Annotated in this window: 57 protein-coding genes and 1 other annotated feature (1 of these 58 cut by a window edge); of the genes, 47 read left to right on the top strand and 10 right to left on the bottom strand. The window is 42.1% G+C overall.

Annotation, left to right across the window (positions count from 1 at the left end):
• The first annotated feature begins 122 nt into the window (after positions 1–122).
• The 3 genes from ACQKMH_RS02695 to ACQKMH_RS02705 all read left to right on the top strand — a co-directional run bounded on the left by ACQKMH_RS02695 (position 123) and on the right by ACQKMH_RS02705 (position 2,948).
• Entirely contained in the window at positions 123–1,319 is a 1,197-nt protein-coding gene (locus ACQKMH_RS02695) for an acetate kinase (protein ID WP_427585966.1), read from the top strand.
• A gap of 277 nt (positions 1,320–1,596) precedes the next feature.
• Complete coding sequence (locus ACQKMH_RS02700; protein ID WP_427585967.1) at positions 1,597–2,439, top strand: EcsC family protein; 843 nt, start codon at positions 1,597–1,599, stop codon at positions 2,437–2,439.
• Positions 2,436–2,948, top strand: coding sequence for a MogA/MoaB family molybdenum cofactor biosynthesis protein (locus ACQKMH_RS02705; RefSeq protein ID WP_427585969.1), 513 nt, complete (start codon positions 2,436–2,438; stop codon positions 2,946–2,948). The genes ACQKMH_RS02700 and ACQKMH_RS02705 overlap by 4 nt, the downstream gene beginning before the upstream one ends.
• A 60-nt stretch (positions 2,949–3,008) precedes the next feature.
• Here ACQKMH_RS02705 and ACQKMH_RS02710 read toward each other — a convergent pair whose 3' ends face one another.
• Complete coding sequence (locus tag ACQKMH_RS02710; RefSeq protein WP_427585970.1) at positions 3,009–3,323, bottom strand: hypothetical protein; 315 nt, start codon at positions 3,321–3,323, stop codon at positions 3,009–3,011.
• Positions 3,324–3,537: 214 nt separating this feature from the next.
• Between ACQKMH_RS02710 and ACQKMH_RS02715 the strand changes: the two genes are divergently transcribed.
• Together ACQKMH_RS02715 and argH are read left to right on the top strand one after the other, a co-directional pair.
• Positions 3,538–4,743, top strand: a complete 1,206-nt coding sequence (locus tag ACQKMH_RS02715) for an argininosuccinate synthase (RefSeq protein ID WP_427585971.1) — start codon at positions 3,538–3,540, stop codon at positions 4,741–4,743.
• Complete coding sequence (argH, locus tag ACQKMH_RS02720) at positions 4,740–6,119, top strand: argininosuccinate lyase (protein WP_427585972.1); 1,380 nt, start codon at positions 4,740–4,742, stop codon at positions 6,117–6,119. Before ACQKMH_RS02715 ends, argH begins: the two co-directional genes overlap by 4 nt.
• A 47-nt stretch (positions 6,120–6,166) precedes the next feature.
• Here the strand turns inward: argH and ACQKMH_RS02725 are convergent, their stop codons facing one another.
• Positions 6,167–6,622 carry a universal stress protein gene (locus tag ACQKMH_RS02725; RefSeq protein ID WP_427585973.1) on the bottom strand — a complete coding sequence of 152 codons (456 nt, stop codon included), beginning with the start codon at positions 6,620–6,622 and terminating at the stop codon, positions 6,167–6,169.
• 337 nt (positions 6,623–6,959) lie between these two features.
• Positions 6,960–8,057, bottom strand: a complete 1,098-nt coding sequence (locus ACQKMH_RS02730; protein WP_427585974.1) for a M24 family metallopeptidase — start codon at positions 8,055–8,057, stop codon at positions 6,960–6,962.
• 122 nt (positions 8,058–8,179) lie between these two features.
• Between ACQKMH_RS02730 and ACQKMH_RS02735 the strand changes: the two genes are divergently transcribed.
• Positions 8,180–8,860, top strand: coding sequence for a metal-dependent hydrolase (locus ACQKMH_RS02735; RefSeq protein WP_427585975.1), 681 nt, complete (start codon positions 8,180–8,182; stop codon positions 8,858–8,860).
• 235 nt (positions 8,861–9,095) lie between these two features.
• Here ACQKMH_RS02735 and ACQKMH_RS02740 read toward each other — a convergent pair whose 3' ends face one another.
• On the bottom strand, positions 9,096–9,308 hold the full coding sequence (locus ACQKMH_RS02740; RefSeq protein WP_427585976.1) for a hypothetical protein: 213 nt from the start codon (positions 9,306–9,308) through the stop codon (positions 9,096–9,098).
• A 176-nt stretch (positions 9,309–9,484) separates the two neighbouring features.
• On the opposite strand from ACQKMH_RS02740, the gene ACQKMH_RS02745 reads away from it, so the two are divergent.
• Positions 9,485–9,664, top strand: a complete 180-nt coding sequence (locus ACQKMH_RS02745) for a hypothetical protein (protein ID WP_427585977.1) — start codon at positions 9,485–9,487, stop codon at positions 9,662–9,664.
• Positions 9,665–9,760: 96 nt separating this feature from the next.
• Entirely contained in the window at positions 9,761–11,080 is a 1,320-nt protein-coding gene (locus ACQKMH_RS02750; protein ID WP_427585978.1) for a DRTGG domain-containing protein, read from the top strand.
• Positions 11,081–11,115: 35 nt separating this feature from the next.
• Here ACQKMH_RS02750 and ACQKMH_RS02755 read toward each other — a convergent pair whose 3' ends face one another.
• Positions 11,116–11,418: a YtpI family protein gene (locus tag ACQKMH_RS02755; RefSeq protein WP_427585979.1), complete on the bottom strand. Its 303-nt coding sequence runs from the start codon at positions 11,416–11,418 to the stop codon at positions 11,116–11,118.
• 168 nt (positions 11,419–11,586) lie between these two features.
• Here ACQKMH_RS02755 and ACQKMH_RS02760 point away from each other — a divergent pair, with 168 nt between their 5' ends.
• Entirely contained in the window at positions 11,587–12,525 is a 939-nt protein-coding gene (locus ACQKMH_RS02760) for a DHH family phosphoesterase (RefSeq protein WP_427585980.1), read from the top strand.
• An 87-nt stretch (positions 12,526–12,612) separates the two neighbouring features.
• Here the strand turns inward: ACQKMH_RS02760 and ytrI are convergent, their stop codons facing one another.
• Positions 12,613–13,116 (bottom strand): sporulation membrane protein YtrI, encoded by a 504-nt coding sequence (gene ytrI, locus ACQKMH_RS02765; RefSeq protein WP_427585981.1) that lies wholly within the window; start codon positions 13,114–13,116, stop codon positions 12,613–12,615.
• Entirely contained in the window at positions 13,113–13,448 is a 336-nt protein-coding gene (locus ACQKMH_RS02770) for a YtrH family sporulation protein (protein WP_230154703.1), read from the bottom strand. The genes ytrI and ACQKMH_RS02770 overlap by 4 nt, the downstream gene beginning before the upstream one ends.
• A gap of 182 nt (positions 13,449–13,630) precedes the next feature.
• Between ACQKMH_RS02770 and dnaE the strand changes: the two genes are divergently transcribed.
• The 10 genes from dnaE (at position 13,631) to aceA (ending at position 27,834) form a co-directional block, all read left to right on the top strand.
• On the top strand, positions 13,631–16,990 hold the full coding sequence (gene dnaE, locus ACQKMH_RS02775; RefSeq protein ID WP_427585982.1) for a DNA polymerase III subunit alpha: 3,360 nt from the start codon (positions 13,631–13,633) through the stop codon (positions 16,988–16,990).
• 110 nt (positions 16,991–17,100) lie between these two features.
• Complete coding sequence (locus ACQKMH_RS02780; RefSeq protein ID WP_427585983.1) at positions 17,101–18,342, top strand: NAD(P)-dependent malic enzyme; 1,242 nt, start codon at positions 17,101–17,103, stop codon at positions 18,340–18,342.
• A 5-nt stretch (positions 18,343–18,347) separates the two neighbouring features.
• The gene (locus tag ACQKMH_RS02785) at positions 18,348–18,977 is read left to right on the top strand and encodes a FadR/GntR family transcriptional regulator (protein WP_290370499.1); all 630 of its coding nucleotides are present in this window, start codon (positions 18,348–18,350) and stop codon (positions 18,975–18,977) included.
• A 91-nt stretch (positions 18,978–19,068) separates the two neighbouring features.
• Positions 19,069–19,929, top strand: a complete 861-nt coding sequence (gene accD, locus ACQKMH_RS02790; protein WP_427585984.1) for an acetyl-CoA carboxylase, carboxyltransferase subunit beta — start codon at positions 19,069–19,071, stop codon at positions 19,927–19,929.
• Positions 19,929–20,927, top strand: coding sequence for an acetyl-CoA carboxylase carboxyl transferase subunit alpha (accA, locus tag ACQKMH_RS02795; protein WP_427585985.1), 999 nt, complete (start codon positions 19,929–19,931; stop codon positions 20,925–20,927). The genes accD and accA overlap by 1 nt, the downstream gene beginning before the upstream one ends.
• A 286-nt stretch (positions 20,928–21,213) precedes the next feature.
• Positions 21,214–22,173: a 6-phosphofructokinase gene (gene pfkA / locus ACQKMH_RS02800; protein WP_427585986.1), complete on the top strand. Its 960-nt coding sequence runs from the start codon at positions 21,214–21,216 to the stop codon at positions 22,171–22,173.
• A 127-nt stretch (positions 22,174–22,300) separates the two neighbouring features.
• The gene (pyk, locus tag ACQKMH_RS02805; protein ID WP_427585987.1) at positions 22,301–24,061 is read left to right on the top strand and encodes a pyruvate kinase; all 1,761 of its coding nucleotides are present in this window, start codon (positions 22,301–22,303) and stop codon (positions 24,059–24,061) included.
• A gap of 82 nt (positions 24,062–24,143) precedes the next feature.
• Positions 24,144–24,536 (top strand): FxsA family protein, encoded by a 393-nt coding sequence (locus tag ACQKMH_RS02810; protein WP_427585988.1) that lies wholly within the window; start codon positions 24,144–24,146, stop codon positions 24,534–24,536.
• Between the two features lie 384 nt (positions 24,537–24,920).
• Positions 24,921–26,513 (top strand): malate synthase A, encoded by a 1,593-nt coding sequence (aceB, locus tag ACQKMH_RS02815; RefSeq protein ID WP_427585989.1) that lies wholly within the window; start codon positions 24,921–24,923, stop codon positions 26,511–26,513.
• 37 nt (positions 26,514–26,550) lie between these two features.
• Positions 26,551–27,834 (top strand): isocitrate lyase, encoded by a 1,284-nt coding sequence (gene aceA / locus ACQKMH_RS02820; RefSeq protein ID WP_230154728.1) that lies wholly within the window; start codon positions 26,551–26,553, stop codon positions 27,832–27,834.
• 92 nt (positions 27,835–27,926) lie between these two features.
• Here the strand turns inward: aceA and ytvI are convergent, their stop codons facing one another.
• Positions 27,927–29,054 carry a sporulation integral membrane protein YtvI gene (ytvI, locus tag ACQKMH_RS02825; RefSeq protein ID WP_427585990.1) on the bottom strand — a complete coding sequence of 376 codons (1,128 nt, stop codon included), beginning with the start codon at positions 29,052–29,054 and terminating at the stop codon, positions 27,927–27,929.
• 192 nt (positions 29,055–29,246) lie between these two features.
• Here ytvI and ACQKMH_RS02830 point away from each other — a divergent pair, with 192 nt between their 5' ends.
• The 26 genes from ACQKMH_RS02830 (at position 29,247) to ACQKMH_RS02955 (ending at position 55,381) form a co-directional block, all read left to right on the top strand.
• Complete coding sequence (locus tag ACQKMH_RS02830; RefSeq protein ID WP_101222907.1) at positions 29,247–29,708, top strand: DUF441 domain-containing protein; 462 nt, start codon at positions 29,247–29,249, stop codon at positions 29,706–29,708.
• A 537-nt stretch (positions 29,709–30,245) separates the two neighbouring features.
• Positions 30,246–31,361: a citrate synthase gene (citZ, locus tag ACQKMH_RS02835; RefSeq protein WP_144526561.1), complete on the top strand. Its 1,116-nt coding sequence runs from the start codon at positions 30,246–30,248 to the stop codon at positions 31,359–31,361.
• A 94-nt stretch (positions 31,362–31,455) separates the two neighbouring features.
• Positions 31,456–32,772: an NADP-dependent isocitrate dehydrogenase gene (gene icd / locus ACQKMH_RS02840; RefSeq protein WP_427585991.1), complete on the top strand. Its 1,317-nt coding sequence runs from the start codon at positions 31,456–31,458 to the stop codon at positions 32,770–32,772.
• Positions 32,773–32,898: 126 nt separating this feature from the next.
• Positions 32,899–33,834, top strand: coding sequence for a malate dehydrogenase (mdh, locus tag ACQKMH_RS02845; protein ID WP_427585992.1), 936 nt, complete (start codon positions 32,899–32,901; stop codon positions 33,832–33,834).
• 251 nt (positions 33,835–34,085) lie between these two features.
• On the top strand, positions 34,086–34,805 hold the full coding sequence (locus ACQKMH_RS02850; RefSeq protein WP_427585993.1) for a response regulator transcription factor: 720 nt from the start codon (positions 34,086–34,088) through the stop codon (positions 34,803–34,805).
• On the top strand, positions 34,802–36,580 hold the full coding sequence (gene pnpS, locus ACQKMH_RS02855; RefSeq protein ID WP_427585994.1) for a two-component system histidine kinase PnpS: 1,779 nt from the start codon (positions 34,802–34,804) through the stop codon (positions 36,578–36,580). Before ACQKMH_RS02850 ends, pnpS begins: the two co-directional genes overlap by 4 nt.
• 263 nt (positions 36,581–36,843) lie before the next feature.
• On the top strand, positions 36,844–37,878 hold the full coding sequence (gene hflK / locus ACQKMH_RS02860) for an FtsH protease activity modulator HflK (RefSeq protein WP_427587489.1): 1,035 nt from the start codon (positions 36,844–36,846) through the stop codon (positions 37,876–37,878).
• Positions 37,875–38,807: a protease modulator HflC gene (hflC, locus tag ACQKMH_RS02865; protein WP_427585995.1), complete on the top strand. Its 933-nt coding sequence runs from the start codon at positions 37,875–37,877 to the stop codon at positions 38,805–38,807. Before hflK ends, hflC begins: the two co-directional genes overlap by 4 nt.
• Positions 38,808–38,931: 124 nt before the next feature.
• On the top strand, positions 38,932–41,556 hold the full coding sequence (gene polA, locus ACQKMH_RS02870; RefSeq protein ID WP_427585996.1) for a DNA polymerase I: 2,625 nt from the start codon (positions 38,932–38,934) through the stop codon (positions 41,554–41,556).
• A 19-nt stretch (positions 41,557–41,575) separates the two neighbouring features.
• Complete coding sequence (mutM, locus tag ACQKMH_RS02875; protein WP_427585997.1) at positions 41,576–42,409, top strand: DNA-formamidopyrimidine glycosylase; 834 nt, start codon at positions 41,576–41,578, stop codon at positions 42,407–42,409.
• A 73-nt stretch (positions 42,410–42,482) separates the two neighbouring features.
• Positions 42,483–43,118, top strand: a complete 636-nt coding sequence (gene ytaF / locus ACQKMH_RS02880) for a sporulation membrane protein YtaF (protein WP_427585998.1) — start codon at positions 42,483–42,485, stop codon at positions 43,116–43,118.
• Between the two features lie 21 nt (positions 43,119–43,139).
• Positions 43,140–43,739: a dephospho-CoA kinase gene (coaE, locus tag ACQKMH_RS02885; protein ID WP_427585999.1), complete on the top strand. Its 600-nt coding sequence runs from the start codon at positions 43,140–43,142 to the stop codon at positions 43,737–43,739.
• A gap of 159 nt (positions 43,740–43,898) precedes the next feature.
• Complete coding sequence (locus ACQKMH_RS02890) at positions 43,899–44,936, top strand: glyceraldehyde-3-phosphate dehydrogenase (protein ID WP_427586000.1); 1,038 nt, start codon at positions 43,899–43,901, stop codon at positions 44,934–44,936.
• 357 nt (positions 44,937–45,293) lie between these two features.
• Positions 45,294–45,674, top strand: a complete 381-nt coding sequence (gene speD, locus ACQKMH_RS02895; protein ID WP_427587490.1) for an adenosylmethionine decarboxylase — start codon at positions 45,294–45,296, stop codon at positions 45,672–45,674.
• Positions 45,675–45,939: 265 nt separating this feature from the next.
• Positions 45,940–46,401 carry a transcriptional regulator NrdR gene (gene nrdR / locus ACQKMH_RS02900; protein ID WP_053347258.1) on the top strand — a complete coding sequence of 154 codons (462 nt, stop codon included), beginning with the start codon at positions 45,940–45,942 and terminating at the stop codon, positions 46,399–46,401.
• Positions 46,402–46,465: 64 nt separating this feature from the next.
• Positions 46,466–47,878: a replication initiation and membrane attachment family protein gene (locus ACQKMH_RS02905; protein WP_427586001.1), complete on the top strand. Its 1,413-nt coding sequence runs from the start codon at positions 46,466–46,468 to the stop codon at positions 47,876–47,878.
• Positions 47,865–48,803: a primosomal protein DnaI gene (dnaI, locus tag ACQKMH_RS02910; RefSeq protein ID WP_427586002.1), complete on the top strand. Its 939-nt coding sequence runs from the start codon at positions 47,865–47,867 to the stop codon at positions 48,801–48,803. The genes ACQKMH_RS02905 and dnaI overlap by 14 nt, the downstream gene beginning before the upstream one ends.
• A 123-nt stretch (positions 48,804–48,926) precedes the next feature.
• A complete protein-coding gene (gene ytxC, locus ACQKMH_RS02915; RefSeq protein ID WP_427586003.1) occupies positions 48,927–49,763 on the top strand; it encodes a sporulation protein YtxC in 837 nt (278 codons plus the stop codon).
• 417 nt (positions 49,764–50,180) lie between these two features.
• Positions 50,181–52,112, top strand: a complete 1,932-nt coding sequence (gene thrS / locus ACQKMH_RS02920; protein WP_427586004.1) for a threonine--tRNA ligase — start codon at positions 50,181–50,183, stop codon at positions 52,110–52,112.
• 104 nt (positions 52,113–52,216) lie between these two features.
• A complete protein-coding gene (locus ACQKMH_RS02925; RefSeq protein WP_230154754.1) occupies positions 52,217–52,387 on the top strand; it encodes a hypothetical protein in 171 nt (56 codons plus the stop codon).
• A gap of 103 nt (positions 52,388–52,490) precedes the next feature.
• Entirely contained in the window at positions 52,491–52,913 is a 423-nt protein-coding gene (locus tag ACQKMH_RS02930; protein WP_427587491.1) for an N-acetyltransferase family protein, read from the top strand.
• A gap of 127 nt (positions 52,914–53,040) precedes the next feature.
• Positions 53,041–53,177, top strand: a sequence feature (ribosomal protein L20 leader region).
• Positions 53,178–53,275: 98 nt separating this feature from the next.
• Positions 53,276–53,776 (top strand): translation initiation factor IF-3, encoded by a 501-nt coding sequence (gene infC, locus ACQKMH_RS02935; protein ID WP_034309072.1) that lies wholly within the window; start codon positions 53,276–53,278, stop codon positions 53,774–53,776.
• 34 nt (positions 53,777–53,810) lie between these two features.
• Positions 53,811–54,011, top strand: coding sequence for a 50S ribosomal protein L35 (rpmI, locus tag ACQKMH_RS02940; protein WP_034309070.1), 201 nt, complete (start codon positions 53,811–53,813; stop codon positions 54,009–54,011).
• A gap of 35 nt (positions 54,012–54,046) precedes the next feature.
• The gene (rplT, locus tag ACQKMH_RS02945; RefSeq protein WP_034309067.1) at positions 54,047–54,406 is read left to right on the top strand and encodes a 50S ribosomal protein L20; all 360 of its coding nucleotides are present in this window, start codon (positions 54,047–54,049) and stop codon (positions 54,404–54,406) included.
• Positions 54,407–54,475: 69 nt separating this feature from the next.
• Complete coding sequence (locus ACQKMH_RS02950; RefSeq protein WP_427586005.1) at positions 54,476–54,748, top strand: DUF1294 domain-containing protein; 273 nt, start codon at positions 54,476–54,478, stop codon at positions 54,746–54,748.
• Between the two features lie 63 nt (positions 54,749–54,811).
• Positions 54,812–55,381: a TVP38/TMEM64 family protein gene (locus ACQKMH_RS02955; protein WP_427586006.1), complete on the top strand. Its 570-nt coding sequence runs from the start codon at positions 54,812–54,814 to the stop codon at positions 55,379–55,381.
• A gap of 53 nt (positions 55,382–55,434) precedes the next feature.
• Here the strand turns inward: ACQKMH_RS02955 and ACQKMH_RS02960 are convergent, their stop codons facing one another.
• Positions 55,435–55,815 (bottom strand): sigma-w pathway protein ysdB, encoded by a 381-nt coding sequence (locus ACQKMH_RS02960; protein WP_427586007.1) that lies wholly within the window; start codon positions 55,813–55,815, stop codon positions 55,435–55,437.
• Positions 55,816–55,925: 110 nt separating this feature from the next.
• On the opposite strand from ACQKMH_RS02960, the gene ACQKMH_RS02965 reads away from it, so the two are divergent.
• A complete protein-coding gene (locus ACQKMH_RS02965) occupies positions 55,926–56,414 on the top strand; it encodes a dUTP diphosphatase (protein WP_427586008.1) in 489 nt (162 codons plus the stop codon).
• A 64-nt stretch (positions 56,415–56,478) separates the two neighbouring features.
• Entirely contained in the window at positions 56,479–57,564 is a 1,086-nt protein-coding gene (locus tag ACQKMH_RS02970) for a M42 family metallopeptidase (RefSeq protein ID WP_427586009.1), read from the top strand.
• Positions 57,565–57,628: 64 nt separating this feature from the next.
• On the opposite strand, the gene ACQKMH_RS02975 is transcribed toward ACQKMH_RS02970, so the two are convergent.
• Positions 57,629–57,671, bottom strand: partial view of a LutC/YkgG family protein gene (locus ACQKMH_RS02975; RefSeq protein WP_427587493.1) — the final stretch only. It continues 662 nt past the right edge of the window; the window shows 43 of its 705 coding nt (coding positions 663–705); the start codon falls outside the window, past its right edge; its stop codon occupies positions 57,629–57,631.

Consider the following 57,671-nt stretch of genomic DNA (forward strand, 5'->3'; position numbering starts at 1 on the left):
GGGTGATTATTTTTCATTTGGTTGTCATTCTTTACCATGATAAGATTGTACAATACACTGCGCGTTATTCGTTAAGATGATCATAGTTTGGTTGACTAGCTTTGAGTAAAGGAGCAGGATGGATGTCAAAAATCATGGCTATTAATGCAGGCAGCTCTTCATTGAAGTTTCAGCTTTTTGAGATGCCAAGTGAACAAGTGATTACAAAAGGTCTTGTAGAAAGAATCGGCTTGAAAAATTCCACATTTACTTTGAGTGTCGAAGGCGAAAAAGTTTCTGAAACGTCCCATATACCCAATCATGAAGTGGCTGTTGGACTTTTGTTGAAAAAGCTGATTTACCACCACATCCTTGACTCCTTTGAAGATTTGGACGCCGTAGGGCATCGTGTGGTGCATGGTGGTGAGGTGTTCACTGACTCGGTCATGATCACGGAGGACGTGATAGAGGAAATCGATAAACTTTCAGAGTTGGCACCCCTTCATAATCCCGCGAATAGCACGGGAATCAAAGCATTCAGGCGAATACTTGGTGATGTTCCGGCAGTTGCTGTTTTCGACACTGCCTTTCATCAAACGATGGCTGCAGGTTCATATTTGTACAGCTTACCTTTTGAATATTATGAAAAATACGGAATAAGGAAGTATGGCTTCCATGGTACTTCACATAAATATGTGTCACAGCGGGGGGCAAAAATGATCGGCCGCCCGATTGAGCAGCTTCGTTTGATATCCTGCCATTTAGGAAATGGTGCAAGCATTACGGCAATAAAGGGTGGTAAGTCGATTGATACATCAATGGGATTTACACCATTGGCCGGTGTTACAATGGGTACGCGTTCAGGTAACATCGATCCGGCGCTGATTCCTTATATCATGGAAAAAACGGGGAAAACAGCTGATGAAGTGCTGGATGTCTTGAATAAGGAAAGCGGCATGCTAGCCCTCTCCGGATTTTCCAGCGACCTGCGCGATATCCAAGTGGAAGCGGATAAAGGCAATGAGCGGGCTGTACTTGCACTTGAAGTTTTTGCAGATCGGATTCACAAGTATATAGGTTCCTATTCAGCTAAAATGGGGGGAGTGGATGGCATCATTTTTACAGCCGGCATCGGTGAAAACAGCCAAACCATTAGAGGTCGGATCTTGGAGGGACTGGAATTCATGGGCGTTTATTGGGATAAGGATCTTAATCGCACCACTGGTAAGGAAGCATTCATCAATGCACCTTATTCCCCGGTGAAAGTGATGGTCATCCCTACTAATGAAGAAATCATGATTGCCAGGGATACCATGGAGGTAGCTTTAAGCCGGAAATGAGAAAACATGCCTTTTCCTGTTTTTCTTAGAAAAATCCCCTTACACGATTTATGTCTTTGGTAAGGGGATCTTTTCTCGGATTGCATTCTGTTATTGTATAAAGCTGATGCAAATGATTGACCTTCAAGCCCTTTCATATGGCTTTTTTTTATGGATATCATTCCAAGTGAGCTATGACCTTGAAACACAGGAACAGCATCATCTATTCTTGAAAAGTCCTCCTCTATGGTATACTTAAGGGAGAATCCACCAATTCTGTACATAGGAGGCTTGATGCATGGAATTCACGAATCGGGAAATCAAAATTTGGAATGAAATTAGTGAATGGCAAGAAAATCTTTATCAGTATGAGCCAACGGATCTGGCAGCATTGTATGATAAATGGTTAGAGCAGGGTTTTGCACTGCTTCCAGAAAACGTCCAACAACAGTTTTTTGAAAAGCTTGATACATGGCTTTTTCATTTGCATGCCATGGTCCAAAGCTCACAAATTCAAATAGATGCAAGAGAGCGGATTTTAGCATCTGCGCGGGTGTTTAATGAAGATATCGAAATGCTCAGTGACTTAAATCTCTTATCGATCGACCAGTTGAATTACATAGCGAACCAGCATATTGCTAAGCATCGTTTATATTCATTTGCACAAGGAGGGATAAGCGGGTCAGGAGGCCTTCTCCTGTTAGGGAGTGATATTCCGGCCATGACGGTCATCAATGTCCGGACTGTACAACTGATTGCAATGTCATATGGTATTGAGGTGAATACGCCTTTTGAAATGATGTTGGCTCTTAAGGTTTTCAATGCAGGTGCGATGCCAAAGAGACTCCAAGGAATAGCTTGGGAAGAATTGATCCGGGAAGTCCAGACCGCAGAAGATGACTATTTTTATCTGGGGATTGATGAACTGACAAATCCTACCTGGATGGAACAGCCACTGAAGCAACTGTTGAAGGCCATATCCATTACTGTTTTTCGGAAAAAACTGGTTCAGGGCATTCCATTCATCAGCATGGCCATTGGGGCTGGGGCCAATTATCAAATGACCCGGAATGTCAGTGAATTTGCCCAGAAGTTCTATCAATATCGGTATTTACAGTTGAAGAAGGCTACTGAAGAATGAGTGTCAAGAATCATAAAAAAGCCATCACGGGGGCAATTCGCTGCATGGTGATAACCGTTAGCGATACTCGTGATGAAGAAACGGATAAAAGCGGTGCGCTGATGATGGAGTTATTGAAGTCGAATGGGCATGAAGTGACGGAATATGAAATTGTGAAAGATGAAAGAGAAGCGATCCAAGAAGCAGTTAAAGCGGGCTGCAATAGCATCAAGGTCGATGCCATATTAACTAATGGAGGGACTGGCATCGCCAAAAGGGATGTAACAATCGAGGCGGTTAAAGAATTGATGACCAAGGAAATTCCCGGTTTTGGCGAGGTTTTCCGTATGCTCAGCTATCAAGAGGACATCGGTTCGGCAGCCATTCTATCCAGGGCTATCGCCGGAGTCGTGAAGGACAAGGCGATTTTTTCCACCCCAGGCTCATCAGGTGCGGTTCGACTTGCGATGAATAAATTGATTCTCCCGGAGTTGGGACATGTCATTGGTGAACTTCGAAAGGATTTATAAGGGGGATGCAAAAAAAAGCCACAGTTTAAAACTGTGGCTTTTTTTTGCATGAAATAGGCCTTAATTATGCATCTTTTCACTCACGCCTTGATTGGCCCGATACCAAAGCCACAAGTCATTGATGATGGAAGCAAATTCCGCAATTTCGGAATTGAGCTGACATGATTTTGCGAAATTACTCTCATCGGAGAGCTGAAGCTGCTTTCGGTTTATCATGGATTCCAGTTCCTTGATGCGGTCTGGGATGCCCCCACGGATATTCTCCCAGTGCACAAGTATTTGCTGTTGCTCGCCTTTTGTATATTCATCCCACTCTAGGCGCAGATCAGGAATGGGGATGCCAAGCCGTTCATCATAGGTAAATAGCTCTTTCATATTCCCTCCGCTTATCGTTTTTTCATACTCCTAGTTTACTATATTTTAGTGGCTGTATACAATGTATGAAATTCCCCGGAAAATTAACATATTATTTAGCTAAATCTTTAAAATACCCCTTGTATTCCTTTTGTAAAAATGATAAAGTACTAATCATAGATTGAATAAAAATAACAACAGATGAATTTTTATTCACATGAAAGGGACGATGAAAATGGGAAATCAAAAAGTGGTTTTAGCATATTCCGGAGGTTTGGATACTTCCGTTGCAATTAAATGGTTACAAGATCAAGGATACGAAGTTGTGGCATGCTGCTTGGATGTCGGAGAAGGAAAAGATTTGGATTTCATTAAAGAAAAAGCAATAACAGTTGGTGCGGTTAGTTCATATGTGATTGATGCGAAAGATGAATTCGCTGATGAATTCGCATTGACGGCTCTTCAGGCACATACTTTGTATGAAGGCAAATATCCATTGGTATCAGCTTTATCACGTCCGCTGATCGCTAAAAAATTAGTGGAAGTGGCTGAAGCGGAAAATGCGGTAGCTGTTGCGCACGGTTGTACGGGAAAAGGAAATGACCAAGTGCGTTTCGAAGTATCCATTTCAGCTTTGAATCCTAATTTAGAGGTTCTTGCACCTGTTCGTGACTGGAAATGGTCTCGTGAAGAGGAGATTGAATATGCAGCAAAAAATGGAATTCCTGTTCCAATCGGCTTGGCGAGTCCATTCTCTATTGACCAAAACCTTTGGGGAAGAAGCAACGAATGTGGAATCCTGGAAGATCCATGGGCAGCTCCACCAGAAGATGCTTATGACTTGACTGTAAGTCTTGAAAACACGCCGGATACAGCTGATATCATTGAAATTGGATTTGAACAAGGTGTACCGGTTACATTGAATGACAAAAACTATAAATTGGCTGATTTGATTGTTAAATTGAATGAGATTGCAGGTAAGCACGGAGTTGGACGTATCGACCACGTGGAAAATAGATTAGTAGGAATCAAATCTCGTGAAGTCTATGAAGCTCCTGGGGCGATGACATTGATCGCTGCACATAAAGAACTTGAAGATATCACACTTGTAAAAGAACTGGCTCACTTCAAACCAGTGATCGAGAAGAAAATGACTGAATTGATTTATGAAGGTCTTTGGTTCTCTCCGCTTCAAAAAGCATTGGCCGCTTTCTTGAAAGAAACGCAAGTGAATGTAACGGGTACAGTTCGTGTGAAACTATTCAAAGGTCATGCGATCGTGGAAGGAAGAAAGTCCGAGTACTCCCTATATGATGAAAAATTGGCCACCTATACAAAAGCTGACGAATTCGATCATGATGCAGCAGTTGGATTCATTAAGTTATGGGGACTTCCAACGAAAGTGAACAGCATGGTCAATAACAAGAAGGTGACAGTGTGAGCAGCAAGCTTTGGGGAGGAAGATTCACGAAGTCTGCAGAAGAATGGGTAGACGAGTTTGGAGCTTCCATATCCTTTGACCAGGAACTTGTCCTTGAGGATATTCAAGGGAGTTTAGCTCATGTAACCATGTTAAAGAAATGCAGCATTTTACCTGAAGAAGATGCGGATCAGATTATTGCAGGTCTGAAAAGTTTACAGGAAAAAGCTGAAAAGGGTGAGTTGACTTTTAAGGTTGAGATGGAGGATATCCATCTTAACCTGGAAAGTATGCTTATAGACGAAATTGGACCAGTGGGCGGAAAGCTTCATACAGGAAGAAGCCGTAATGACCAAGTTGCAACAGATCTTCATCTATATATGCGGAACCAAACGAAAGTGATTCAAGAACTCATCAATGACTTACAAGAAGCGATTTTGGGACAAGCGAAGAAAAATGTGGAAACATTAATTCCAGGTTATACACATTTACAGCGGGCACAACCAATCTCTTTTGCCCATCATTTAATGGCTTATTTTTGGATGCTTGAGCGTGATAAGCAACGCTTCACCGAGAGCTTCAAAAGAATTAATATTTCTCCATTGGGTGCTGGGGCATTAGCTGGGACGACTTTCCCGATTGACCGTGCGCTTAGTGCCGAACTATTAGGTTTTGATGGTATTTACGAAAATAGCCTTGATGCGGTAAGTGATCGTGATTTTGCCATTGAATTCATGAGCAACAGTGCGACCATGATGATGCATTTATCCCGTTTCAGCGAAGAAATCATACTTTGGTCAAGCCAGGAATTCCAATTCGTTGAATTGGATGATGCGTTTTCAACGGGAAGTAGCATCATGCCGCAGAAGAAAAACCCCGATATGGCGGAATTGATCCGTGGAAAAACTGGAAGGGTTTATGGTAATTTAACAGGGCTATTGACTGTGTTAAAAGGACTGCCGCTTGCTTATAACAAAGATATGCAAGAAGATAAAGAAGGCGTATTTGATACGGTTAAGACCATTGTTGGTTCGCTTAAGATATTTGCCGGCATGATTACAACAATGAAAGTGAAAACGGACGTCATGGAAAAAGCAACAAAGAATGATTTCTCGAATGCGACGGAATTAGCTGATTATCTAGCTTCAAAGGGAATGCCATTCCGTAAGGCACACGAAGTTGTAGGGAAACTTGTATTGTACTGTGTTCAGAATGGTTGCTATTTGGTAGATCTTAGCATCGAACAATTCCAGGAAGCTTCGGAGTTGTTTGCCGAGGATATCTACGATGCATTAAATCCTTACGAAGCCGTTAAACGCCGTAATAGTGCTGGCGGTACAGGCTTTGCGCAAGTTCAGCTGGCGATTGAAAAAGCGGAAAAACTGGTAAGTAAATAACAGCAAAAAAGCTCGTTCACCAATTTGGCGAACGAGTTTTTTTATGATTATTTTTTATCCATATTCGTACGCACGATAATTACATCACAGTTTGAATGGCGAACGATGCCTTCCGACACACTGCCGATCAGGAAACGTTCGACTGCATTAAGGCCAGTTGCACCGCATACAATTAGATCGATTGAATGTTTTTTTGCTAAATCTCTTGGGATTTGAACTTTGGGAGAACCATATGCCACTTCCGTTTGGACGTTTGCAATCCCAGATGCAATGGCTTCCGTTCTATACTTTTCCAATAGTTCATTGGCAAAGGTATCAGAACGCTCACGGAGTGTCATATCATACGCTTCAATAGTAGGGAAATTCCTGGTGTCAACGATGTGTGCAAGCACAAGGGTCGCGTCACTGAGTTTTGCCAAATAGATTGCCTTTTTTAAGGCCCACTCCGCCTCTTCTGAACCGTCCACTGCTACTAGAATATTTTTATAATCTATACTATTCATCGTGTTTCTCCTCCTTCTATTTCATTCCTATTGTACTACTATTTACCATATGGCTCTTATTTCAATTATAACAAATTAGCGAATGTTTATCCTATGGATAGAAATCTTGATTGAAACATTGATTCATAATAGCGAACTTGTTTTGACGAGGCCCACCTTTTCTTTCATGTAACTAGAGAGGCATTTTTCTTTGAGTGCTTCAAAATTATCAATGTGAGCCGGATTCTTCCATATATATTTTTCCTATTGTTTCAATGGATTTCCTGGAATGATACCGATTTATATAATAAAAGGATAACCCCGCCTCAAATGAGGACGGGGTTATCCGAGTTCATTATCATTTTATGATTTGCAGGCTCTTCGGATATTTGGTCAAAACTTCACAGCCGGTATCGGTGATTAATAGATCATCTTCAATCCTGACACCTGCAACATTTGGAACATATATACCAGGTTCGATTGTGTAAACCATTCCCGATTGAAGTTCAAGGGAATTCGTTTCGGTCAAGGATGGGTATTCATGGACGCTGATCCCAAGTCCGTGGCCGAGCCTATGAGGGAAGAATTCACCGTATCCTTTATTCCTTATGATGTTTCGGGCGGTTAAATCAATCTCGGAGCAGGAAACACCAGGTTTGCTGGCCATGACGGCCGCTTCTTGTGCCCTAAGTACAGTTTCATATATTTCTGCCTGTTTATCATTGATGTCCCCGTAAGCAACGGTTCTAGTGATGTCAGAGCAGTACCCTTCATGAACGACGCCTAAGTCAAAGAGGACAAGGTCTCCGCGCTGAACTTTCGTATTTCCTGGTGTACCATGAGGGGAGGCACCATTTTTACCAGTCAGGACCATCGTAGAGAATGACATTTGGCTGACTCCAGCCTTTTTCAATTCAAATTCAATCGCTGCAAGGATTTCCATTTCCGTTTTACCTTCATGGATTTCACTGACACCAACTTCAATTGCAAAGTCGGCAAGTCTGCATGCTTCACGAATTTTGACCATTTCATCTTCCGACTTGATCATGCGCATCTCTTGGAGTTTTTCTTCTGCTGAAACGAGTTTTGGCTCTTCGAAGTGATGTTGCACTTGTTCATAGCGGTCTACGTTCATATGCTCTTTTTCAATGGCCATTTTATTAATCGTTAACCCGCGTTTCACGACTGCTTGCTTAACTTTTTCCCATGGATTTTCAATGTCGGTGTATCCGATGATATCACCATTCCATCCAGCCTGTTTAGCATCGGGAACTTCCATTTGCGGGCAGACCAGGAATGGGTCGGCATTTGCAAAAATGGCCAGTGCAAGCAATCTTTCATGAGGGTCACTAAAAAATCCGCTTAAATAGAAAATGCTCTCCGTGGATGTAAGTAAAGCGGCTTCCGCCTCATTGGCCTGAAGCCAATTTTGTAGTTCTGTCAAACGTTCATTCATGACGATACCTCCAGTAATAAGATATAATTACCTTAGCAATATTTAAAAGCATAGTAAATGGGAAAGTCCTAAGTTAGATTAATGATTTTAAAATTAGTGGGTATGCGAAAGGAGCATCAGAAATGAAAGTATCTTTTCATGGACATGCAATTGTAAAAGTCGAAACGAGTGGTAAAACGATTTTATTCGATCCGTTCATTACTGGAAACGAACTAACCGATTTGAAGGTGGAAGACGTAAAACCGGATGTGATCATCCTAACACATGGTCATAATGACCACGTTGGTGACACGGTTGAATTGGCTAAGAAACATGATGCACTTGTCATTGGCGTTGCAGAGATAGCTGACTACCTTGGTGCTCAAGGGGTTCGAACACACGGGATGAGCATCGGTGGAGCTTTCGAGTTCGAATTTGGAAAAGTGAAACTGACGCCTGCTTTCCATGGAACGGGATTCAGTACTGAGGACGGACAAATCATTTATTTAGGGATGCCTGCCGGCGTGTTACTTACAATAGAAGGGAAAACTATCTATCATGCAGGGGATACAGGGGTATTTTCCGATATGAAACTGATCGGGGAGCGACATCCTATTGATCTTGCATTTTTGCCAATCGGAGACAATTACACCATGGGGCCGGAAGATGCGGCACTTGCAGCGAAATTCCTTCAAGCTAAACAAGTTGTGCCGATTCATTACAATACTTTTCCTGTCATCAAACAGGATCCTAACCAATTCATTGACCTGCTTGAAGAGGGAAATGGACTAATCATGGAAGCTGGAGATGAAATAGACGTATAAAAGGAGCGGGAGCCTTTGGGGCTCCCGTCAGACTGTAGACAAGCTCGATGATAATGGAGTTTGTCTACAGTTTTTTTAGGTTTGTAAAATTTGACCGTTGATTTTCCTTCCATGCACTCGCTTTCCGCGGGCTGTCCGCTGGAGTTTCGCACACCCTTTCCAATCAACTCTGCATTAAAACGAAGATAGATCCTGTTGTTTTACCTATTCAGCTGCTTCCCGTTCTCCTTGCAATCTACCTGTACTTTTTCTTTAAATTTTGCTGATTCTCTCCAAAAGTGCCATCCATATTTTTGAGGGTCATTGGGCTATATTTGAACTTTTTATTATCTGTTTGTTTAGAATCGTTTTCCTCTCCATTGACTGCCGCTTTATCACCTGCTGCAGAACATCTAGCTATGGTTATGGCGCTCAAAGTAACTATTATTGAAATGATCAGTCTATTCAAACTTTCCCTCTTAAGTATATCGAGTAAATGTAACCCTCTTTTATGAAAAAGAATCAATACAAAGTGGATGTATCGGCAAGTAAATCTCATTCATTCAGTTCAGTCTTTTTTCCTTTCACAGGCATAAAATGAATAAATGGATAAAGGGGGGATTGGATGAAACAGAGGTTATTACTATGTTTGCTTTTATGTGGTGTGATGCTGTATTATGCGGTGCCGCGCTTGTCGTTGGAAAGCGGCGGTTTGGAGAGCTTGTTTGCTGGTTCCTGGTTATTGTTTGCGTTGTTGGCGGTAGCTGGAAACCTGACGGGGATTCTATATTCTCCAAAAAAACACCAGGTAAAGCGACCGCTTGAACACAAAAGGTTGCGTCAACATTAGTAGTTGTTTGATAAACTGGGCTCTTTGACCTTATAATGGGGAATAGGAATACCGTGAAAAGGGTGAAGCGCTTGGCTACAAAGCATGAACAAATATTAAAACATATCGATGGGCTCCCTGTTGGCGAAAAGATTTCCGTCCGTCAAATTGCGAAAGCATTGAATGTTAGTGAAGGTACGGCGTACCGGGCAATTAAAGAAGCGGAGAACCAGGGCTACGTGAGCTCCATTGAGCGGGTAGGCACGATTCGCATTGAGAAAAAGAAAAAAGAGAATATTGAAAAGCTAACGTTCGCCGAGGTAGTTAATATTGTGGACGGACAAGTTCTGGGTGGGAAATCCGGATTGCATAAGACATTAAATAAATTCGTCATCGGGGCGATGAAGCTGGATGCCATGATGAGATATACAGGTGCAGGAAATCTGCTGATCGTCGGGAACCGTACCCAGGCCCATGAGAACGCGTTAAAAGCAGGTGCAGCGGTGTTGATTACCGGGGGGTTCGATACGGAAGAACCTGTTAAAAGGTTAGCCGATGAATTGGAGATGCCAGTCATTTCAACAAGTTACGATACCTTTACCGTCGCAACCATGATCAATCGGGCGATTTATGACCAATTGATTAAAAAGGAAATCTTGCTGGTGGAGGATATTTTGACACCTGTTCAGGAAACGACCTTTTTAACAATCGGTGACCGGGTTCAGACTTGGCATGAACTCAATCAGGAATCAGGGCATAGCCGTTTCCCTGTTGTCGATGACAATATGAAGGTTCAAGGAATGGTCACATCAAAAGATATCATTGGTCAGGAAGAGTTGACGCTCATTGAAAAGGTCATGACGAAAAATCCAATGACTGTAGGCGATAAAACGAGTGTGGCATCATCTGCCCATATGATGGTTTGGGAAGGCATCGAGTTGATCCCTGTCGTTAATGACAGCCATATCCTAAAGGGGATCGTGAGCAGGCAGGATGTGCTGAAGGCACTGCAAATGAGTCAAAGACAGCCTCAGGTAGGCGAAACGATCGATGATACGATCACAAGCCAGCTTGTGATGACATCGAATCGTGGGAAGGGCGAGGAAGTGTATAACTATGGTGTCACTCCGCAAATGACCAATTATCTTGGAACCATTTCCAGCGGTGTGTTCACGACATTGGTTACCGATTCAGCGAATCGGGCACTTAGAAGCTATAAGCGCGGTGACTTGGTCGTGGAAAATATGATGATTTATTTCATCAAGCCAGTCCAGATCGACAGTACGCTCGAAATCCATCCACGTGTCCTTGATGTAGGGCGTAAATTCGGAAAAGTGGATGTCGAGGTATATAACCAAGGCAAGCTTGTCGGCAAGGCGATGTTAACTTGTCAATTGCTTGACAGATCATGAAAAATGTATAAATCAAAAAGGATAATCAAATTCGATTATCCTTTTTGATTTGCGGCCTCCTCGATCGCATGCGGCAGGTAAAACTTATACATTTTATAGCCTCCCCAAACGCTGAATAGGCCAACAGAGATGAAAACGGCAGCGATGATATAAGTGGTGGTCGTGTGGAAGAGAAACAGCTGATTGATTCCGAATAGTGCGACAAACGTACCAAGGGCAATGGAAGATTTCCCGGAAATCCACTTTTTCTCCATCGGCATTTTGGTGCGTACCGATTTAATTTTATAAAACAGATAGACCCCTAGTGAAATTACAATCAAGGTGACAAGAATAGGCATCGTTTAAAATTCCCCCAATTTAACATATGTACCTTTTTATTGTAGCGGGAAATGATGGAGAATGCCACAGTAAACAAGATGAGTCTTCCTATTTCCCCAATTTTTTGATTAAATGAAATATATCATCTTTATTAGGCTCGATAATACATATGTTAAGGAGAGATCTATATGAAAGCTGAAATATTAGCAGATATAAAGCATTATGATACTATCATTCTCCATCGTCATGTCCGTCCAGATCCGGACGCTTATGGTTCACAGGGGGGATTGGCGGAAATCCTGAAAGCATCCTTCCCCGAAAAGCGAATTTTCACGGTCGGGAAAGAAGAACCATCATTGAATTACTTAAGAAGACTCGATGTGATTTCGGATGAAACATATCAAGGTGCCTTGGTCATCGTTTGTGACACCGCAAATACGGACCGGATTTGTGATGCACGGTACACGACGGGGGATAAACTGATTAAGATTGATCATCATCCTAATGAAGATCCATATGGGGATATGCGTTGGGTCGATACATCCGCAAGTTCCACAAGTGAAATGATTTATGAGTTTTACCAGTTCGGTAAAGAACAGGGCTTGAAGATGAGTGATGAAGCGGCACGCCTTCTATATGCAGGCATTGTTGGCGATACAGGTCGTTTCCTATTCCAAAGTACGACTGAAAAGACATTTGCCTATGCCAGTGAATTGATTCACTATTCGTTCTCCCGCCCGCAGTTATATCAGGAGATGTATGACGTCGAGGAAAGCATTGTTCGGTTGAATGGCTATGTGCTGCAGCATTTTGAAATCCTTCCATATGGCACGGGGAAAATGATCATCACAAAAGATATACTTGAAAAATTCCATGCTTCTACATCCGAGGCATCTCAGCTCGTTTCCTCGCTCGGTTCGATTAAAAATGTTAAGTCATGGGTCTTTTTCATTGAAGAGGATAAAGAAATCAGAGTCCGTTTCCGTTCTAAAGGACCAATCATCAATACGATTGCCCGTAAATATAATGGAGGAGGTCACCCGCTTGCGGCAGGGGCTTCGATCTATTCTTGGGATGAAGTGGATAATATCCTTGCCGATATGGAAGAGTTGAATAAAGCGGAATGAAAAACAGTAAATAGTTTTGTTTTTCATGATTTAAAGACCAAATCGCATATGATTTGGTCTTTAAATTTGATGGATATTTTTCTGCATTTAAGAAGTAGTCCTTTTCAGTTTGATTTCAATGTTCATTTTCGTATAAAATATGATTTCAACGACTTCAAGTTGATAACGCTTTTTATTGATGGTCACGATTTTATTTTCAATCGATTTTTTCAATAGCGACTTTCCGTTATAGACACTAACGACATCTTTGGCGAGAAGTGAGGAAAGATCGTCCTCTATCACGTCCTCTGCTTCGGCAATACTCAGCTGATCGAGGCTGTATTTTTCATTCGTAATGGTTACTTCAACTTCCTGAATCGTTAAGATCTCTTCATTTTTCTGATTTAATTTTTTATAATCCTGCTCCCAAATGGCGATTTCCTCGTTCAGATCCTTAATCTCCTCCCTTTGTTCATGAAGGGACCGGATCTGCTTTTCTTGCTGGACCCCATACATATAAAAGAAAATCACCCAGCTGAGCAATCCGCCTAGTGCAGCCCCGGCAAAAAAACGCTGCCAGGTGGGTGCCCGGTGATAAGGAGGAATCCTCATGATGAAATATGCTCCTGCGTGAACCAGTTGATGATCAGTGCTCCTGTCTGTGCTCCGCCAAGTGCAGAAAGAATCAATAGGACCTGTTTGACGATATCCTTCGTTTCTCCATGGAAAATACCGCGTTCGAAATTATAGACCATATCAAATGTACCTCCGATGGCAGCGACAATCGCCCAAATACGCAGGCTGTCCGATAGCCGGAACACAGTCGTCATCGGGGCTTGTCCTGTAAAAAAAGCGGCGAGGCCCCCGATTAACGAGCCGCCAAGCAAAACGCCAAGCGATATGAAAAAGCTGTTGAGAAAGGCTGGAACAAAGGCTTCATTCATGTATCATCATCCTTTTTAGCTTGATATTCTTCTATTCTATTTATATGGGACGTGCAGAGGTATTATGATAGTCGGCGAAAATCAGGGTGGGAAATTGCATTGGTAATGAGAACATATTTTCTTTTTTTGAAATAAACACTATAATGAAAAGAAACATGCCTTACAAAGGTGGGAGAAAAAACGTGTATACTCATCTCCATATTCAGAGCGGATACAGCCTGCTTACAAGTACGGTGAAGATCACTGAACTTGTGGCCAAAGCGAAAGCGGATGGCTGTACAAGTCTTGCCTTAACCGATCGAAATGTTATGTACGGTTCGGTCTATTTTTATAAAGAATGCAAGAGACAGGGAATAAACCCAATCATCGGCATTCTTGCAGATATCCTGGATGAACAAGAAAATGCACATGGACTTCTGTTATTAGCAAAAAATCTACAAGGATATCAAAACCTGCTTAAAATAAGCAGTGCCATAAAAACGAAATCTACGTCAGGCATACCGATGAACTGGCTCAAAGCCTATTCCAAGGGATTGATAGCCATCACACCGGGAGCAGAGGGACTAATAGAACTGCTTTTGAGGGAAGAAAGGCCGGAGGAAGCCAAACAGGCAGCAAAGCGGTTTCAGCAGATTTTTGGGTCTGATAACTTTTATGTATCGATACAGAGACTGTCAATTGCGAATGAGGAGAAAGGGAACGAAGCCATAAGTCTGCTGGCGAGAGATTTAGGGATAAAGACCGTAGCGACGAATCCGGTCTATTATTTAAACGAAACCGATGCACTCGCCCAAGAAGTGCTGCTGGCCATTGGAAATGGCGACAAGCTGGGGGATGAGGGGCACACGGTGCCTGAGTCCAGCCAATTTTATCTGAAAAGCCGGGCTCAAATAGCAGAACTATTCCATGATAGACCTGATGCACTTGAAAATACGCTCCATATTGCCGCGCAATGCAATCTTGAGATTCCGTTTCATCTTTCCCTGCTGCCTAAGTACCCTACTGAAGCTGGCGTCACAGCTGAGGAAATGCTAGAAGCCGTCTGTTTCCAGGGATTAAAGAAAAGACTGTCAGAGCCATCGAGTCAATATGAAGAGCGCCTTCGGTATGAGTTGGATGTCATTGCAAAGATGAAATTCAGCGATTACTTTTTAATCGTTTGGGACTTCATGAAATTCGCTAAGGACAACCTAATCCTGACAGGGCCTGGAAGGGGATCTGCCGCTGGATCGATGGTCGCTTACGTCCTCTCGATAACGGATGTCGATCCAATCGAACATTCCCTGCTGTTCGAGCGTTTCCTGAATCCAGAACGAGTCTCGATGCCGGATATCGATATTGATTTTCCTGATAACCGCCGTGAAGAAGTGATTGCCTATGTCGCGAAGAAATACGGGGAACTTCATGTAGCACAAATCATTACGTTCGGCACTTTAGCTGCCAAAGCTGCATTAAGGGACACAGGACGCGTTTTCGGCTTGAATTCAAAGGAACAGGAAGCTGTATCGAAAATGATTCCGAATCGTCTGGGCATCACCCTGCCTGAAGCGTTCAAGGAATCGAAAAGGCTGCGTGAATTCGTTAATGAGAGTGACTTGAATCAAAAACTTTTTCAAACGGCGTTATTGCTTGAAGGCCTGCCACGACATGCGTCGACACATGCGGCAGGCGTCGTCATCAGCGACCAGGCTTTGACTGAGCATATCCCGATTACTAAAGGGCATGACGGCATCCATCTGACTCAATATCCAATGGACCTCCTAGAAGAACTTGGCCTTCTTAAAATGGATTTTCTCGGACTCCGGAATTTGACACTACTAGATAATATCTTAAAAAATATCCAAAAGGGAACCGGGAAAAAGCTGGACTTATCCCATATACCAATGGATGATCCCGAGACGTTAGCCCTTTTAGGGAGAGGTGAAACGACTGGAGTGTTTCAATTTGAATCAGATGGTATCAGAAAGGTTTTGATCAAGCTGAAACCGAACCGATTCGAGGATATCGTCGCAGTCAATGCTCTTTATCGTCCGGGACCGATGGAAAACATACCATTGTTCATCGAACGAAAACATGGATTGGTCCCGATTGATTACTTGCACCAGGATTTGAAGGATATTCTTGAGCCTACATATGGAGTCATCGTTTATCAAGAACAAATCATGCAAATTGCCTCTAGGCTGGCTGGATTTACACTTGGAGAGGCTGACCTGCTGCGGCGGGCCGTCTCGAAGAAGAAGAAAGATGTTCTCGATCAGGAGCGGCAGCATTTTGTGAGCGGGGCGTTGAAACAAGGATATTCCGAAAAAACGGCAGATGAGATTTATACCTTGATCGTCCGCTTTGCTAACTACGGATTCAACCGAAGCCATGCGGTCGCATATAGTGTCATTGCCTATCAGCTAGGTTACTTGAAAACCCACCATCCGGAATATTTCATGGCAGCCCTCATGACATCGGTGATCGGGAACGAGGAAAAGATTTCCCAATATATCCGTGAGGCAAAAAAGAAAGGGATAAACGCTCTGACCCCCTCAATTAACTTGAGCGGCTACCCTTTTTTACCGGAAAAGGAAGGGATCCGCTTTAGTCTCGGAGCCATAAAAGGGATAGGCGGTACAGTTTTAAAAGAAATCTTTGCTGCCAGACGGCAAAAGAAATTCGTTGATTTATTCGATTTCTGTTTGCGGGTATCGGGGAAAATCGTAAATAGAAAAGTGTTGGAGGCGCTAGTGCATTCAGGTGCATTTGATGAATTCGGTGAAGACCGGGCAACATTGTTGGCTAGTTTGGACGTAGCGATCAGCCATACGGAACTGGTAAATCCAGACGATGACCTATTTGATATGTTTTCGGATGGCGAGTTTTCACTCAAACCGAAATACAACCGTGTCGAGCCAATTCCTATCGAACATAAACTGTACTTGGAAAAAAGCGCTTTGGGCCTCTATTTATCGAATCATCCGGTGACGAGCTACAGAGAACTTTTTCAGTACTTTGGCTGTTTGACCATAGACGAAGCGACAAATAAAAAGGAGTCGAAAGTCTTACTTGGCGCATATATTACGTCTGTAAAAACGATAAGGACAAAAAAGGGCGATGTGATGGCCTTTTTGAGCGTCAGTGATGAAGAAGGGGACATTGAAGCCGTAGTTTTCCCCAATGTGTATAAAAACCATTCTGCAGATTTGAACCATGGACAACTCATTATGCTGCAAGGTACGTTGGAAGAACGGGATGGAAAAACCCAGCTCCTGGTCAGGAACATCTACCCGCTTGAAAAAGTGAAGCAGATGAAAGAGGAAAGAAATGGAACTGTTTTCCTGAAAATTGAAGCTGACAAGCAAACGAAGGACACGCTACAAAAAATAAAAAAAATTTTGATGCAGCATAGCGGCGAAGCGAAGGTCATGCTTTTTTACGAAAGGGAAAACCGCTATGTTCAGCTGTCTTATTGGGATTGGGTCAATCCAACAGACAGTCTGATGGCCTCATTAGGTAATGCTGTTGGACAAGCGAATGTCGTTTATAAGAGAGAATAACTGTTTTACAACTTTAATAGATATGTTATATTGAGAACAGGCCGCTGTGGTCTGACCACTAGATTTCAGCATATAGTTTCGGGTTAACCAATCTGTTTAGGAGTGAAAATATGACATTAAGAGAAGAAGCATTACATATGCATCGCTTGAATCAAGGGAAATTAGAAACTGTTTCAAAAGTACAGGTTAGGAATGCCGAAGATTTAAGCCTAGCTTATTCTCCTGGTGTCGCAGAACCGTGTAAAGAAATTTACGATAAGCCAGAAACCGTATATGACTATACGATGAAAGGGAATACTGTCGCAGTAATTTCTGATGGAACGGCAGTGTTGGGACTTGGAAACATTGGCCCTGAAGCCGCTTTGCCAGTTATGGAAGGGAAAGCCGTATTATTTAAAAGCTTCGCAGGAGTGGACTCTTTTCCAATTTGTTTAAAAACGACGGATGTGGATAAAATTGTAGAGACCGTTAAATTACTCGAGCCAACATTCGGGGGAGTGAATTTAGAGGACATTGCCGCACCGAACTGTTTTGAAATTGAAGAACGACTTAAGAAAGAAATGAATATTCCTGTTTTTCATGATGATCAGCACGGTACAGCAATTGTAACTGTTGCCGGTCTTGTAAATGCTTTACGCCTTGTGAATAAATCAATATCAGAAATTAAAGTGGTAGCAAATGGAGCCGGCGCTGCTGGAATTGCAATCATTAAATTGCTTTATAGCTATGGAGTTCGTGACATTATCATGTGTGACACGAAAGGTGCCATTTATGAGGGCCGTTCGTCAGGCATGAATGAAATAAAAGAACAAGTGGCGAAAGTGACTAATCGAAATAAGCTTTCAGGTCCTTTGGAAGCGGTCATTCATGATGCGGATGTATTTATAGGTGTTTCAGCCGCAGGTGCGCTAACTAAAGAAATGGTTTCTACAATGAACCGGGATGCGATCATATTCGCGATGGCTAATCCAGATCCGGAAATCATGCCGGAGGAAGCGAAAGCAGCGGGTGCCAAGGTTGTTGGAACGGGCCGTTCGGATTTTCCGAACCAAGTTAATAACGTTCTCGCTTTCCCTGGGATTTTCCGTGGGGCCTTGGATGTACGTGCGACTCATATCAATGAAAAGATGAAGGTAGCTGCAGTACAGGCCATTGCCGGTTTAATAGAAGAACATGAGTTAAACGAAGACTATGTTATTCCTGCTCCTTTTGATGCGAGAGTAGCTCCTGCCGTTGCAGCTGCAGTTGCCAAGGCAGCGATGGAAACGGGAGTGGCTAGAATTCATGTGAATCCTGAGGAAATTAAAGAAAAAACTAGGAAATTAGCGATCATTGGAAAAAGTGAGGAATAATTAATTTGGCAGAACGTACTTCTTCATCCAAAATTTATCTCGAAGTTGTTGAGAGCCTACGCAGCATGATTGAAGCGGACAGCCTCCTGCCGGGAGATAAAATCCCTTCAGAAAGGGAGTTATCGGATCGGTTGAATGTTGGTCGTTCCTCAGTCCGTGAAGCACTCCGTGCCTTAGAGTTATTAGGGTTAATTGAAACAAGGCGTGGTGAAGGGACGTTTATCAGGGATTTCCAGGAGCATAAGCTAGTCGAGCTTCTGGGAACCTTTTTTTTGCAAGACAAAAAGGTACAAGAAGATTTGGCTGAGACGAAAAGGTTGATTGAAATAGACTGTTTAAGGATCGTCGCCTTTTTTGCTACGGCTGAAGACATCAAACGATTAATTGCCTGGGTCAGAGCAGGCGAGTTTCGTGATGATGATTTCTTCTTAAGAATTGCCATATTGAACCGCAATCGATTGCTGGAAAGAATATGGCGCATTATCAACAGCTACGCGAGAACATCAGAGATGGTACAAGGTAATGTGAGAAAAGAAGAATATCTGGCGCTTCTTACATATTTGCTTGAACGGGATGAAGAAAAAGCCATCGAAACGTATCTTATTAGAATTAGAAATATGTCGAAGGACGAGTGACACCTTTTTACACGATACTAATTTTATTTCTGATATAGTTTGTACCAAGTATCATAAAAATAGATAATTGGTGGTAAAGGGAGGATTAAGCTTGCTTAAAGAGCTATTTGCGAAGTCTAAGAAGAAGTATGCAACGGTTCCTTTAGATCGGGAGAAACAAGATGTACCAGAAGGAATTATGACAAAATGTCCCGGCTGTAAAAAAATCATGTATACAAAAGAATTAGTGAAAAACAAGAAAGTCTGTCTGCATTGTGGGTTCCATCATTCGATGTCTTCCCATGAGCGTATCGAAAGTTTATTCGATGCCGGCAGTTTTAATGAATTTGATAAAGAAATGATTTCAGTTAATCCACTGGAATTTCCGGATTACTTGGATAAATTGGAAAAGGATAAAAAGAAAGCTAAAATTAATGAGGCAGTTGTTACAGGAGTCGGGAGCATCAATGGCTACCAAGTATCAACAGCCATCATGGATTCCAATTTTCGGATGGGTAGCATGGGCTCCGTTGTTGGGGAAAAAATCACCCGTGCCATTGAACGTGCAGGTGAATTGAAGATTCCGTTTATCATATTTACGGCATCAGGCGGCGCTCGGATGCAGGAAGGTGTTTTAAGCTTGATGCAGATGGCCAAGACAAGTGCTGCACTAAAGATGCTTAGCAACGAAGGCGGTCTGATCATTTCAATGATGACCCACCCTACCACAGGCGGGGTTTCGGCAAGTTTCGCATCACTCGGTGATATTAACCTTGCCGAACCTGGAGCCCTGATTGGCTTTGCGGGGCGAAGAATCATTGAACAGACGATTCATGAAGAGCTTCCTGAAGACTTCCAAACGGCTGAATTCTTGATGAAGCACGGCCAATTGGATGCGGTCGTTAAACGTACGGAATTGAAAGAAACCTTAACGACGATCCTTAAAATCCATGCCCCGGGGGGTGAATGGTAATGATATATGAATTAGAGTTCGAGCGTCCTGTTACGGACCTGAGAAATAAGATTAAAGAGCTGAAGGCAATTACGAAGGATGCTGACGTAGATCTTTCGGTTGAAATCGAAACGTTGGAAAAACGTTTAGAGAAGCTGGAAGTGGATATTTATAACCATTTAAAACCGTGGGATCGTGTTCAGATTGCCCGGCATCCTGCCCGCCCGACGACGCTTGATTACATCCCGCTATTATTCAGCGACTTCCTAGAGTTTCATGGTGATCGTTATTATGGGGATGATGAAGCGATTGTTGCTGGAATTGCGGAGTTTGATGGACGGGCTGTTACAGTCATCGGTCATCAAAGGGGTAAAGATACGAAGGAAAACATCCGACGTAACTTTGGTATGCCCCATCCGGAAGGCTACCGAAAAGCTTTGCGCCTGATGAAACAGGCGGAAAAATTCAATCGTCCGATTATTTGTTTCATTGATACGAAGGGTGCTTTCCCTGGTAAAGCTGCTGAAGAGCGCGGACAAAGTGAAGCTATTGCGAAAAATCTTTTCGAAATGGCAGGGCTGAAGGTGCCGGTCATCAGTATTGTTATAGGTGAAGGCGGAAGCGGTGGTGCATTGGCACTTGGAGTTGGAGATCGAATTTTCATGCTAGAGAATTCAACATACTCGGTAATTTCTCCTGAAGGAGCTGCGGCCTTGCTTTGGAAGGATGCTTCTCAGGCTAAGAGGGCTGCGGAAACGATGAAAATCACGGCTCCAGACTTAAATCGCTTAGGTGTCATCGATGAGATCATTCCAGAGGTGAGAGGCGGCGCCCACAGAGATGCAAATTTACAGGCGGAAGCCATCAAGGAAATCCTGACACGTTCATTTAATGAACTTTTGCCATTGAACAGTGATGAACTTATTAACCAGCGTTACATGAAATTCAAGAAAATCGGTGAATATGAATTTGAAAAGCAACCTGAGGGGAAACCTAAGGAAGTGGAACAGCATTCATAAACATTTAGCAATTGGAAAAACGTGGTGCCTTGGGCAACACGTTTTTTCAGCCTTTCATTGGAAGTATATGTATGTATTAATGGAAATCATAGAATACGTCTTGTGTGAATTATGTAAACTTTTGCACCATTTTACTTCAATTTCTGAAGAGAATCGGTTAGGCTTATAACATCAAGTGAGGGATAAGTGGATAGTTACTGCTTATTGAAGCTTGAAAAAGGGTACAATGATATAATGAAGGTATTGTGAGCTTAAAATTGATTAGTGCTGTAGAGAGGTGACTTTTATGAAAAGAATAGGTGTATTGACAAGTGGGGGAGATTCTCCAGGTATGAATGCAGCTGTCCGTGCGGTTGTCCGGAAAGCAATTTTTCATGAGATGGAGGTCTTCGGAATTTATCATGGCTACCAGGGTCTGATAAATGGTGATATAAGGAAGCTTGAATTAGGATCGGTCGGAGATATCATTCATCGCGGCGGTACAATGTTACATACGGCTCGCTGTCCGGAATTTAGGACAGAGGAAGGCCAACTAAAAGCGATAGAACAACTTAATAAACATGGTATTGAGGGAATTGTCATAATAGGTGGCGATGGTTCATACAGAGGGGCGAAGGCTTTGACTGAAAGGGGTTACCCTTGTATCGGAGTTCCTGGGACAATTGATAATGACATACCGGGCACGGATTTTACCATAGGTTTTGATACGGCCTTAAATACAGTAATCGATGCGATCGACAAAATTCGGGATACCGCGACTTCTCATGAAAGAACTTATGTGGTTGAAGTAATGGGAAGAAATGCCGGCGATATTGCGCTTTGGGCCGGATTGGCTGGCGGGGCGGAAACGATTCTTTGTCCTGAATATGATTACGATATGGACGAGCTGATCGGGAAGTTGAACCGCGGACATGATCGTGGGAAAAAGCACAGCATCATCATAGTTGCTGAAGGTGTTGGAAGTGCTGTTGATGTCTCCCGGAAAATCGAGGAGAAAGCAGGAGTTGAAACACGTGTTACCGTTCTAGGCCATGTTCAGCGCGGTGGATCTCCTTCGGCAAATGACCGGGTATTGGCAAGTCGACTTGGAGCAAGAGGTGTGGAATTGCTTCTTGAAGGAAAAGGTGGCAGGGCTGTAGGGATAGAACAAAATCGCCTTGTAGATTATGATATCATCGAAGCCCTTGCTAAACCGCATACAATTGACAAGAAAATGTATGATTTATCCTCGGAATTATCTATTTAATCTGTTAAGACCCATATTTGCTTTTTCAAGAAGTATTTATTAAAAAGAAGAGACAAATAACCATACTACGCCCCTGACTTTTAAAAGGTGGGCAGGCGGCGAGTTTTCCTTAAAGGAGGATGACACCATGCGAAAAACCAAGATTGTTTGTACGATTGGCCCCGCAAGTGAAAGTATTGAAAAGCTGGTTGAATTAATAGAAGCGGGGATGAATGTAGCTCGGCTTAACTTTTCTCATGGCAATCATGAAGAACATGCCGCTAGAATCCGCAACATTAGGGAAGCTAGTGAAAAAGCAGGGAAACAGGTTGCTATCTTGTTGGATACAAAAGGACCTGAAATACGGACAAATAACATGGAGAATGATTCCATGGAGTTGGTAGCCGGCAATGAAGTCATTATTTCCATGAATGAAGTTCTGGGAACTCCCGAAAAATTCTCCATTACTTATGAAGGGCTTCTTCATGATGTACATGCAGGTTCCAAAATCCTTTTGGATGATGGATTGATTGGACTTGAAGTGTTGAAGATAGATCAGGTCAGAAAAGAAATCCATACCAAAATATTGAACAGCGGCACACTGAAGAATAAAAAGGGCGTAAATGTGCCAGGTGTTTCGGTGAAGCTGCCAGGCATAACGGAGAAGGACGAACAGGACATCCTGTTTGGAATCGAACAGGGTATTGACTTTGTGGCTGCTTCATTTGTACGCAGGGCTTCCGACGTGCTTGAAGTGCGTGAATTACTGCAGCAAAATCGAGCGGAACATATTCAAATCATTCCTAAAATTGAAAATCAAGAAGGTGTTGACCGACTTGATGAAATCTTGGAAGTTTCAGACGGCTTGATGGTAGCACGTGGTGACTTGGGTGTGGAAATTCCTGCAGAAGAAGTGCCATTAGTCCAAAAACAAATGATTAAAAAATGTAACAATGCCGGGAAACCAGTCATAACGGCTACACAAATGCTCGATTCGATGCAGCGTAACCCAAGGCCGACACGTGCAGAAGCAAGTGACGTAGCCAATGCCATATTTGATGGAACGGATGCCATCATGCTTTCTGGTGAAACAGCTGCAGGAGCCTATCCTGTCGAAGCTGTGCAAACCATGCATAACATTGCTTCACGTGCAGAAACTGCGCTTGATTATCGGGATATATTATCAGTAAGAAGTAAACTGAACCGTCATAATGTAACGGATGCTATTGGTCAGTCCGTTGCCCACACTGCGCTTAATCTAAATGCCGGAGCAATCATCACTCCTACCGAGAGTGGCCATACGGCAAGGATGATTTCCAAATACCGCCCTAAAGCACCGATCATTGCCGTTACATCCAATGATCATGTTTCAAGACGGCTTGCACTGGCTTGGGGCGTTTACCCGCAGATTGGTCCAAAAGCGACGACTACGGATGAAATGCTTCAAACCGCAATCGATGAAAGCTTGCATTCTGGCTTAGTTTCCCATGGGGATTTAGTCGTCATAACAGCCGGTGTGCCTGTAGGTGAAACAGGTACGACTAACTTGATGAAAATTCATGTGTTAGGTGAGGTTCTTTTGAAAGCTCAAGGAATCGGCAGGAAATCATCGAAAGGTGAAGTGGTTGTAGCCAAGAATGCCAAGGAAGCTTTGGAAAAAGTGAAGGAAGGCTCTGTATTGGTTACAATTGGTTCGGATCGCGATATGATGCCAGCGATTGAAAAGTGTGCCGCATTGATAACGGAAGAAGGCGGTTTAACAAGCCATGCAGCTGTTGTAGGGGTCACTTTGGGCATTCCTGTCATCGTCGGGGCGGAAAACGCGAGCAAAATATTCACGGATGGACAAAGAATAACGGTCGATGCCGGTCGTGGAGTCATCTATGATGGCCATGCTAACGTTTTATAAAACGAATTTTTGGCTAAATTCCGGTCGAATGAGGTAAGATGGATGTACCGCACCAGAAATGGGCTGTGCAGGAGGAATGTAGATGAAATATTTTTTATTGTTTATCATTGCGATGCCGGTCGTTGAAATTATTGTCCTATTGCTGTCAGGCAATGTAATCGGTTTTTGGCCAACGCTGTTCCTGATTGTAGCCACTGGTTTAATCGGAGCCTATTTAGCTAAAAAGCAAGGGATGGAAACATGGAAAAAGGCGCAGGAACAGATTCGTTATGGAATGATGCCTGGAAATGAAATCATTGATGGAATTTGTATCTTTATCGGAGCTGCACTGTTGCTGTCCCCTGGGCTCATCTCGGATATCATGGGATTGATCCTCGTGGTTCCGCCAACCCGGAACCTTCTTAAGCCCATTGTTATCCGGTTCATTATGAATAGGATGAATAAGGGAAAGGTCACCATCATTCGGCATAAATAGTATAAGGCTGTCTAAAGCTTCAAGTTTTTAGACAGCCTTTTTGGTCTGTATCAGGAAAAAGCATCCAGGGTTTCTCAATGGATGCTTTTTTGCATTTCACCAGAAATGGGACAGATATAGGACGATTTAATATGATTGGCTTCCCTCTGTTTCATCTTAAAAGTTCATGATAAAAAGTCAAGAATTGGTTCAGAAGACAGAATTTTTAAATTATTTATTAGGAGAAACGTTGATAGACCAGGCTTTTCTGTGCTAAATATTCTTTTTTTTGAATTTTTTAGAAAAAACTGGTGACAAATTTATTCTATGTGTTATATAATACAAACAGGAAATAAAACAACTGTATTATAACATGAAGAGTTGGAAAGGATGTGGAGAGGCAACATGATTACGGAGGCAAAAGGCCTGCAAATTACCGGCACCATTAAACCGGGATATGAACAAATACTTACAACGGAAGCTCTTCAATTCATCGAAAGAATTGAACGGCATTTCGGTGAAAGAAGAAAAGAGCTTTTAGAACGGCGCAAAAGCGTTCAAGAAGACCTGAACCAAGGCAAGCTGCCAGAATTCCTTGAAGAAACGAAGCATATTCGTGAAAGTGATTGGATCATTTCGCCCCTCCCGAATGACTTGCAAGATCGCAGGGTTGAAATCACCGGACCAGTTGATCGTAAGATGATCATTAATGCCATGAACTCAGGTGCCAATGTATTTATGGCTGACTTTGAAGACGCCAACTCGCCGACTTGGGAGAATTGCATTGATGGTCAACTGAATCTGCGCGATGCTATCCGGGGTACCATTTCCTTTAAAAATTCAAATGGAAAAGTATATGAATTGAATCAAAAAACAGCTGTTCTAAAGATAAGGCCCCGCGGCTGGCATTTAGAAGAAAAACATGTCCTCCTAGATGGACAGCCAATATCAGCCAGCATTTTTGACTTTGGTCTATACTTTTACCACAATGCTAAAGCGTTGATTGAAAAACAAAGTGGTCCATACTTCTACTTACCAAAAATGGAAAGTCATCTGGAAGCTAGATTATGGAATGATATATTCGTATATGCACAGAACGATTTAAGAATCCCGCAAGGATCAATTAAGGCAACGGTCTTGATCGAAACGATTCTTGCCGCATTCGAAATGGACGAAATTCTATACGAGCTGAAAGAACATTCCTCAGGCCTGAACTGTGGCCGCTGGGATTATATTTTTAGCTTCCTGAAAAAATTCCGTCACTCGGATGATGTGATTTTCCCTGATCGGTTACAGGTTACGATGACTGTCCCGAACATGAGAGCGTATTCCTTATTGGCAATCAAAACATGCCACGCTCGGAATGCTCCGGCGATTGGCGGGATGGCAGCGCAAATCCCGGTGAAAAATGACCAGGTGAAAAATGATGAGGCATTTGCGAAGGTCCGTGCAGATAAAGAACGCGAGGCGAGAGACGGTCATGATGGGACATGGGTTGCCCATCCAGGTATGGTAAGCACGGCAAAAGAGGTGTTTGACCTACTAGTTCCAAAACCGAACCAAATATACCGAAAACGTGAAGATGTCCATGTAACCGCACAAGAGCTGCTGGAGGTGCCTAAAGGAACGATCACAGAGGCAGGATTAAGGACAAACATTAACGTAGGCATTCAATATATTGCCTCTTGGTTAAGTGGTAGAGGAGCAGCACCCATTAATAACCTAATGGAAGATGCAGCAACGGCAGAGATTTCAAGAGCTCAAGTCTGGCAATGGATCCGTCATCCAAAAGGGATTCTCGAAGATGGCAGGAAAATAACCGAAGAATTATTCCATCAAATCAAAGAGGAAGAATTGGCGGTCATTAAATCGGAGGTAGGAGAAGAAACTTTCAGATCAGGAAAGTTCGAAGAGTCTACTAAACTATTCGAAGAATTGATTGAAGCAGATGAGTTTGCCGATTTCTTAACAAATCCGGCATACAAACAATTATCTTAATATTTAGAATTTTAATATAAATTAGGAGGAAATTATAATGATGAATGAAAGAGCGCAACAATTACAACAAAGTTGGGAAAATGATTCACGGTGGACTGGGGTTAAACGTCCTTATACGGCTGAAGAAGTTATTAAATTAAGAGGTTCCATCGATATCGAGCATACATTGGCACGCCGTGGTTCTGAAAAACTATGGAATCTATTAAATACAGAGGATTTCATCAACGCATTAGGAGCATTGACTGGTAACCAGGCCATGCAACAGGTGAAAGCCGGTTTAAAAGCAATCTACCTAAGTGGCTGGCAAGTTGCGGCTGATGCTAACATCGCAGGACAAATGTACCCTGACCAAAGTTTATATCCGGCCAACTCCGTGCCGCAAGTGGTTAAACGCATTAATCAGACACTTCAACGTGCAGACCAAATAAGCTTTGCTGAAGGAAAAGATGATATCGATTGGTTTGCTCCAATCGTGGCGGATGCTGAAGCTGGTTTTGGCGGCTCCCTAAACGTCTTCGAATTAATGAAAGGCATGATCGAAGCTGGAGCGGCCGGCGTTCACTTTGAAGACCAACTTTCATCCGAGAAAAAATGTGGTCACTTAGGCGGTAAAGTTCTTTTACCAACCCAAACGGCAGTACGTAATTTAGTTTCCGCCCGATTGGCAGCGGATGTAATGGGTACACCGACCATCTTAATTGCTCGTACGGATGCTGATGCTGCAGATTTGATCACGGATGATATCGATCCGGTTGATGCACCATTCATCACTGGCGAAAGGACTCCAGAAGGATTCTACCGTACCAACGCAGGTCTGGACCAAGCGATTGCGCGCGGCCTTGCATATGCACCTTACGCTGACCTTATCTGGTGTGAGACTTCCGAACCTAACCTAGCTGACGCTCGCCGATTTGCCGAAGCGATCCATGCAGAGTTCCCGGGTAAACTGCTTGCTTACAATTGTTCACCATCATTTAACTGGAAAGCGAAATTAAGTGATGAAGAAATTGCCGGCTACCAAGTTGAATTGGGTAAATTGGGTTATAAATTCCAATTCGTTACACTTGCAGGGTTCCACTCTTTGAACCATAGCATGTTCAATCTTGCTCTTGGTTATAAAGACCGCGGAATGGCTGCCTACTCAGAACTTCAACAAGCAGAGTTCGCTAGTGAATCTGACGGTTATACGGCAACACGCCATCAACGCGAAGTGGGAACTGGTTATTTTGATGAAGTGGCACAAGTCGTTGCTGGTGGAACATCGTCCACAACCGCACTTGCAGGTTCTACTGAAACAGAACAATTCCAGACTTCAAAATAAGCTTATAACCATGAAAATCCGCCTCGAACCTGAGGCGGATTTTCATGTAATCGGGGGAATGCTATATAGTGTAGAAAGGCAGCTGGATGCTATTAAGTGGTTTTCTTTGTATCCTGTCCGATGATGAAGGACCAAATGGCCTTGAAGACATGTGCTCGCTGAAGTGTATTGAATATGACAAGTACGACAGGTCCTGCAATCAGCCCTAGGAAACCGATCAATTTGAAGCCGATGAACAAGGCGATGAGAGTGGCAAGCGGATCCAAACCGATACTGGAGGAAAGAACCTTTGGCTCTATTAACTGACGCTGGACAACAACGATTATGTAGAGCACGGACAAACCGATTGCGAGACTTGTATTTCCAGCGATGAATTCAAATATGATCCATGGAATGAAAATCGTGCCCGTCCCTAAATAGGGAATGATATCGACCAGGCCGCATATTAGTGCAATGGTAATTGAATAGTTCACACCTAAAATGAGAAAGCCGATCAATATCGTAACAGTCGTCAATGAAACAAGGGTGAATTGTGCCCGGATAAATCCGAATAATGCCCGTTTTAAATCCCTGAATAAACGCTTCGCCCCCGAAAAAATCTTATCAGGCAACACCTTTCCAGTCATTCGGCCAAAGGTATCCCAATCTTTGCTGATGAAGAAAGTGCCCAGCAGGGTAAAAAGAAGCGCCGTTGCTGTAGTTGGAAACCATCCAATGATTGTGGGAATATTCTTCAAGAACGCCTGAATGAAGCCGCTTACTCCGGTAGTGATGGATTCACCGATATTTTGGATATTCTTGAGAACGGTGTCCTGCTGTCCAGTATCCAAATTATTGAACATGGCAGCGGTTTGATTATATAAAGGGATGATGGTTGTCGCGATATACGATTCTATATAATCCACGATCGTTTCGATGTGTTCGGGTATGACTCCGGCGAGGTAATTGGTACCTGAAATGATTTCTGTAACTAGTAAGGTGATAAGCCCCGCAAATAAAAGGAAAATGAGTAAAAGGGAAACGAATACAGCCACCCCCCTCGGTAACCTTCCTTTCTTTTCAAAAAAAGTGACAAGAGGGTTCATCAAGAAAGCGATTATCATCGCAATGATGAATGGATATGTATATTTAGATAAATAAAACAAGGCAATTGCCCCTAAAATGATCCCTCCGATTACCAGTAAAGAACGAATGAAACGATACATATAAACTGGATTCAAGACATATCCTCCTTCTATCATAAAGATTGTATTATAATTGTAACGATGATGGAAAAGAAAGGAAAGATTCTTTCGTCATACGGCTTGACTTTTTTCCGCAAATGAATTGCGGGATAATAGATTTTCTCTCAGGATAGAGCGAGGTTTATTATGCTAAAATAACAAAAAAAGAAGAAAGAAGGCGAAGGGAGAATGATAAACGGTCCTGTCGTATTTTTAATTTTACTTGCAGCAATCGGTTGGTTCGGGAAAAATACGTCGCTGATCATGGCTGCAGGTTTTCTTTTAATCATGAAACTGATTGGTCTTGACGCTAAGGTTTTTCCTTATCTGGAAGCGAAAGGAATCAACCTGGGTGTGACAATCATTACGATTTCCGTACTCATACCGATAGCAAATGGAGCGATTGGTTTCAAGGAACTCGGAGATGCCATTAAATCTCCTTATGCCTGGATTGCGCTTGCATCCGGAATAGCGGTTGCACTCATAGCAAAAAATGGCATTACGCTCCTATCACATGACCCGCACATCACTACGGCCCTTGTATTTGGGACGATTCTTGCGGTTGCTTTGTTCAAGGGTGTGGCCGTTGGTCCATTAATTGGGGCAGGAATTGCTTATTTATGCATGCAGATCTTCAATTTTTTTAAATGAAGGAAGTCGCAAAGGATAGAAGCGTTCGTCAGTATTGAAAATGGGGATTTTCTATTTAATGTTTCATTTATTCTGCTTTGTGACAAATTTTCAAAAAAACGTTTTGAAACCCATTAAAAAAAGCAAGAGAATATGTGGCTAGTTTTTCTAATAAAATAATAATTTTTTCACATTTTAAGTGCTTTTCATTCCCAAAAAAGTGTTTATTGTTTATAATAATCATGTAACTGCTCTAACTTATTAAAAATGGATTCCTGAATATCATCGATATTTTTGAGGAATCTTAAAGAAGATGTAGTTATTGAGCAAGCGCTCACTAGGAATGGCTACAAGCATTAATTTTTAGAATTCGTATTAAAGATTATCGTACATTTTACTATTGGTGGGGTCCTATTCTGTGAACGCTTCCAATACAAGATGTATGTCTTCTGCTAAAAAATAGATGGTTGTTTACAATAGCTAATTTCTTGGAAGCGCTATATTTATACGCAATGAGCAAGGGCATAGGGGAATACTTAGGAAAAGGAGAGATTTAGTATGACAGCAACAAAAGGTCTTGAAGGTGTGGTAGCAACAACTTCATCAGTTAGCTCCATTATCGATGACACATTAACATATGTGGGTTATGACATCGATGATTTGGCTGTAAACGCAACATTCGAGGAAGTAATCTATCTTTTATGGCATGGAGCACTTCCAAACAAAAGCCAATTAGCAGAATTAACTAAACAACTTGCTGAAAATGCTGAAATTCCAGCTGAAGTAGTTAATCATTTCAAAACATACCCGATCGACAAAGTACATCCAATGGGAGCTCTTCGCACAGCAGTTTCTCTTCTTGGTCTATATGATGAAGAAGCAGATGTAATGAGTGAAGATGCTAACTATCGTAAAGCAATCCGCATCCAAGCAAAAATTCCTACATTGGTAACAACTTTCGCTCGTACCCGTCAAGGTAAAGAAGCGATTGCACCACGTACAGATTTAAGCTTTGCTGCTAACTTCTTATATATGTTAAGCGGTAATGAACCAACTGCAATCGAAGAAGAAGCATTCAACAAAGCATTAGTTCTACATGCTGACCATGAATTGAACGCTTCTACATTCACTGCACGCGTTTGTGTGGCTACATTATCTGATATTTATTCTGGCGTGACTTCTGCCATCGGCGCTTTAAAAGGCCCACTTCACGGCGGAGCTAACGAACAAGTCATGAAAATGCTTACAGATATTGGTTCAGTGGAAAATGTTGAGCCTTATATCAACGAAAAATTAGCCAATAAAGAAAAAATCATGGGCTTTGGCCACCGTGTATACCGTAAAGGTGATCCGCGTGCTAAGCACCTTAAAGAAATGTCTCAAAAATTGACTGAGCTTACTGGACAGCCTCAATATTATGATATGTCCATTAAAATTCATGAAATCGTAACTGGTCAAAAAAATCTTCCGCCAAACGTTGATTTCTATTCTGCTTCCGTATACCACAGTTTAGGTATCGAGCATGACCTATTTACACCAATCTTTGCTGTAAGCCGTGCTTCAGGCTGGATTGCTCATATCCTTGAGCAATATTCAAACAACCGTCTGATCCGTCCACGTGCTGAGTATGTTGGACCAGGTATGCAAAAATACGTACCAATCGAAAAACGTTAATTAAAAGTTTTTCAAAATTTATTTTTATATTTCATCGAATTTGTAGTAAATTAATAGATGTGAGTAAAAAGGGTTAGTGGTTCTGCCTCACCTAATGGCAGACCAGCTAACCTTTGAATTTGAATCGGAGGTAAGAGACATGACACAAAGCCAAAAAATCACAGTTACTAACGGTGCTCTTAACGTACCAAACAACCCAATCGTTCCTTTTATTGAGGGAGACGGAATCGGTCCTGATATCTGGGCTGCAGCTTCTCGCGTTTTAGACGCAGCAGTTGAAAAAGCTTACAATGGCGAAAAGAAAATCGAATGGAAAGAAGTTTTAGCTGGACAAAAAGCATTTGACCAAACAGGCGAATGGCTTCCACAAGAAACTCTTGATGTCATTAACGAATATCTAATCGCAATTAAAGGACCTCTTACAACTCCAATCGGTGGCGGTATCCGTTCATTGAACGTTGCATTGCGTCAAGTATTGGACTTATTCGTATGTCTTCGTCCAGTACGTTACTTTGAAGGTGTACCTTCACCGGTTAAACGTCCTGAAGACACTGACATGGTCATCTTCCGTGAAAACACTGAAGATATCTATGCTGGTATCGAATATGCAAAAGGTTCTGACCAAGCGAAGAAATTAATCGACTTCCTACAAAATGAATTCGGTGTTACAAACATCCGTTTCCCAGAAACTTCTGGTATCGGGATCAAACCGATCTCTGAAGAAGGAACGAAACGTCTTGTTCGCTCTGCACTTAACTATGCGATCAAAGAAGGCCGTAAATCATTAACTCTTGTTCATAAAGGTAACATCATGAAATTCACGGAAGGCGCGTTCAAAACTTGGGGTTATGAAGTTGCAGAACAAGAATTTGCCGATAAAGTGTTCACTTGGAACCAATATGACCAAATTAAAGATGCTGAAGGCACTGAAGCTGCTAACAAAGCACAATCAGCTGCTGAAGCTGAAGGCAAAATCATCGTTAAGGATTCCATTGCTGATATCTTCTTACAACAAATCCTGACTCGTCCTAAAGAGTTTGATGTTGTTGCAACAATGAACTTGAACGGAGATTACATTTCTGATGCATTAGCTGCACAAGTTGGCGGAATTGGTATCGCTCCAGGAGCAAACATCAACTACGAAACTGGACATGCCATCTTCGAAGCTACTCACGGAACGGCTCCTAAATACGCTGGTCTTGATAAAGTTAACCCATCTTCAGTCCTTCTTTCAGGTGTGCTTTTACTTGAACACCTTGGCTGGAACGAAGCTGCAGATAGCATCACAAAATCAGTTGAACAAACAATTGCTTCTAAAGTTGTTACATACGACTTTGCCCGCCTAATGGATGGCGCAACAGAAGTTAAATGTTCTGAGTTCGCTGACGAGCTTATCAAAAACCTTAAATAATTGCTTATGATGCTTTCTGGAAAAGTGCCTGAACGGGCTTCTTTTCCAGGGAGCTTCTTATCTATTTATGAATGAAGACGTTAAAATAATTCCAAAATCATTTACTTAATTTGAGGAGGAAATAACATGTCTAATCGTAAAAAAATAACAGTAGTTGGTGCCGGGTTCACTGGTGCTACAGCAGCATTCCTGGCAGCTCAAAAAGAACTTGGTGATATCGTTTTAGTAGATATTCCACAAGCTGAAAACCCTACTAAAGGTAAAGCGCTTGATATGGCGGAAGCGGGTCCGGTTCAAGGTTTTGACGCTAACATCATCGGTACATCCGACTATGCCGATACAGCTGATTCTGACGTGGTAATCATCACTGCTGGTATTGCTCGTAAACCTGGTATGAGCCGTGACGACTTAGTTCAAACTAACCAAAAAGTTATGAAATCCGTAACTAAAGAAGTGGTTAAATTTTCTCCGAATACAACAATCATCGTATTGACTAACCCAGTTGATGCAATGACTTACACTGTTTATAAAGAATCAGGTTTCCCAAAGGAACGCGTAATTGGACAATCAGGTGTTCTAGATACAGCACGTTTCCGTACATTCGTAGCTCAAGAATTAAACTTGTCGGTTAAAGATGTGACAGGTTTCGTACTTGGCGGACACGGCGACGATATGGTTCCTCTAGTACGTTACTCATATGCAGGCGGAATTCCTTTGGAAACATTGATCCCAAAAGATCGATTAGAAGCAATCGTGGCCCGTACTCGTACTGGCGGCGGAGAAATCGTAAATCTTCTTGGAAATGGAAGCGCATATTATGCACCTGCTGCAGCTCTAGTGGAAATGGCTGAAGCGATTCTTAAAGACCAACGTCGGGTTCTTCCATCCATCGCTTATCTTGAAGGTGAATACGGATTCGAAGGAATCTATCTTGGAGTGCCAACTGTACTAGGAGCAAACGGTATTGAACAAATCATCGAACTAGAATTGACTGAAGCTGAAAAAGAAGCACTTTCTAAATCAGTTGAATCAGTTAAAGCAGTAATGCAAGTTCTTCAATAAGAGCTCTTGAACATACTGCCCGGAATAATGGAAGGGAGGCTAAGGCCTTCTTCCGTCTCCGGGCAGTTTTTTTTATCCGATTCTAGAGACGGCTGGGACAATTCGGTACTTATATGCACTTGCTGACGATAGGAATACATTCAATGTGTTTTTTTATGTGTAATTTTCTTATAATATTCTTTATAATGGAATTGGATGAGTAGACTAAAAAAATTTGGTCTATGGGGTAATACGTAATTCAGGAGGATCTAATGTCAAAGAAAATTCTCGTAGTGGATGATGAACAATCAATAGTTACCTTACTTCAGTACAATTTAGAACAAGCAGGCTATTCGGTAATCACGGCCTTGGATGGAGAACAAGGGCTGGAGGCTGCTGTGGATATACGCCCAGATTTAGTCGTATTGGATTTGATGTTGCCAAAAATGGATGGTCTTGAAGTATGTAAACAACTGCGCCAGCAAAAGATCAATATACCGATCTTGATGCTGACAGCTAAGGATGATGAATTTGACAAAGTGCTGGGACTAGAGCTGGGGGCGGATGATTATTTAACCAAACCATTTAGTCCGCGGGAGGTAACAGCCCGGATCAAGGCCATATTAAGAAGATCCCAGTTACAATCCAATGGCAGTGAGACAAGTCATGATCAGGAAGATGGTCTCTTGAAGTTAGGGGACTTGAAAGTATTTCCGGATCGATACGAAGCATTTTTTGATGAACAGCAATTAGAATTGACTCCAAAGGAATTTGAATTACTTTTACATTTGGCTAAGAATAAAGGAAGAGTATTAACTAGGGACCAACTGCTTAGTTCAGTATGGAATTATGATTTCGCGGGAGATTCGCGAATTGTCGATGTGCATATTAGCCATCTCCGTGAAAAAATAGAGAAGGATACAAAAAAACCTCTTTACATCAAAACGATCAGGGGATTGGGTTATAAGCTTGAGGAGCCTAAAAAAGAATGACGACCTATCGTAAAAAGCTCTTATATACCCTCATCATGCTGGTGATGGTCGTCCTGATGGCCGTGGGCTTTTTATTAGGACATTTGTTCAAAAGCTATTATATAAAAACATTCAATGAACGTATACAGAACGAAACATTTTTCATTTCTACATATATACAAGAACATGGGGGGATCGTATCCTTTTTGGAAAAAGGGAAAACGGCAAAACTGACACCCCTTTTAGATTCAAACTTAACCATTCTCTCCACTAGTGGAGAGATATTATATGATTCCACATCATCTAATGAAATACTTAAAAACCATGCAAAGGTCCTTCGTAAAATAACTTTGGAAAAAGGGCTTAAGCGTGGGGAAGGGTATGAAGTGGTTGAAGGGGAATCGGACCTCCATTATTATTGGAAGACAGTTGAAAAGGACGGAGAGATAGAAGGGTTTGTCGTTCATAGCAACGAAATTGAGGCAATCAATCAAGTGAATAAGCAAATGTGGCAAATATTGATCATTTGTTTAGGGGTGGCCTTGATCATCATTCTCATGCTTGCGAGTAAAATCACTTCATATTATACCCGTCCGATCGAGGAAGCGACGATGGCAGCCATTGAACTGGCAAAAGGGAATTATGGAACGCGGACATACGAGCGGAATTCCGATGAAACGGGAATGCTGACAACTTCTTTGAACATTTTGGCGAGGAATTTACAAGAAACAGAGATGGCGAGGGAAATGAATCAGGATCGTCTGGAAGCACTTGTTGAAAATATCGGAAGTGGTGTCTTGTTAATAGACAGTAAAGGGTATACAACCTTGATCAACCGGGAATTCAAAAAAATATTCCATGTAAACGCCAGTACGTTTTTGTTTCAAGAATATTACTCGGTCATTAAAGATCAGGAAGTGATTTCCATCATCGAAGAGATCTTTCGAACGGAAAAAACGATAAAACGCCAAGTGAAGATATCACTTGCTATAGAACGGAAGCATTTTGAGATTTACGGGGCGCCGATAATCGGAAATCATGATGAATGGAAGGGGATCCTGCTCATATTCCATGATATCACCGAATTGAAAAAGCTCGAGCAGATGCGTAAGGATTTCGTTGCCAATGTTTCCCATGAGTTGAGAACCCCGATTACTTCTATCAAAGGCTTTTCAGAAACATTGTTAGATGGGGCTTTAAAAGACGAAGAGACCTTGAAATATTTTTTATCGATCATCTTGAAAGAAAGTGATCGGCTGCAAGAACTCATTCAGGAGCTTCTGAATTTATCAAAAATGGAGCAGCAGGAGTTCGTTTTGAAAGCAGGCGTCGTGGATATTTCGAAAGTCCTTGGTGAAATACAAGAGATGCTTATAGGGAAGATGAAGAATAAAGAAGTCTCCCTTGAAATTAAAGCAACACAAACCCCGGTATTTATTGAAGGGGATTCGGACAGGATCAAACAAGTTTTCATTAATTTGATAACGAACGCAATGACCTATACACCAAATGGCGGAAGGGTCACCGTGAATGTCATGGAAAATGAACAGACCGTGGATATTGCCGTCCAAGATAGCGGCATCGGCATCGAAGAAAAAGAACTGCCGAGGATCTTTGAACGGTTTTACCGGATCGATAAGGCAAGGAGCCGTGATTCGGGTGGGACTGGCATTGGTTTGGCAATCGTCAAACATATAATAGAAGTCCATAAAGGTAAAATCAACGTGGAAAGCACACCAGGCACCGGGACGACTTTTACAGTCACGCTAAATAAAAGTTTAAAGGGAAAAATGTAGCATGACCGTGAATTTACATTTCCTTTACAATTTCTTAAAACAGTCTTCATGATGCAGGGGTACAATGATTGTACAACCCCTCATCCAAGGAGTTAAACAATGACAGAGACACTAAGTCTCTGTCTTTTAATTTTGAAATTTTGTCTATACCTCTGGAAATCATTCCTCTTTCCTATTTTTTAAGGAAAATATTTGATTTCCATGAAACTTTAGGCCCTTCCTTGCGTAAATAAGATATAACAAGCAAAGAAGGGGTGATACATATCGTTAGCTTAAAAAGAATATATACGATCACAGGACTAGTCTTTCTTATTTTAATTTTGGGTGTGGTTGCGATATCGACCTGGTATACGGTTGATGAATCCGACCAAGCTGTCATAATGACTTTTGGTAAGGTGGAGCAGACGATTACAGAACCAGGACTTCACTTTAAACTGCCTTGGCCGATTCAATCGGTTGAGAAGCTATCGAAAGAAACATTCAGTCTGAAATTTGGCTATAAGGAAGAAGATGGCGAGGTGAAGGATTACCCGAGTGAGACCAAAATGATTACGGGTGATGAAAATATTGTGCTAGCCGACCTAGTGGTTCAGTGGAAAATCACGGACCCTCCAAAATATCTATACAATGCAGATGATCCAGAGAAAATATTATATGATACGACTTCAGCCGCTTTACGGAGCATTATCGGCAGCACCAAAATCGATGATGCACTTACTTCCGGCAAAGCCCAAATAGAAGCAGATGTACGGGAATTATTGTCGCAGCTAATGGAGAAATATGATGTCGGTATTTCCATATCTGCGGTTAAACTCCAGGACGTGGAATTACCGAATGAAGAAGTGCGGAAAGCATTTACGAATGTAACGGATGCCCGTGAAACGGCCAATACGAAAATCAACGAAGCGGATAAATATGAAAATAAACGGATGAATGAAGCGGAAGGGGAAAAAGACGCCATCATTTCTCAGGCCAACGGGGATAAAGCTGCCCGTACGGAAGCAGCCCGTGGGGATGTTGCGGTCTTTGAAAAATTATTCAGTGAGTATAAAGGCAATAAAGGGATTACGAAGGACCGTCTTATTATCGAGACCCTAGAAGGAGTATTGCCCAATGCCGAGATTTATATCATGAATGATGATGGAAATACAATGAAGTACTTGCCGCTTCGCTCACTAGAAAAAGAGGAAACGAAAAAAGCGCCTGTCCCTGATGAAGATAATGCCCAAAAAGCAGAAACGAAAAACGAGAATGCATCCGAAGAAAAAGCGACAGGGGAAGGGGGTGCTAAACAATGAAAGGAAAAATAATAGATTTCAATGAGCTGAAGAAAGGTGATTTTCACTGGAGAGGCTATGTTAAAAGTGGCATTTTCATCATTATTCTGATTGTGCTGCTGCTAATCATTTTCACCAATGTCTATATCGTCAAAGAGGGAGAATATAAAGTCGTCCGTCAATTCGGTGAGGTTGTAAGAATCGATAAGACCCCTGGATTAAAGGCAAAGGTGCCTTTCATTCAAACCGTCATGACCCTGCCGAAGTATCAAATGAGTTCTGATGTATCTGAGGCGGAAATCAATACGAAAGATAAAAAGCGGATGCTGATAGATAATTATGCAGTTTGGAGAATAGAAGATCCGAAGAAGTTGATTACAAATGCAAGGACGCTCGGCAATGCGGAAACGAAAATGGAAGAGTTCATCTATTCAGCAGTCCGTTCAGAGTTGGGCCAATTGAATTATGATGAAATCATCAATGATGAGAAGTCATCCAGAGGAAGTTTGAACGACCGGATAACGGAAAAAGTCAACGAACTGCTGCAAAAGGACAGTTATGGCATCAGCTTGACGGATGTCCGGATAAAACGTACCGACCTGCCTGCCGAAAACGAAGCATCGGTCTTCAAGAGGATGATTTCCGAGCGTGAATCAAAAGCCCAAGAATATCTATCAAAAGGTGATGCGAAAAAAAACCGGATCATTGCGGACACTGATCGGAAAGTGAAAGAATTGCTCTCGACAGCAGAGGCAGATGCAGAAGTGATCAGGGCCGAGGGGGAAGGGGAAGCGGCGAAAATCTATAATAGATCTTTTTCCAAAGATCCCGAATTCTATAAACTATACCGGACTCTTGAATCCTACAAAAAAACGATTGGAGATCAAACAGTCATCGTTCTGCCATCGGATTCCCCTTATGCGAGCTTGTTAATGGGAAATACTAAATAACCGCGTTGCCGTTCATTTTTCTTTCCGCTTCTACTCATGGTAGAATAGAGGAAGAAAATGAACGGCTTTTTGCGTTTAATAGAAGCTGGAATACATGAACCTGTATGACTGGAGGAAGACGGATTTGGATAAAAAGTTAGTACTCATAGATGGAAATAGCATTGCTTACCGTGCGTTTTTTGCACTCCCGCTCTTGAATAATGATAAAGGGGTACATACGAATTCCGTATACGGATTCACCATGATGCTCAACCGCATTCTTGAAGAAGAAAAACCCTCGCACATCCTAGTTGCGTTCGATGCTGGAAAAACGACATTCAGACATGCGTCATTTAAAGAATACAAGGGAGGACGTCAAAAGACGCCGCCTGAATTATCCGAGCAATTTCCTTTCATTCGGGAGCTGCTCGATTGTTTTCAAATAAAAAGATATGAACTGGAGAATTACGAGGCCGATGATATTATCGGTACACTGTCTTTACAAGCCGAAAAAGATGGTTTTGAAGTGAAAGTCATATCCGGTGATAAGGATTTAACACAATTATCCTCCCCTAGTACGACGGTTTCCATTACGAAAAAGGGGATTACTGAAATTGAAGAGTATACTCCAAAGCATATCCATGAAAAATACGGTCTATCCCCTTTACAGATCATCGATCTAAAAGGACTGATGGGAGATGCCTCCGACAATATACCAGGCATACCAGGTGTTGGTGAAAAGACCGCTCTTAAGTTATTGCATCAATTTGAAACCGTTGAAAATCTTCTGAAATCGATTGATGAAGTAAGTGGACAAAAATTGAAAGAGAAAATAGAAGAACATAAAGACCTGGCGCTGCTGAGCAAGGAGCTTGCTACGATTACGAGGGAAGCTCCGCTTGAAGTTTCCGTAAACGAGACCGAGTACAGTGGAATGGATCAAGATCGAGTCATTTCATTCTATAAAGAGCTTGGCTTTTCTACTTTGCTCGATAAATTGGATGTTACGGAAAGTGTACCGCTTGAACAGGAAGAGATAGAGGTCCACACGGCTGAAATGACAGCAGAAATGTTTGCGGATGAAAGTGCTCTATATGTTGAAATCTTAGAAGATAATTATCATCGTGCAGACATTATTGGGATTTCCATCAGTAATGAACATGGTCATTTTTACTTTCATGGAGAAAATGCTTTGAGTTCCGAGGCATTTAAATCCTGGGCAGAAGATGAAACAAAAAAGAAAACGGTTTTCGATGCGAAGCGTACGGTTGTGGCACTCCGCCATCGAGGAGTAGAAATAAAAGGCATCGATTTTGATGTGTTTTTGGCATCGTATATTCTGGATCCAGCAGAATCAGTGGATGAAGTGGCGGAAATCACGAAAACTCAAGGTGCTATCCGTCTAGAAACCGATGATGCTTTTTATGGGAAAGGCGCAAAACGCAAGTTACCTGAGGAAGCAGAATTAAGGGAGCATATCGCCAGAAAAGCGAAGGCGATTCTTTCTTTGAAAGAGCCGATGGTTGATAAGCTTCATGAGTTTGAGCAATATGATTTATTAACGGATCTGGAGCTGCCTTTGTCAATCATCCTTGCAAATATGGAATGGCAGGGCATAAAGGTGGATATTGGCCGGCTGAAAAACATGGGGCAGGAATTAGCCATTCGCTTAAGAACCATTGAAGGAAGAATTTTTGATTTGGCCGGAGAGGCTTTCAATATCAATTCACCTAAACAACTTGGGGCCATCCTATTTGAAAAATTGGAGCTCCCGGTCATGAAGAAAACTAAAACAGGTTATTCCACATCAGCTGATGTGCTGGAAAAACTGGAGAGCCAGCATGATATCGTTAAGGAAATATTACTGTACCGCCAGCTTGGAAAGTTGCAATCCACCTATATCGAAGGCTTGCTCAAAGTGGTCAATGGCAAAACGGAGAAGGTGCACACCCGTTTCAATCAAGCATTGACCCAGACCGGTCGGTTAAGTTCAACAGATCCCAATCTGCAAAATATCCCGATCAGACTTGAAGAGGGCAGAAAAATCAGGCAGGCCTTCATTCCTTCCGAAAAGGATTGGATCATTTTTGCTGCTGACTATTCGCAAATCGAGTTGCGGGTGCTGGCGCATATCGCCAATGATGCCGGATTGGTTGAAGCGTTCCAGGCTGGTATGGACATTCATACAAGAACAGCGATGGATGTGTTCCATGTACCCGCAGAAGAAGTCACTTCGAACATGAGGCGCCAAGCTAAGGCGGTCAACTTTGGAATCGTTTATGGCATAAGTGACTATGGGCTATCGCAAAGTCTTGGCATCACGAGGAAAGAAGCTGGAGAGTTCATCGAGAAGTATTTAAGGAGTTTTCCTGGTGTCCAGGAATATATGGAAGACAGCATACATGAAGCCCGTCAAAAAGGATACAGCACGACATTAATGCAAAGACGTCGCTATATACCTGAGATCACAAGCCGGAATTTTAACATCAGGAGCTTTGCCGAAAGGACAGCGATGAACACGCCAATTCAAGGGAGTGCCGCGGATATCATCAAGCTTGCCATGATAAATATGAATAAGCGCCTGAAAAAAGAGGGGCTGAAAACTAGGATGCTTCTTCAAGTGCATGATGAATTGATTTTTGAAACTCCTCCCGAGGAACTTGAAATACTTAAAGTGATCGTCCCGGAGGAAATGGAAAATGCCATTGGATTGAACGTGCCCCTTAAAGTGGATTATGCCTTCGGGCCAACATGGTTTGATGCCAAATAATAAAAGATAGGTGATTGTAATGCCAGAACTTCCAGAAGTGGAAACAGTCAGAAGAACATTAGAGCAGCTAGTAATCGGAAAAGAGATCAAGGAAGTGTCCGTCTTCTGGCCAAAAATCATTAAAGCCCCTGAGCCTGTCGAACAGTTCCAGGATGCTCTAAGAGGGCAGACGATTCAGAGTATAGGGCGTCGGGGCAAGTTCCTCATTTTCACATTGGATGATTATTCGATGGTTTCGCATTTAAGGATGGAGGGAAAATACGGGGTACATCCAAAAGAAGAGCCGTATGATAAGCATACCCATGTGATTTTCACTTTCACGGATGGCAGTGAACTTCGATACCGCGATGTTCGGAAATTCGGTACGATGCACCTATTTGCTAAAGGGGAAGAATTTGAGAGGCTGCCGTTGCTGCATTTAGGGCCTGAACCGCTATCAGAAGATTTTACAGTCGAGGGGCTCAGTGCGAAATTGGCAAGAACCAACAGAAAAATCAAGCCAGTTCTCCTTGATCAAACGGTTGTCGTTGGAATTGGAAATATATATGTGGACGAGTCGTTGTTCCGTGCTGGTATCCATCCGGAAAGGATAGCTTCTTCACTCTCAATGGAAGAAATCAAAAAGTTGCATGCAGAAATCATTGCAACATTAGGTGAAGCGGTTGAAAAAGGAGGAAGTACGATTCGTTCATACGTCAATTCTCAAGGACAGATCGGCATGTTTCAGTTAGAACTGAATGTTTATGGACGAAAAGGCGAGAACTGCAAAACATGCGGAACACCACTGGAAAAGCTAGTTGTTGCAGGACGCGGCACACATATTTGCCCATTATGCCAGCCTTACATGAGCTAATGTTTTTTCAAACACATCGGATGGGCTCCTTCCATATACTAGGGTAGCACGAGATGGAAGGAGCAATATTCCGATGTGGCTACAAATTATTTTTCTTGCTTTTGCAGTTAGTATTGACGGATTTGGAGTAGGTTTAACATTTGGTATGCGGAAGATGAAAATCCCCTTAAAGTCAATAGCGGTCATCTCTTTTTGTTCTGCATTGAGTTTGGGCATAGCGATGGTCATCGGACAATTCATCAGTCAGCTCATATCTATCGGGGCGGCTGAAAAAACGGGGGGCATCATTCTCATTATTCTTGGTGCCTGGATGGTATACCAGTATTTTAAGCCTGACAAAGAACTGAATGAAGATAGATATCATGAAAAAATCATCTTTAATTTTGAAATAAAATCACTTGGGGTAGTCATCAATATTTTGCAAAAACCATTGAATGCCGATTTTGATAAATCAGGTACGATCACTGGGGTTGAAGCGCTTGTGCTTGGGTTTGCACTATCGCTGGATGCGTTCGGGGCCGGGGTTGGAGCGGCCATGATCGGAATATCGCCAATCATCCTCGCTGGATGCATCGCTGTTATGAGTTCAATCTTCATATGGAGCGGACTCCAAAGCGGGAAATTGCTTTCAAATAATAAAGTTGTCCAGCATTTGACCTTTCTTCCAGGTGTGCTATTAATTTTTATCGGCTTATTCAAGTTATGTTAAATGATTTAAAAGGGGGAGCTTATGGGACAAATCATCGGAATCACTGGGGGCATCGCCAGCGGGAAAAGCAGTGTCAGCCTCTATTTACAGGAACTCGGATTCACGATCGTAGATGCAGATCTGGCTTCCCGTGCTGTCGTTGAGCCAGGTGAAGAAGCGTATCATCAAGTGGTGAAAACGTTTGGAGAAGATATTTTATTGACGGATGGGAGTATCGATCGCGTGAAGTTAGGGGCGATAATCTTTCATGATCAGGAAAAAAGATTGCTTTTGAATGGCATCGTGCATCCAGCCGTCAGAAAGTGGATGCTTCTCAAAACGGAAGCGGCGCTTGCGGCAGGTGAAGAAACGGTATTCATGGATATTCCGCTCCTATTCGAAAGTAAGCTAACATACATGGTGGAAAAAACGCTTCTGATATATGTAGATGAGCGAGTTCAATTGGAACGCTTGATGAACAGGAATGGTCTATCGGAGACGGATGCTCTCGCCAGAATTCATTCGCAGATGCCCTTGGCTGATAAAAAGGCTTTGGCGGATGCCGTCATCGATAATAACGGGGACCTTACCGAAACGAAGAAGCAGGTGAAGGCCATACTTAGCGATTGGCATGTCATATAGGTGTCATAAAAGGAAGAAACCTCCAGGTTTCTTCCTTTTATGTTGAAAAAATAAGTGTAATCCGCATTTTTATTAGCACAATTCAATTGAATTATGTTATACTAATTGCATATGAGAGGTAATAAGTATAACATTAATATTTTCAGGAGGGTCCGAACAATGAATTCAAGAATAGCGATTAACGGATTTGGGAGAATTGGAAGAATGGTTTTCCGAAAGGCCATATTAGATGAGAGTTTGGACATTGTTGCCATTAATGCAAGCTATCCTGCTGAAACTTTAGCCCACTTACTAAAGTATGATACGATACATGGTAAATTCGACGGTATCATTATAGCGGAAGATGATTCACTAGTAGTGAATGGCCGCCGAGTACAACTAATAAATAACCGCGATCCAAAGCAATTGCCTTGGAAAGAGATGAACATAGATATTGTAATTGAAGCTACTGGAAAATTCAATGATCGTTCTAAAGCGGCTCTTCATTTAGAAGCAGGGGCAAAAAGGGTGATATTATCAGCACCGGGTAAAAATGAAGACGTTACCATTGTAATGGGCGTCAATCAGGAAGTGCTGGAAATTGACAAGCATTTTGTCATATCCAATGCATCATGTACAACTAACTGTCTTGGACCTGTTGCAAAAGTCCTTGATGAAAAATTCGGCATAAACAACGGTTTAATGACAACGATCCATTCTTATACAAATGATCAAAATAATATCGATAACCCGCACAAAGACTTAAGACGTGCCCGTGCCGCTGCGGAAAGCATCATTCCTACGACTACAGGAGCTGCAAAAGCCATCTCCTTGGTGTTGCCTCAATTAAAAGGCAAGCTTCACGGAATGGCGTTACGCGTACCGACACCTAACGTATCTTTAGTCGATCTTGTTGTGGATTTAAACCAGGATGTAACGATTGAAGAAGTGAACCAAGCGTTCATCGACGCTTCAGAAAATGAACTAAAAGGAATCATGGAATTCACGATGGAACCTTTAGTTTCCAGTGATTTCAAAACGAATCCTCACTCTGCCATCATCGATGGTTTAACGACGATGATGATTGGTGACAGAAAAGTGAAAGTCTTGGCTTGGTATGATAATGAGTGGGGTTACTCCAACCGGGTAGTGGACCTTGTGAAATTAGTTGCGTCCGAGTTGAAAAAAACTTCCGAAGTAGAGTTATCAGTAAAATAATGAATAAAAAACGAGCCTGCTAAGTTTTTTTTAGCGGGCTATTTTTAATTCAGTGATCATTTAATTCCTGGCTGCTTTAGGCGCTGAATAAACACGAAAACAGAATTAGTTCTACATTGGAACCTTCGCTATATCCCTATTACATATAAAGTTTATCTTTCTAAAAATTCAATTTGGAGTTGCAAAAAAAATTCAAACCATATATACTATGAATCGTGAACTTCTTCAAAAGCGGTTTGCATGATGGCTACTTAAAGGGTTAGGACCTCTTTGGACTAACTTTCCCCCGTGGTAGTTATCAGAACTTATTTTTAAATCATGGTAAGGGGGAAGCTTAATATGGAAACAGCTTACACTATGGAAACAATGGGTAGACATGTCATTTCTGAACTTTGGGGTTGTGACTTTGAAAAACTGAACAATATCGATTTGATTGAAAAGATTTTTGTTGATGCTGCTTTGAAATCAGGTGCAGAGGTACGCGAAGTTGCCTTTCACAAGTTTGCTCCACAAGGAGTTAGTGGGGTTGTCATCATTTCTGAATCACATTTAACGATTCACAGTTTTCCAGAACACGGCTATGCCAGCATTGATGTCTATACTTGCGGTAACTTGGATCCGAATATTGCAGCAGATTATATTGCAGATGCTTTGAATGCGCAAACTCGTGAAAACATGGAGTTGCCACGTGGATTAGGTCCTGTACAAATGAAAAAAGCCAATATAAGTGCCCTATAAAAAAACGTATACACAGAGATGCCATGGGTGCATCTCTTTTTTAATGCCATGAATCGGCAACCTGCTTAATATTAATGGTACGTGCCAAAAGAGCACAAGACTTTGATGACGGACTTCAAATGGTTGATCAAAAGTGCTTGCTGCTGGAAGTTACACTTTTTACTTGTACTGGCCGTTCCTTTTAATATAAGATTAAGATAGAAAAGTAATTCCTTGGGGAACATTTAGATAGGGGAGTCCTACATAAAATACGGAGCTGATAATGATGAAATGCCCATCATGTCAATATAATGGAACAAGAGTGCTCGATTCCAGGCCAGTCGATGAAAGTAAATCGATTCGACGACGCCGTGAATGTGAGGCATGTGGTTTTCGATTCACGACATTCGAAAAGGTGGAGGAAACACCGCTCATTGTAGTGAAAAAAGGCGGGACACGGGAAGAGTTCAGTCGTGATAAAATCCTGCGTGGCTTAATCAGGGCTTGTGAAAAACGTCCGGTTCCCTTGAAAGAACTAGAGCAAATTACCAGTTATGTAGAAAAAGAACTGCGCAACCAGGGCATAGCGGAAGTGAAAAGCGACAATGTCGGCGAAATGGTGATGGACAAGCTGGCAGAAGTCGATGAGGTTGCCTATGTTAGATTCGCATCCGTCTATCGTCAATTCAAAGATATTAATGTCTTTATCGATGAATTGAAAGATTTAATAAATAAAGAAAGAAAGTAGAGCTGAAGATTTACTTTGGCTCTTTTTTCACTACATCTTTTGAAAGGTTTGAATGGAGATGTCAATGCATTGGCAAGAATTGCTCCCAGCGGATTCATACATGGTCTCATCTGCGGGGCTGCTTCATGATTATGATCGGAAAATACTGACCCGACTATATCAACCTCTTATTGGACCTATCTGTATTAGTCTATACATGACGTTATGGAGTGAGTTGGAGGAAAACAGGCTATGGTCGGAAACCTCCTCACATTATCAATTAATGAATACCATCGGCCTTAAGCTAGGTGATATTTACGAAGCACGCCTTTTACTTGAGGGAATCGGTTTGTTGAATGTATACAAGAAATCGAAAAATGATACGAAGGAATTTATCTATGAGTTGAACCCGCCGTTGTCCCCCCAGCAGTTTTTCACGGATGGAATGCTGAATATCTACTTATACAAAAAGATTGGTAAAGCACAATTCAACCGGTTAAAGAGATTCTTTTGTGATGATCATATTGAACCGGATCAATATGAGAGTGTGACTAAATCTTTTGTGGAGGTATTTTCCTCAGATCATTTGGACTCATTATATGTAACGGATGAAGCAAAAAATGAATGGAAACCGATGCCAAAACAGCAATTCATTGAGCGGACGGATGGAGTCGAGCCATCGGGATTTGACAGCTTATTTGATTTTGAACTTTTATTTGCCGGGATGAAATCCTCAATCGTACCGAAAAAGGCCTTTACACCGAAAATAAAAAGTACGATTGCCAAACTTGCCTTTTTATATGGCATTGATCCGCTTGAAATGCAAAAACTAGTAATGGATGCCGTTTCATTGGATGATGAGATCGATGAGGAGAACCTCAGAAAGGCAGCAAGGGATTGGTATCAAATCGAAAGGCAGGCCGATATGCCCTCCCTTGTCAATCGTGTGCAGCCGATTCGTGAACGGACACAAAAAGAAGAACCGAAAACGCAGGAACAAGAGCTGATCCGTCATTTGGAGACGATTTCTCCACGGGAGCGGCTGATGCAATTGTCAGGCGGTGCAGAACCATCAAGCGGTGATTTGAAAGTGGTGGAAGGCGTGATGATCAATCAAAAGCTGAATCCAGGTGTCGTCAATGTCTTAATTGAATATGTCATGCTCAAAACGGATATGAAATTCACGAAGGGCTATGTGGAAAAGCTGGCAGGCCATTGGGCACGGCTGAAGGTTTCCACCGTCATCGAAGCGATGGAACTAGCTAAAAATGAACACAGGAAATATCAAGACTGGGCTCAAGGAAGCAGGAATGTTGCAAAGGGCGGCCGAAAAAAGGCGATTCGGGAAGAAGTGGTTCCGGAGTGGCTTGAGAAAAAGGAAGAAGAACAACAGGAGCAGAATGCGGATCAGCCTGAATTGAATGCCCAGAAACGTGAGCTCGAGGAGAAATGGAAGCAGTGGAAAGCAGGAGGTGAAATGAACGATGGAAAAGATTAATAGATCCCTTAATAAATTGGCTAATACAAACCAATTTCAAGAGCGTTATGAAAAGCTAAAACAGGAGATTTTTGAGGACGAACAGGTGCGGTTGTTTTTAAATGCCAACAGTTCGACTGTCACGAAGGAAATGATCGATAAAAACTTAGGAAAACTTTATGAATTCACTTCACAAAGCAATAAGTGTGATAAATGTCCAAGCCTGGATGGATGCATCAATATGATGCATGGTTATTATCCAAAATTGGTCGTTCAGGGGAAAGCCCTGAATCTGAATTATGAAATCTGTCCGCGGAAATTGGCAGAGGATGAAAAGCGGAAACGGGAAAAACTGATCCGCAGCCTATACGTGCCGAAGGATATTTTAAAGGCGACGATCGAGGATTTTTCACAAACGGATGATGAAAACAAACGCTTGGGTGTATTGAGTAAGGCGATGTCGTTCATCATGGAGTATGAGCCAGGCAAAAGGCAAAAAGGCTTATATATATATGGGAAGTTCGGAGTTGGAAAAACGTATTTATTAGGTGCTATTGCCAATGAACTTGCTGAAAGGCAAATTTCCTCTCTTATTGTCTACGTACCTGACTACCTAAGGGAACTTAAGGGATCGATAGGTGATAATACGGTCAATGAAAAAATTGAAATGGTGAAAACGGCACCTGTCCTCATGTTGGATGATATTGGGGCAGAGTCGATGACGAGCTGGGGGCGCGATGAGGTTTTTGGTCCGATTTTACAATTCAGGATGCTGGAAAACCTGCCGACGTTTTTCACTTCTAACTTTGACATGAATGGTCTGGAGAATCACCTTACTTTTTCGCAGCGTGGTGAAAAGGAAGAAGTGAAGGCTGCCAGGGTATTGGAAAGAATTCAATATTTAGCGGAGCCGGTCAAGCTGGATGGAGTGAACCGGAGAAGGTAAAAAAAAAGTGATCTCTTATATAGAGATCACTTTTTTCTTAATACAAGGCCCATCCTACTTCTAAACACGTCCGCATCCCCATATACATGAAAAAAGAAGCAAGGGGGAAGGGGGGATGTCGTAGTGCAAATTTTGTTTCAAAATGATTCTGAGGCTTTGAAATTACTGAATTTCGTTTCTGTCCATCCACTAGGGGCAGAATTTCGACCATACATTCAATTTCTTCCGCAACAAGGTATGCATATGGATATGACGAAGTCTTCAGGTGATAAATGGCTAATCCTGCTTCGTGATGCCTTTCATTCATTCTTATTGGAAGAAAAGACGCTTCCTATTCTTGAACAAATAATAGTCGGTAAATTTTTCTATAGAGAACGGGAAGAAATTGAAGCCATCCTTGAGATTGCTTCATCAATCATTGAAGGGGAAAGGGCCAAGAATGAGGAGAAGACATTCAGTACGGAGAAACGCTCGATTGAGGTCGGCCTTCAAAGCATTTTGGAGGGACAGGTATCTTTTTCATTCGATTCTTTTACGACCTTCCGTTTAAAGTCATTCCAGCATTCCTTGGAAAAGTATGTTGTTAAGGCCATCGATGAATATAAGTTGGAGCAGGACTATCAAAATTTCATAGCTACTCTCCGTGATTGTCTTCATGGGCAGGAGTCGAAATTAAGGAAGCTTCACCTTGTCAACTGCGACGGTTTTCAATTCTATGATCAGGAATACAGCAAACTTGACCGACCAAAAATTAATAGTTTGATCGATAGGAGGCTTCTTGCCAAAAGTTCACTTTTTCTCGATACAGTGATACTTGCCCCGCTGCTATCGATTGCTCCTGAAAACTTGTGTATCTATACAGACGACAAGGAAGAGGGACTGATTCAAACCATCTCAAGAATTTTCGAAGAGCGGGCAACCGTCCTGCCGCTTTCGTCATTCTCAAAGTCATTCGAATGAACTTTTTTGGAAAAGAGAAAATTAACCTTGATTTTCACCGTATAACAAATTATAATTTCCTACATACTATTAAAAAACAAAAAGTTATGATGAGGACAAGGGTATTCTAGTTGCCGTTTATCAGAGAGGGGAGCCATCAGGCTGAAAGCTTCCTATTCGCATGGAGCACTTACCACCTTTAAACTTCGGCTCGGAAAGCAATCAATTTGCGAATATGAGCTGACGGGAAGCTGCCGTTACCAAGTTACAAGTGCCATTTTGCCGTGAAAAGCAAGATGGAACGAGGGTGGAACCGCGGGTTAATGACATTTATGACTAAGCTCGTCCCTGTTTTTATACAGGGGCGGGCTTTTTGTGTTGTAATGGAATCGGATACCTGTAAGAATATTTTTTATCAATAAGAGGGAGTGGAATTGAATGTCTGAATTACTGAAAATATCTTTTCCTGACGGAGCGGTTAAGGAGTTTGCTAAAGGCACAACAACTGAAGACATCGCTGCATCCATCAGTCCTGGTTTAAGAAAAAAATCCATTGCCGGAAAATTCAATGGTGAACTATATGATTTGAAACGCCCGATTGAAGAAGACGGTTCTATAGAAATCGTTACACAGGATGCTGCGGATGCACTTGAAGTGTTACGTCACAGTACAGCCCACTTAATGGCACAAGCCATCAAACGCTTGTACAAAAACGCAAAATTCGGTGTTGGTCCAGTCATCGAAGGCGGTTTTTACTACGATATAGACCTAGAGGAATCATTGACTCCCGAAGACCTTCCATTGATTGAAAAGGAAATGAAGAAAATCGTCAACGAAAACTTGGAAATTGCCCGCATTGAAGTCAGTCGTGATGAAGCCATATCTCGTTTTAAAGAAATAGGCGACGAGTATAAACTCGAGTTGATCGATGCGATTCCTGCCGATCAGCAAGTAACGCTTTATGAGCAAGGCGAATTCTTTGACCTTTGTCGTGGCATTCACGTTCCATCAACTGGGAAAATCAAAGAATTCAAGCTTTTGAGCATCGCAGGTGCATATTGGAGAGGCGATAGCAAAAACAAAATGCTTCAGCGTATCTACGGAACGGCTTTCTATAAAAAAGAAGATTTAGCCGAACACCTGCGTTTCCTAGAAGAAGCCAAGGAACGTGACCACCGTAAAATCGGTAAAGAATTGAACTTGTTCATGAGCGCACAAAAAGTGGGTCAAGGGTTGCCGATGTGGTTACCAAAAGGCGCGACCATTCGCCGGACTATCGAACGGTATATCGTTGATAAGGAAGAACGTCTGGGCTATGACCATGTCTACACACCTGTGATGGGAAGCGTGGACCTTTATAAAACATCCGGACACTGGGATCACTACCAGGACGACATGTTCCCAGTCATGGAAATGGAAAACGAACAGCTTGTATTGCGTCCGATGAACTGTCCGCATCACATGATGGTATATAAAAACAGTATCCACAGCTACCGCGAGCTGCCGATCCGGATTGCCGAACTTGGCTTGATGCACCGCTATGAAATGTCAGGTGCCCTGTCCGGCCTTCAGCGTGTACGTGGGATGACATTGAATGATGCTCACATATTCGTTCGTCCAGATCAAATTAAAGAAGAGTTTAAGCGTGTTGTGAACTTGGTTCTGGAAGTATATAAAGATTTCGATATTAATGATTATTCATTCCGTCTGTCTTATCGTGATCCGCAAGATACTGAAAAATATTTCGATGATGATGCCATGTGGGAAAAAGCACAAAGCATGTTAAAAGAAGCAATGGATGAGCTTGGTCTGGATTATTTTGAAGCAGAAGGTGAAGCTGCATTCTACGGTCCAAAGCTTGACGTTCAAGTGCGTACGGCTTTAGGCAAAGACGAAACGCTTTCCACTGTTCAGCTTGATTTCTTGCTTCCTGAACGCTTTGATCTTAATTATGTTGGTGAAGACGGCAAGCAACACCGTCCGGTTGTCATCCACCGCGGAGTCGTTTCCACAATGGAACGTTTCGTCGCATACTTGATCGAAGAATACAAGGGGGCATTCCCGACGTGGCTTGCACCTATCCAAGCACAAGTGATCCCTGTCTCACCGGGAGTACACTTGGATTATGCGAAAGAAGTGCAAGAAAAGCTTAAAGCGCAAGGCATTCGCGTCGATTTGGATACACGTGACGAGAAAATTGGTTATAAAATCCGTGAAGCGCAAATGCAAAAAATTCCATACATGCTGGTTGTTGGTGACAATGAAGTTAACGAAGGCAGTGTGAACGTACGTAAATATGGTGAACAAAAATCGGAAACGATCGCTTTTGAAGATTTTGTTTCAGCGATTAAAGCGGAAGTAAGCCGCTAATAGCAAAAGAGGGGCACATATCGTTGTGTCCCTCTTTTAATTAAGACATGATAAAATGAAATCAACATGTGAATGAATGTACAACAATGAAAAGGAGGGTCAGCATGAAGAAGAAGTTTTCTTATCTATTCGGGCCAACATTCCTTGCCATCCTCATCTTATTGCTAATGGATGAGTATCGACAATATGCGATTGTCCCGGTCCTGTTTTTTTGGATAGTCCTTTTTTCTTGGGATACCATTGAGAAAAAGAAAAAGGCCAAAGACAATTCTTAACAATGGAGAATTGCTTCAATATGGCGAAGGGGGGGATGGGGAGAAGTGGAAATTCGTAAGGCTTCAAAGCAAGATGCAAGTAAATTGGCAGCTCTATTCAATCATGTTTAAGACTCCGGGTTTATGCTGTTCAACCTGGGGAAAGAAAAGAGACGGGAAACAAATGGAGCAAATCGAAAAAAATCCCCCTTCCGTTTTCCTCGTTGCTACTAGCGGCCATGAGTTGAAGGGTTACCTAATCTTATTGGGCAATCAAATGAGCCGAATGAGGCATTCAGCCAAAATCGTCATCGGCATCAATGAACAGGACAGAGGAAAGGGCATCGGTACGAAGTTATTTCAGAAAATGGAGAAGCGTGCACGGACAAACGAGATACGGCGCCTGGAATTGTCCGTGATTGCAAACAACGCCCCTGCGCTATCCTTATATCGAAAGATGGGCTTTGAACAAGAAGGAATAAAGCGGGAGTCTCTGTTTTTTGATGGGAAGTATCATGATGAATATTTTTTGTCAAAATTACTTTAAAAAAACGTATTGTCAAAATACAGAATGTCTGATAATATTAATTTTGTTGTGAAAAACGAATAAATTTAGCATTTGACAAGTCATCAGTGTTTATGATATATTTCTAAAGTGAATTGAATACGTGTTTGAGGAAAAGAAGAAGCACCCGCTTCTCACCTGGTTGACGCAAGCAATGCAGTTAACAGGTCATGATTTGATTATTTGGATCTTTCTGAATGAGTCTATCAGTGTGGGTGCAGCATGCATCCACACTTTTTTATTATGATTATATCCTGTAAGCGAGTTGTGAGCGTGACCGAATTGATTCAAATATTCGTATTCGCCAATATCTTTGGAGGTGGCTAACTATTAGTAAAGACGCGATGGTAAACGAGGGCATCCGAGCCCGTGAAGTTCGTCTTATTGACCAAAACGGAGAACAACTTGGAATTAAAACGAAATTCGAAGCATTGGAAATTGCCGCTCGTGTAAATCTTGATCTAGTTTTAGTTGCTGCAAATGCAAAGCCTCCGGTAGCCCGGATCATGGACTACGGAAAACACCGCTTCGAGCAGCAAAAGAAAGACAAGGAAGCACGTAAAAATCAAAAAGTCATCAGTCTGAAAGAGGTTCGTTTGAGCCCGACGATTGAAGAACATGATTTCAATACGAAGCTTCGCAACGGTATTAAATTCCTTGAAAAAGGCGATAAAGTAAAAGCTTCTATCCGATTCAAAGGACGTGCCATTACGCATAAGGAAATTGGTCAACGTGTACTCGTTCGTTTTTCTGAAGCATGTAAAGAAGTGGCTACAATCGAGCAACACCCAAAAATGGACGGGCGCAGCATGTTCATTATCTTAGCACCGAAAAACGAAAAGTAATTGTAAAGTAATTTGTAATGAGGAGGAATACCTTATGCCTAAAATGAAAACTCACCGCGGATCTGCTAAACGTTTCAAAAAGACTGGATCCGGCAAACTTAAGCGTTCGAACGCTTACACAAGCCATTTATTTGCTAACAAATCTACTAAGCAAAAGCGTAAGCTTCGCAAAGCTAGCCTTGTAAGCAAAGGTGACTTCAAACGTATTCGTCATATGTTAGACAACATTAAATAAGTTCGATTTATCGAGTTAAATAGGAGGGAAATAACATGCCACGTGTAAAAGGCGGTACTGTTACTCGCAAACGTCGTAAAAAGGTAATAAAATTAGCTAAAGGTTACTATGGCGCGAAACATATTCTTTTCAAAGTAGCTAACCAACAAGTAATGAAGTCAGGAAACTATGCTTTCCGTGACCGTCGTCAGAAAAAACGTGATTTCCGCAAACTTTGGATCACTCGTATCAACGCTGCAGCACGCATCAACGGTCTTTCTTATAGCCGTTTAATGCATGGTCTAAAGCTTGCTGGTATCGAAGTGAACCGCAAAATGCTTGCAGATCTTGCTGTTGCTGACGAACAAGCTTTTGCTCAATTAGCAACTGCTGCTAAACAACAATTAGACAAATAAGTCTGACTGATATCAGCCACTCTCTTTTCAAGAGGGTGGCTTTTTACATATTTAAAGGAGGGTATGAGGATGCAAGGTGTATGGATCGTTGTTGCTTATATGATCTTCACAAACATCATCGGGTTTGCCATAATGGGGGCCGACAAAAGGAAGGCGCGGAATCGGGAGTACCGGATCAGTGAAAAGACACTTTGGTTTTGGGCAGTCATAGGCGGAGGGACAGGGGCCTTTTTAGGGATGAAACATTTCCGCCATAAGACGAAACATGCCGCTTTTAAGTGGGGGCTGCCTATATTGATGGTGATTCAATTAGGCTTATTCATCAAGATATTCATTCAATAGTCATATGAAGCCGGTATAATGTATATGCTTGTAGAAGCAGCAAAGAGTAGCTGGAGGGAGAGCATGAATGATAAACTGACACTTGTGATGAGCTACGTTCAATCCGGCAGCGTGTTTGCACCTTTGATTTTTATCACGTTTCATTTATTACGGCAATTTTTATTCATTCCTGTCATTGTGGTTTGCATGTCTGGCGGCATTTTATTCGGGGCAGCTTTTGGAACCATCTATTCGATAATCGGTTTGACCTTGTCCAGTATGGTCTTTTATTTCGTGATAGGCAAATTTCCAAAAACAAAGGATAAGTTACTGCGGCTTAAGAATAAGCTGTTTGGAAACCGAAAATTAAACAGCCGGCAAATTGCAGTCCTGAGGCTAATACCGTTCATCCACTTTTACCTATTATCGCTTTGCTTATTGGAATCCAATAAGGGATTGAAAAATTATTTTTATTTATCCTTCATGACTAATATCCCTGTAGCCTTCGTATACACGGTTTTTGGCCACTATATTGCAGATTTTAGTCCAACTCTGATTGTCATTATTTTATTATCATTAACCGTTTTGCTATATTTATTGAGAGAGAAGCAGACGGTCGTTCCGTGGAAGGAATTTTTTCGATCACATGATTAAATTAGGGCCTTGAGTTCATTTCTCTCAAGGCCCTTCATAATGTCCAATGTTTTTCATTCTTCCAAAAATTCCTTAACCGGGCTTTTCCAATCAATAACGGCATCTGGATATTGTTTTTTGATGGCTGCCTCGATTTTTAAAAAGTCATTTCGCTTCAAGCCTTTCAAGCCGGCCACTTTTTTAGGCCATATGAAGATGGAGATGACCTCGAAGGAGCGTTCCGTCGTCCCTAAATACTTTTCCCCTTCAAACATCACCCCATTGTACGTCAATAAAAAATTCTTGCGTATATTCGCTGTATCGTCCAGCAGAAAGAACTTTTTCTGTTCATGTGCCAGCTCTAATTTTCTTTTCGGATTTAATAGGTATTTGATGACCGTATATATTAAGAAGATGATGAGAGCCAAAATAATGAACCGGATGATCAATACCATGGAGCTACCTCCCTTAAACAGAGTGATTCCCTTCATTTACGTATGGGTTTTTAATAAGTTTCATTTATTTGATATAATTTAAGGAAGACGATAGAAAGTAGTGATGAAAAATGAACATAGTTAAATTGATGGACATGCAGGCGGCTTTAGATGAGCATATACAAACTAAGCATGATTTGGCTGCTGAAAACTTGATCGAAAGGAAGATACTTGCTCTTTTAGTGGAACTTGGGGAGCTTGCTAATGAAACGAGATGTTTTAAATTTTGGAGCCTTAAAGGCCCTTCGGAGAAAGAAACGATTTTGGCTGAATACGTGGATGGGATACATTTCATTTTGTCACTAGGGATTGAACGGGGATTTGTTCCAGAAGTCCCTGCCGCCCTCAAAAGTAATCAGGTGGATTTGACGGCTCAATTTACTGCTATTTACGGGTACATCAGTGAGTTTCGCACACAATTGACAGAGTCATCATTTCAAAAGGTTTTTACTGAGTATTTACATTTAGGTGAGTTGCTAGGATTTTCTGCAGAGGATGTGGAAAAAGCATACGTAAGTAAAAATGAAGTGAACTACGAACGGCAAAAGCAAGGCTACTGATTGTTTATATAACCTTTATTTTGTATAATTATCCTTGTAATGTAAGTAAAAGGGAGGAAATCGCATGGCTCAATTAGATGAAACGTTAAGGATGCTTCGTGACTTAACGGATGCAAAAGGCATTGCAGGAAATGAAAGTGAAGTTAGAAAAGTGATGACTGAATACATAACACCTTTCGCGGATGAAATATCGACAGATGGCTTGGGAAGTTTGATTGCCATGAAAAAGGGTGATGCGAGCGGTCCGAAAATCGTCGTTACTGGGCATATGGACGAAGTCGGTTTCATGATCACGCAAATTGATGATAAAGGATTTCTGCGTTTTCAGCCGGTAGGAGGCTGGTGGTCACAGGTGATGCTTGCCCAACGCGTGACGATCGTTACAAGTAAAGGGGATGTAACAGGCATTATCGGTTCCAAGCCGCCACATATCCTGTCAGCCGATGCGAGGAAAAAGCCGATTGATATTAAGGATATGTTTATTGATATTGGTGCGACAAGCAAAGAAGAAGTGAAAGAATGGGGCGTCAAGCCAGGAGATATGGTTGTGCCATATTTCGAATTTACGGTTATGAATAATGAAAAGATGCTGCTTGCCAAAGCCTGGGATAATCGAATTGGCTGTGCAATCGCCATTGATGTGCTTAAACAGTTGAAAGATAGCGACCATCCTAATGTCGTTTATGGAATCGGCGCGGTGCAAGAAGAAGTGGGGCTGCGTGGGTCTAAAACATCGACATTCAAAATTCAGCCGGATATTGGTTTTGCCGTCGATGTTGGCATAGCTGGTGATACACCAGGGGTAACCGATAAAGAAGCGATGAGTAAAATGGGTGAGGGTCCGCAAATCGTAATATATGATGCATCGATGGTAGCGCATAAGGGCTTACGGGATTTCGTTACCGACACGGCTGATGAAATGAACATTCCTTATCAATATGAATCGATTCCAGGTGGTGGGACGGATGCCGGATCCATCCATTTAACGGCAAATGGAGTACCTGCACTCGCAATCACGATTGCTACCCGTTACATTCATTCACATGCCGCAATGCTTCACCGGGATGATTATGAGAATGCTGTAAAGCTCATTGTCGAAGTGATCAAACGTCTTGACCGTGATGCCGTTGATCGTATCATTTACGAATAATGCCGTGAAAGATATAAATGGGGAGGCCCCAAAAAGGGTCCTCTCCATTTTCTATTCTTTCTATTTACTTATCTTCGACGACTATATAAACCGCTTGTATGGGTCCG

The sequence above is a fragment of the Peribacillus sp. NPDC097895 genome, from assembly GCF_050277555.1.
Lineage (GTDB): Bacteria > Bacillota > Bacilli > Bacillales > DSM-1321 > Peribacillus.

What these genes read in the sequence shown, in the direction of transcription:
- ACQKMH_RS02695 (WP_427585966.1), top strand. Translation starts at nt 123, where the DNA reads ATGTCAAAAATCATGGCTATTAATGCAGGCAGCTCTTCATTGAAGTTT.
- ACQKMH_RS02700 (WP_427585967.1), top strand. Translation starts at nt 1,597, where the DNA reads ATGGAATTCACGAATCGGGAAATCAAAATTTGGAATGAAATTAGTGAA.
- ACQKMH_RS02705 (WP_427585969.1), top strand. Translation starts at nt 2,436, where the DNA reads ATGAGTGTCAAGAATCATAAAAAAGCCATCACGGGGGCAATTCGCTGC.
- ACQKMH_RS02710 (WP_427585970.1), bottom strand. Translation starts at nt 3,323, where the DNA reads ATGAAAGAGCTATTTACCTATGATGAACGGCTTGGCATCCCCATTCCT.
- ACQKMH_RS02715 (WP_427585971.1), top strand. Translation starts at nt 3,538, where the DNA reads ATGGGAAATCAAAAAGTGGTTTTAGCATATTCCGGAGGTTTGGATACT.
- ACQKMH_RS02725 (WP_427585973.1), bottom strand. Translation starts at nt 6,622, where the DNA reads ATGAATAGTATAGATTATAAAAATATTCTAGTAGCAGTGGACGGTTCA.
- ACQKMH_RS02730 (WP_427585974.1), bottom strand. Translation starts at nt 8,057, where the DNA reads ATGAATGAACGTTTGACAGAACTACAAAATTGGCTTCAGGCCAATGAG.
- ACQKMH_RS02735 (WP_427585975.1), top strand. Translation starts at nt 8,180, where the DNA reads ATGAAAGTATCTTTTCATGGACATGCAATTGTAAAAGTCGAAACGAGT.
- ACQKMH_RS02745 (WP_427585977.1), top strand. Translation starts at nt 9,485, where the DNA reads ATGTTTGCTTTTATGTGGTGTGATGCTGTATTATGCGGTGCCGCGCTT.
- ACQKMH_RS02755 (WP_427585979.1), bottom strand. Translation starts at nt 11,418, where the DNA reads ATGCCTATTCTTGTCACCTTGATTGTAATTTCACTAGGGGTCTATCTG.
- ACQKMH_RS02760 (WP_427585980.1), top strand. Translation starts at nt 11,587, where the DNA reads ATGAAAGCTGAAATATTAGCAGATATAAAGCATTATGATACTATCATT.
- ytrI (WP_427585981.1), bottom strand. Translation starts at nt 13,116, where the DNA reads ATGAGGATTCCTCCTTATCACCGGGCACCCACCTGGCAGCGTTTTTTT.
- ACQKMH_RS02770 (WP_230154703.1), bottom strand. Translation starts at nt 13,448, where the DNA reads ATGAATGAAGCCTTTGTTCCAGCCTTTCTCAACAGCTTTTTCATATCG.
- ACQKMH_RS02780 (WP_427585983.1), top strand. Translation starts at nt 17,101, where the DNA reads ATGACATTAAGAGAAGAAGCATTACATATGCATCGCTTGAATCAAGGG.
- accA (WP_427585985.1), top strand. Translation starts at nt 19,929, where the DNA reads ATGATATATGAATTAGAGTTCGAGCGTCCTGTTACGGACCTGAGAAAT.
- pfkA (WP_427585986.1), top strand. Translation starts at nt 21,214, where the DNA reads ATGAAAAGAATAGGTGTATTGACAAGTGGGGGAGATTCTCCAGGTATG.
- pyk (WP_427585987.1), top strand. Translation starts at nt 22,301, where the DNA reads ATGCGAAAAACCAAGATTGTTTGTACGATTGGCCCCGCAAGTGAAAGT.
- ACQKMH_RS02810 (WP_427585988.1), top strand. Translation starts at nt 24,144, where the DNA reads ATGAAATATTTTTTATTGTTTATCATTGCGATGCCGGTCGTTGAAATT.
- aceB (WP_427585989.1), top strand. Translation starts at nt 24,921, where the DNA reads ATGATTACGGAGGCAAAAGGCCTGCAAATTACCGGCACCATTAAACCG.
- aceA (WP_230154728.1), top strand. Translation starts at nt 26,551, where the DNA reads ATGATGAATGAAAGAGCGCAACAATTACAACAAAGTTGGGAAAATGAT.
- ACQKMH_RS02830 (WP_101222907.1), top strand. Translation starts at nt 29,247, where the DNA reads ATGATAAACGGTCCTGTCGTATTTTTAATTTTACTTGCAGCAATCGGT.
- citZ (WP_144526561.1), top strand. Translation starts at nt 30,246, where the DNA reads ATGACAGCAACAAAAGGTCTTGAAGGTGTGGTAGCAACAACTTCATCA.
- icd (WP_427585991.1), top strand. Translation starts at nt 31,456, where the DNA reads ATGGCAGACCAGCTAACCTTTGAATTTGAATCGGAGGTAAGAGACATG.
- mdh (WP_427585992.1), top strand. Translation starts at nt 32,899, where the DNA reads ATGTCTAATCGTAAAAAAATAACAGTAGTTGGTGCCGGGTTCACTGGT.
- ACQKMH_RS02850 (WP_427585993.1), top strand. Translation starts at nt 34,086, where the DNA reads ATGTCAAAGAAAATTCTCGTAGTGGATGATGAACAATCAATAGTTACC.
- pnpS (WP_427585994.1), top strand. Translation starts at nt 34,802, where the DNA reads ATGACGACCTATCGTAAAAAGCTCTTATATACCCTCATCATGCTGGTG.
- hflC (WP_427585995.1), top strand. Translation starts at nt 37,875, where the DNA reads ATGAAAGGAAAAATAATAGATTTCAATGAGCTGAAGAAAGGTGATTTT.
- mutM (WP_427585997.1), top strand. Translation starts at nt 41,576, where the DNA reads ATGCCAGAACTTCCAGAAGTGGAAACAGTCAGAAGAACATTAGAGCAG.
- ytaF (WP_427585998.1), top strand. Translation starts at nt 42,483, where the DNA reads ATGTGGCTACAAATTATTTTTCTTGCTTTTGCAGTTAGTATTGACGGA.
- coaE (WP_427585999.1), top strand. Translation starts at nt 43,140, where the DNA reads ATGGGACAAATCATCGGAATCACTGGGGGCATCGCCAGCGGGAAAAGC.
- ACQKMH_RS02890 (WP_427586000.1), top strand. Translation starts at nt 43,899, where the DNA reads ATGAATTCAAGAATAGCGATTAACGGATTTGGGAGAATTGGAAGAATG.
- speD (WP_427587490.1), top strand. Translation starts at nt 45,294, where the DNA reads ATGGAAACAATGGGTAGACATGTCATTTCTGAACTTTGGGGTTGTGAC.
- nrdR (WP_053347258.1), top strand. Translation starts at nt 45,940, where the DNA reads ATGAAATGCCCATCATGTCAATATAATGGAACAAGAGTGCTCGATTCC.
- ACQKMH_RS02905 (WP_427586001.1), top strand. Translation starts at nt 46,466, where the DNA reads ATGCATTGGCAAGAATTGCTCCCAGCGGATTCATACATGGTCTCATCT.
- dnaI (WP_427586002.1), top strand. Translation starts at nt 47,865, where the DNA reads ATGGAAAAGATTAATAGATCCCTTAATAAATTGGCTAATACAAACCAA.
- thrS (WP_427586004.1), top strand. Translation starts at nt 50,181, where the DNA reads ATGTCTGAATTACTGAAAATATCTTTTCCTGACGGAGCGGTTAAGGAG.
- ACQKMH_RS02925 (WP_230154754.1), top strand. Translation starts at nt 52,217, where the DNA reads ATGAAGAAGAAGTTTTCTTATCTATTCGGGCCAACATTCCTTGCCATC.
- ACQKMH_RS02930 (WP_427587491.1), top strand. Translation starts at nt 52,491, where the DNA reads ATGTTTAAGACTCCGGGTTTATGCTGTTCAACCTGGGGAAAGAAAAGA.
- infC (WP_034309072.1), top strand. Translation starts at nt 53,276, where the DNA reads ATGGTAAACGAGGGCATCCGAGCCCGTGAAGTTCGTCTTATTGACCAA.
- rpmI (WP_034309070.1), top strand. Translation starts at nt 53,811, where the DNA reads ATGCCTAAAATGAAAACTCACCGCGGATCTGCTAAACGTTTCAAAAAG.
- rplT (WP_034309067.1), top strand. Translation starts at nt 54,047, where the DNA reads ATGCCACGTGTAAAAGGCGGTACTGTTACTCGCAAACGTCGTAAAAAG.
- ACQKMH_RS02950 (WP_427586005.1), top strand. Translation starts at nt 54,476, where the DNA reads ATGCAAGGTGTATGGATCGTTGTTGCTTATATGATCTTCACAAACATC.
- ACQKMH_RS02955 (WP_427586006.1), top strand. Translation starts at nt 54,812, where the DNA reads ATGAATGATAAACTGACACTTGTGATGAGCTACGTTCAATCCGGCAGC.
- ACQKMH_RS02960 (WP_427586007.1), bottom strand. Translation starts at nt 55,815, where the DNA reads ATGGTATTGATCATCCGGTTCATTATTTTGGCTCTCATCATCTTCTTA.
- ACQKMH_RS02965 (WP_427586008.1), top strand. Translation starts at nt 55,926, where the DNA reads ATGAACATAGTTAAATTGATGGACATGCAGGCGGCTTTAGATGAGCAT.
- ACQKMH_RS02970 (WP_427586009.1), top strand. Translation starts at nt 56,479, where the DNA reads ATGGCTCAATTAGATGAAACGTTAAGGATGCTTCGTGACTTAACGGAT.